The organism is Gemmatimonadaceae bacterium (assembly GCA_036496605.1).
Taxonomy (GTDB): Bacteria; Gemmatimonadota; Gemmatimonadetes; order Gemmatimonadales; family Gemmatimonadaceae; genus AG2.
The window spans coordinates 115,344-173,014 of the sequence record DASXKV010000003.1; the positions used below are offsets into that span (position 1 = coordinate 115,344).

A 57,671-nucleotide genomic window follows, 5' to 3' on the forward strand; every position below is an offset into this window, starting at 1 on the left:
AACATGCCGTCGAGACGAATTGGCGGCACGCCGCCGATCGTTTGAGCCGCGTCATCGAGCTGGCGGGAGAGCGCGGGGCCTGGTGAGCGATGGAGCCGCCGCGGCGCATTCTCCTCGCCGACGCCGACGCATTTTTCGTCGCGGTCGCTCGGCTTGTCGATCCTGACGGTGCGGGTCGTGAGCCTTTGCTCATCGTCGGCGGAACGCGGGAAAGCCGCGGCGTCGTTTGCTCCGCCTCGTACGAAACGCGCAAATACGGCGTCCGCTCGGCGATGCCGATCTCACGCGCCCTCCGGCTCTGCCCCAATGCGGTGTGCGTGCCCGTGCCGCGAAAGGCCTGCTCGGAGAAGCACAAGGAGATTCGCGGTGTCCTCGAGCGCCACGCGCCGGCCGTCGAGGGCGCGAGCATCGACGAGTGGTATCTCGACCTCGGTGGGACGGAGGCGCTGTACCGTAACGAGGCGCTCGCCGACACGGCCGCGCGCATTCGCCGCGACGTCGTCGGCGAGACGGGAATTTCCGTTTCGTTCGGCGGCGGCACATCGAAGCTCATCGCGAAGCTTGCCGTCGAACACGCGAAGCCGCGCCCTGGAAACTCGGCGACCGGCGTCCACGTGGTGCCGGCAGGAAAAGAACACGAGTTCATGCACGTCATCGCCCTCGCCGAGATTCCACTGATCGGTCCGCGATTCCAGGATCGCCTCGCGCGGCTGGGAATGCGCACCGTACCGGACGTGCTGCAATACGACGAGGCGACGCTCGCGCAGTGGTTAGGCAAGCGCGAAGCGGCGTGGCTCTGCGCCCGCGTACGAGGCATCGACGGTACACACGTCGAAACGGATCTCGACGCGAAGAGCATCAGCCGCGACGAGACCTTCTCGGCCGACATCGACGACGACGCGGAGCTCCAGCACGAGCTACTCGCGTTGCTCACGCGCGCCGCGGCTGATCTCCGTGCCGACGGGATGGCCGCGCGAACGATTCGCGTGAAGATCCGCGACTGGGATTTCCGGACTCGTCAGGCAAGTCGGACCATCGATCGGCCCGTGATTGCCGACCGCGTCATGTTGAACGTCGCAACGAGTTTGTTGCGCAAGCTGCGCGCGGCGCGCCGCGTGCCCGCTCGTCTCCTCGGTGTGGCGCTGTCGTCGCTCGCGGTCGACGCGAGCGCCGATCAGCTCAACCTGTTCGACGCGATTGACAGCCGGATCGTCGAGACGGAGCGCGATCGGAAGGTCGCGCGCGTCGTCGATCGAGTTCGATCACGGTTTGGGGATAAGGGGATTTTGCCGGGTGGGCTCGTCTGATGGTTGGTGGTCGCTGGTCGTTGGGAGCTGGTGAATCATCAACTCCCAACCTCCAACCGCCAGCCACCAATCACGGTTGTTCGGAGCCCGTCCCGGCGGGATGGTGTGCCGCGGGACTGCCTGCCTGAATCACCGGCGCGGGATCGGCCGACTTCTGCATCGGCGTTAGGCGCGCCTGGATGAGGTACTTCAGTGGATCGACTGGCTCGCCACGTACCCGTACCTCGAAGTGCACGTGCGCGGCCGTCGAGAGACCGGACGACCCCACCAAAGCGATGACGTCGCCGAAGGAGACGAAGTCGCCGACTTTGACCTTCACGGCGCTGCAGTGTGCATAACGACTCGTCACACCGGCGCCGTGGTCCAGCTCCACCATCAAGCCGTCGCCGAGCTTTCGGCCGACGAAGATGACGCGTCCCGCAGCCGGCGCGGTGATGTTCGAGCCATACGGCGCGGCCACGTCGACGCCCTTATGCGGCCGGAAGATCCGGAGAATCGGATGCCAGCGCGAGCGCGAGAAGCGGCTCGTGATCGGACCCACCGCGGGCAGCGCGATCCCGCGCGCGGGACGCGCCAGCCCGACCTCGGTGACTCGTGCGCCGCTCCGACCGACGCTCTTCGCGTTATGCGCCCCCGACTCGTCTTCCGCATCGGGCACGTCGAGATCGGCGATGCTCTGGAGCGAGTCGGTGAGCGTGAGAATCATCTGATGCGCGTCCGCGAGCTCGTCCGCGGTCGCCGTGACCTGCAGCGAATCGCCGAACACCACGATGCCGAGTCCGGTCATCGTCAGTGTGCAGAGGCCGGCAATCGCAAGCGCAATTCGGACATGTCGACGCCGAATATGCACCGCGCGTGTTTTGCGCAGTGGATTCGGCGGGACAATGAGAATCGTCCATCCGGTCTGTCGTTTCGGGCGCTGCTTCGTCGCCATCGCCCAGTCTTACGCTTCGGAACCGGCGAGCGCCGTTGCGGGCGTCGGCATGGGCGCGCGCGCTTTCACTTTCGCGGGCCGCTCCTTTGCTGCCGGCGTTGACGTCACGGTAAGGCGTCCCTGGACGACGCATCCTTCCTGAATCATGATCGCGCCGGCATCGATGTCACCGGTGACGACGGCGCTCGGTTGCAACTCGATGCGCGTCGTGGCGGACACGTTGCCCTGCACGGATCCGCCAACGATCACTTCGCGCGCCGAGATGTCGCCGACGATGGTCGCGCCCTCGCCGACGACAACGACGTCGGCGCGACGAATCGACCCATCGAGTCGGCCGTCCACACGCAATGTGCCTTCGGTCTCGATGTCGCCGCGGACGGTGAGCTGCGCATCGAGCACGGAATACCCCGCGCTCGTGGCGGGAAGATTGGACGGATCGGTTCGGCGTTTCTTGAAGAGGCTCATCGAAAGTCCCGCGCGGTGAGAGGTGAAGCGATGAAACTCCGCGGATGAAACGAAAGCGACGCGGGCTTCGGTGTTCGACGTCGCGAACTCGGCCGGCGCGTGCGTTCTGTGTAGTGGACGACCACGCGCACTCGATGATTACACTGAATGGACACTCAATTTCACATTGCGCATCAACGTGAATTCATTCGAATTCACTGACAATTCGTAACGCTCGTATACTCGCGTGTCGCGAAATACGACGGCGGTGATCGCTCGCACATTTTCGTCTTACTGATTTCATCGCGCGCTGCGTCAGCGCGACTCGTTCGCGCGGCCGAATTGTCCGCGCCACATTTTTTTCACACATTGGAGTGCTTCTTTTCAGTATCGGTCATCCGCACCACAACCACACGTCGATCCGCCCTCGAGTCGAAACCCATGACCTTCGATCACCTTCTCGTCGCGACATCCGCGACCGGCGTCCGTACCATCACGCTCAATCGTCCCGAACGCCTCAATGCGGTGAATCCCCGCCTCGCGGACGAATTGCCCCGTGCGATCGACGACGCCGCGCGCGATGACGCTGTTCGCGTCGTCGTCATCACCGGCGCGGGTCGCGGCTTCTGCTCTGGGCTCGATCTGTCCGAGCCGCCACGATTGCCCGATGGCGATCTTCACGAGCGACTCGACCCGCTCGCGTGGGTCGGTCGTTGGGTCGTTGCGTGCGTGCAATGCGAGAAACCTCTCATCGCGGCAATCAATGGGTCGGCTGCCGGCGCGGGGTTCGGTCTCGCGCTTGCCACCGACATACGCCTGATCGCGCGGAGTGGGCGCGTCACCGCCGGCTACGTACGACGCGGCCTGAGTCCCGATGCTGGCGTGAGCTACACGTTGCCGCGCCTGGTCGGCCTCGCGCGAGCGAGCGAGATCATTCTCACCGGTCGTGATCTCGATGCGGACGAAGCACAACGAATCGGACTCGTCGCGGCCGTGTTCGACGACGCGACCTTTGGTGCCGATGCCATGGCGTACGCCGAGCGAGTCGCTGCCGGACCGCCGATCGCGTACGCGCTCACGAAGCGCCTGTTGTCCACGACGTTCGATGTCGCGCTCGAGGATCATCTCGCACGTGAGCTCACTTCGATCAAGGTGTGCTTTGCGTCACATGATGTCGCCGAGGCGATCCGCGCCTTCCAGGAGAAGCGGGCTGCGGTGTTTCGCGGAAGATGAGTCGACGATCACTTCGATCGTCGCACTGCGCTCTTTTTCTTTGCCGCCGGCTTGCGACGCGCCGCCGGCGATGCCCGCTTCTTCCCGGCGGCGATGTCGTCCATGGTCCTGCCGCTCACGACCGACGTCATCGCGTCCTCGACGATGTCTCGCGAGCTCGATGCGTACTCGTCACGATGCTTGATGAGCAGCCACTGCGGGCGTCCCGGACGCTTCATGCGCACCAACACCCAGCCGCCGCGCAGTCGCTCGCCGTTGAGCACGAATTTGAGATCACCGCGCGCGTAGCCCTCACGCAGCGCCTCGACGCCGCCATCGTTCTCCGCGTCGTACGTCCCGCGATCCCACAGCATGACCGTTCCGCCGCCGTACTCGCCTTGTGGGATCGTTCCCTCGAACGTGTTGTACTCGATCGGATGATCCTCGACCTCCATTGCTAGTCGGCGAACCGACGGATCGTAGCTGGGACCCTTGGGAACGGCCCAGCTCTTCATGACGCCGTCGAGCTCGAGGCGAAAATCGAAGTGCAACTGACTGGCCGCGTGCTTCTGTACGACGAAGTGCAGCGTCGGCGCTCGCTTCGCGCGCCGCACGCCGTGGCCGCCTGTGCTGCTCCTGGTTCCTCCGGCAGGCTCGCGTGTCTTGGTGAAATCGCGCTTGCGGCGATACTCGGTCAGCTTCTTCGTCCCCCCGCGTCGTGTCTTCGTCGCCATTGCTGCGCTCCTCGGGATCAGCGTGGTGCCGTGTACGCAGCGGGCAAGGGGCATGCCTTCCGAGCATGTTTCGCTAGTCTTCATTTCAACGTCGCGGTTCGCGCGACGATTGAACTGTCTTCCGGAGAATTCGTCGTGCGCCGCTTGCTTTTGTGTTGCGCAGTCGCCGTCGTCGCGGGCTGTCACGCGTCGTCGACTTCCTCGGCCGTCGCGCCCGCGTCCACGCCGCGCCCCGTCTCGTCCGCGCGATTCGACATCGCGTATCGTATCGCGATGCCGGATCCAACCGCGCATTTCTTCAACGTGACGATCGACGTCGCCAACATCACCGACGACGTCGTACGACTGCAGATGCCGGTGTGGTCGCCCGGCCGGTACGCACGATTCGATTTTGCACGCACCCTGCAGGACCTAACGATCACCGGACCCAATGGTGCTGCGCTGCAACCGGACCGTGAGAACGGATCGCTCTGGCGCGTGACGCTCGGCGGCGCTCGCTCGATGACGGTGCGTTATCGAGTGTTCGCGAACACTCTCTCGGGCACCTTCAGCGTGCTCGATACCGCGCACGCCAATTGGAACGGCGCCTCGGCGTTCCTGTACGTCGTGGATCACAAGCAGGATCCGGTAACGCTGCACGTTGATCTACCGGGCGGATGGCACATCGTAAACGGTGACGCGCGTGTGAACGACCAGACGGACTACCATTTCGAGAACTATGATCGCCTGATCGACACGCCGACCGAGGTCGCTCCGGCGCTCATGGTGGACACTTTCACGGTCGATGGCCGCATCTATCGAACGATGGTGCATCACAACGGTCCGTCGACGGCGCCGCAACGACGTCGCTTTGTCGGCGACGTCGAGAAGATCGTGCGCTACGAGAACTCGGTGTTCGGTCCACCGCCTCTCGAGATGTATACCTTCATCTTCAACATCGGCTACACGGGCGGTGATGGGATGGAGCACCTCTACTCCACTCAGATCATCAACAGAAATCCGTGGCGAGACCAGGACACTCCGCTTGCCGGGATCAGCACGGCGGCGCACGAATACTTCCACGTCTGGAACGTCAAGCGCGTTCGTCCCATCGCCCTCGGCCCATTCGACTACACACGCGAGCAATACCAGCCCAGTCTGTGGGTCGCGGAAGGATGGACGCAGTACTACGGCCAAGTGGCGCTGTACCGGGCAGGCGTGCTGCCGCCAGCGGGCTTCTATGCGATGGTCGCGAACTCGATCATACGATGGAATCTCGTCGACCCTGGACGCAAGGAAGTCTCGGCGCGCATGTCGTCATTCGAGGCACCGTTCTGGGACGGCGCACAACCTGGATACGCGGTGAATCCCGGGAGCTTCTTCAGCTACTACACAAAGGGCGCTGGGCTCGCGCTGTACTTCGACCTTCTCATTCGCTCACGAAGTCAGAACGCGCGCTCGCTCGACGACGCCTTTCGCAACCTCCGACATCTGAGCTGGGAACAGCCTAACGCCTCCTATTACTTGCAGGGACGCGGCTATACCGAGGACGACGTCGAGCACGCGGTGAGTGAGGCCGCGGGCACCGATCTACACGATTGGTTCACGCGGCACGTCGGAGGCGTCGAAGATCCCGACTTCGAGGAAGCACTGGGATGGGCCGGGCTGCGGCTCGTCCGTAGCGCGAATGATTGGACGATCGAGGAAATGCCGAACGCGACGCCGGCTCAACTGCGTGTCCGCGCTGGTTGGCTGGCCGGCAAATCCGGATCAGCTTGAACGGGCGGCTTCGCCACTACGCAACTCGCTCGCCATCCATCGACGCCGGCAGAGTCGTTAGGCGTCGGCCTGTCGGCGCCTGCTCTGCTTTCGCGGCGTTGGCGAGCGTGATGAGCGCCACCGCGCCGAGAATGATCGCCGCCGCGACGAGCATGCGTGGAGTGAGCGGTTCGCCCGCCACCGCCCATCCAAGGATGACCGCGATCACCGGATTCACATACGCATATGTCGACGCCTTGGCGGGCGTCGTCGCACTCAACAGATAGATGTACGCCGTGAAGCCGAGCAGAGACCCGAAGGTCAGAAGATAGAGATAGCCGAGCCACGATGCCGTCGTCACGGCGGCAAGCGTGAAATGCTGCGGTTCGCCCGCCAGCGTGCTGACGAGGAGAAAAGCGGCACCGCCCGCGAGCATCTGCATTCCCGTGGCGAGCTGCGCCGACGTCGACCGCGGTGCATAACGACTGAATATCGAGCCCAGCGCCCAGAGGAGCGAGCCGACCACGGGCACGAGCGCGGCACGCACATCGATCCGCGACGCTCCACGCGGAGCAATCGCGTCGGGTCCGATCAGGAGCACCAGACCGATCAGACCGAGCCCGAGACCGACGAACACGGCGCGCCCCGGCCGCGTGCCCCCTGGACGCAACCAGTCGAGTGCGACCATCCACAGCGGAACGATGGCGACAATCAGCGCGACCAGTCCCGAAGCGACGTGCTGCTCGGACCAGATGACGGCGCCGTTGCCGCCGACGAGCAGCAGTACGCCGGTGACCGTGGCGGCGCGCCATTGCGCACGCGTCGGAGCAACGGCGCCACGCTGGCGTGACAAGGCGTAGAGAATCAGCCCGGCGATGACGAATCGGGTGCCTCCCATGAGGAAGGGAGGAATAGTCTGGACGGCGTAGTGGATCGCGAGATACGTCGATCCCCAGATGGTGTACAGGGCGGCGAACGCCGCGATGACGTGGCGCCGCGATACCGCCGGTGCCTTGGCGTGCGAGACGCTCACCGCGCCGTCTCGGCGTCGGGCTCGACGCCGACGGGCAGCCGATACGTCTCCCGCAGCGTGCCGAGCACGATCGTCGTCCGCGTCGATCGCACCGACTTGATCGCACCGATGCGTTCGCGCAATAACGTACCTAACGAGTCAGTATCGGCGACGCGTACTTTCACGAGGTAACAATCTTCGCCGGCGACGTGATGGACCTCTTGGGCCTCGGGGATCCTCGAGAGCAGCATCCCCGTCTTCGTGTCGCCCACGCCGTCCTCTCCGCGGACGAAGATGAATGCCGTGAGCCCGAGGCCTACGGCCTTCGCGTTCACGCGCGCCTCATAGCCGTCGATGATGTGGCGCTCCTCGAGCTTGCGAATGCGATCGTAGATCGCCGATGGCGCCATGCGCAATCGCCGGGCGATCTCGGCATTGGCCATCCTTGCGTCGCGCTGCAGAAAGGCGACGATCTGTCGGTCTGTCTCGTCGAGGGTGCGGGCGACCGTGGTGAGGGGCACCTCGAGCGTATCGAGAGAGTGATTCATGGCCGAACGTATATCGGCCAAACCATCCTTTATCAAGAATGTTGTTCAGTCGTAACAATTCTATGACGAATATTCATCGTTTCTGACAATCGCGTTCAAGCACCAGGCCTCGCCGCGGCATCCCATTTCACAGCCGCGCAAAAGCCACCTGAAGCGCGTTCAGGAACGAATACGTATGCTTACGGACCTCGCTGAGTCGACCATCGCCGCGATGCCTCAACCCATGGAGCGCGACGCCGAGCGGGACCTCGTCGCCAAGGCACAGCGCGGCGACGTCGCGGCGTTCGAGGCGCTCTATCGAGCGAATGCGCCGCGCGTCTACGCACTGGCGCTCCGTCTGACCAGCGACGCCAACAACGCGCGCGAGCTCACTCAGGACGTCTTTGTCCAGGCATGGCAGCGCCTAACGGCCTTCCGCGGCGACGCCGCCTTCTCGTCGTGGCTGCACCGCATCACCGTCAACACGACGTTCATGCGCAGCCGCGGCGAGCGGCGCCGCGCCGCGCACATTCGCCTCGAGAGCGACACTGACGAGACCGAACTCGGCGCCACGAGCGAAGCGGGGAGGGGAAGCGTTCCCGCGATCGACATCGCGCAGGCGGTTGACCTCGAGCGGGCCATTGCCGCGCTGCCGGCGGGCGCGCGGCGCGTCTTCGTGCTTCACGACGTCATTGGCTACCGCCACGAAGAGATTGCGCGACTTACCGGACTGGCCGAGGGCACGTTGCGCGCACAGCTGCACCGCGCGCGTCGGCTCCTCATGGAGGCACTCGAGCGATGACATCATTTGAACAGCATCTGGATATCGATCAGCTCGGAGACTTTCTCGACGGACTTCTGCTACCCGAGCAGCGCCAGGTCGCCGAAGATCATCTTGCGATCTGCACGACGTGCACGGAACGGCGCGACCGTCTCGAGTCGCTCATCAGTGCCTCACGAGCCCTGCCTGACGAGATCGATCCACCGATTGACCTCTGGACCGACGTTCACGAACGCATTCAGCCAATGTCCGCTCGTTGGCGACAGCGCTGGATTCTGGCTGCCGCGGCGATCGTCCTCGTCGCCGCGTCTTCTGCCGTGACCGCGATTCTCGTGCGCCGGCCGATTATCGTTAGGCCCGTCGCTGTGTCCACGACGATCGCCTCGAACCAACTTCCCGCTTCCGCGCGCTCGGTCGATGCCGACTACGCGGCCGCGATCCATGATCTGAACGAAACCCTCGACGAGAACCGAGCGAAGCTCGACCCCTCGACGGTGGCAAAGGTAGAGGCAAGCCTCCACGTCATCGACGGCGCGATCGACGAGGCACGACGAGCGCTCGCCGCGGATCCAGCCAATCTCACGCTCCTCGACCTGCTCGCCGCAAACTACGAGCGCAAGCTCGAACTGTTGCGGCGCGCGAATGCGTTGCTGCCAAGCATCTGACCAGACGACCTAACGAGTCACGCTCATGACCGCATATCAATTGACGCGCTGCCTGCTCGGCACCGCATTCGCGCTCGGCGTAGCCGGCAAGACGCTTGAAGCGCAACGCACGATCGAGATTCGGCGTGCCGTCACATCGACCCCGTCGATTCGCATCTCCGGCGCCTTTGCCGAATTGAACATCCACGGATGGAAGAAGGACAGCGCCGCGATCACCGGCACGATTCCGAGCGACGCCCGCTTCGACGGCGGTTTCGTCACGTCGAGCACACCGTCGACCGGAGCCAAATACTACATGGAGACGGCGTCGGGTGTGCCGAGCGGGAAGCTTGACCTCTACGTGCCGACGGGCGCGCGCGTCTGGGCGAAGAGCGGAAGCGCAAAGATCGAGGTGGAGGGTATGACGGGCGGTCTCGACCTCAACATCATCGGCGGATCGGTGCACGTCCGCGGGAACCCGCACGAGCTCACGGTCGAATCAATGGATGGTTCGGTCACGGTCGATGGCTCGCCGCCCTGGACGCGACTCAAGACGGCGACGGGAGACATCGCGCTCGCCGGCAACAGTGACGACGCGGGCCTAACGACGGTGAGCGGAACCATTCGTGTCGTCTCCGGCCGCTTCGAGCGCGCGAGACTGGAATCGGTGACCGGTGCGGTTGATTTCGCTGGCGACGTCGAGCACGGCGGCTCGCTCGATGTCGATACGCACAGCGGGTCGATCGACCTCCGGCTGTCGCCAAAAATGGGCGCCGATTTCGACGTCGCCTCGGTGGCAGGCACAATCGAGAATACGCTCACGAATCGACCAGCCGTACCGGGACGGGAAGGTCGCGGCCAGGAGACCGGGTTTACGACGGGTGGGGGTGGTGCCCGCGTCTACATCCGGAGCTTCAAGGGGAATATCCGACTGCAGCCATGGAGTAAAATCTCGACACAAGTGTTCTAACCCAACTCGCCAGGAGGCACTCATGCGCTCGCTCCTCGGATCCTTGCTACTTCCCGCCGTCGTTGGCTCGGCTTCACTCGCGATTGTCGCCGCGACGCCATCGAGCTCCGCGCGTCTGGCCGGACCGCCCTGGATCTCGATCGAATATCCCGCGAACCCGCTCGACCCCTCGACGCGCGGCGCGTATCTCCTCGTCCACGCATTCCATCATCAGATCCCGATATCATCGCCGGTGCGTGGCACCGCCGAGGGCGTCGTCAATGGCGAGCGCAAGTCCATCACGCTCCACTTCGACACGACGTCGCGGCCTAGCGTTTACGCCCTGCGGAAGCAGTGGAGCGACAATGGCGTCTGGTCGCCCGTGATTTCCGTCGCACCGCACGAAGACAACATCGCGCAAGCACTCATCGAGCTCAGCCCTGACGGCGGCATCTCCTCCGTGCGCGTGCCCACGCGTCGCGAGCGCGAGTGGACGATTCCACGTCTGATCACCGCGCAAGAAATTGAGCAGTCACTACAGTCGCGCACGCCACGCACTGCGCAAGCGCGCCGCTAAGATTTGCTTATGCATGCAACGCATGGGCTGCATGACTTGTATAGAAAGTGCGGGTTAAATTCCGCGTAGGACTGTCAGGCGGTAGTGAGTACGGCGCGTCCCCCGAGCAATTCTCCCGCGTCGGCTTGCACCGCCTGTGCAGTTCTATCCGCCAGGGCCATCACCGTCACGTACGGATTGATCTCGAGCGCATCGGGAAAGAGGCTCGAGTCGGCGACGCGAAGCCAAGGCACCCCGTGCACGCGGCCCCAGCTGTCGGTCACCGAGTCACGCGCGTTGCGTCCCATGCCGCAACCCCCCATGAGATGCGCGGCGGAGATCGAGATACGACCGGTCTGAAAGTGGTGCGCACCGATCAGCGCGTCGATCTCGTCTCTTTGTGAGCGTTCCACCAACGGCGGATCGGCCGATGGCGCGTGCACACGGAATGCGCCCGCGGCAAAGAAGATCCGCGCCGAAGCACGTGTCGCGCGTACCAACGAGCTGACCACCTCGTCGGTGAATTGATAGTGCACAACAGGTCGCCCGCCTCCGTCGACCGCGACGCGGTTCTCTTTCACCGCGCGATCACACGCCAGCACGAGAATCATCTGCAGCCTGGGGAAGGCACGCATGAACGCGCTGTGCGCTGCTCCGAATCCCGTTAGGTTCTTCGCCGTCACGAACGGGAAGTACATGCACGTCTCGAGGACAAACCTTTCCTCGACGGCGCGGTCGAGAAAGAAGCTCTTCGGATGCCCGACGTCATTCGTGATCGGTTCGGCGTGCTCGCCGACGAGAATGTGTGCTGGATGACAGGTGAAGCCATCGCCGAGTCGCGGCACGACGCGCGCAAGTCCGGAGCGCAGCAGCAGCGCTGACGTGCCGACGGCGCCGCCGGCGCAAACGACCATCCCGGCTCGAATACGATACGTGCCCGGCGCCCATTCCGAGGATGAACCCTTATCGCCTGTCGCACGCGGCCGAACGCGGGAGACGACGACACGATCCTCCACGCGCAGCGCCTCCGCTCGCGTGACCACCTCGACGCCGAGCCGCTCGGCTGCCGGCAGCTGAACGCGATTCGTGCCCATTTTGGCGCCGTTCGGGCAGCCGAGGTTGCACAGGCTCGACCCGCGACAGCCGCGTAGGTTGAGCGGAAACTGTTCGGCATGGTACCCCGCGCGCTCGCAGCCTAACGCGAAGAGTCGATTATTGTCGTTCAGCTCCTCGTCAGGCAGGTAGTGCACGTTGTTCTCGACCATGTAGCGCCGCGATCGGTATTCGATGTCGGCGTGTGCGAGTCCAGGCACGTTCCATCGTTCGATGACGCGTCGCGGTGCAATGAGCGACGTCCCCGTATAGACGACCGTCGACCCGCCATACACGCGTCCGAACGCCAGGGTCATCGTGCCGTCGGCGGTGAGAAAACCACCGGCGTCCTCGTAGAGCGCGTCCGACATGTCGAGCTCGCGACCGGTGAACTCGTGTTCCGCGAGACGCGCACCCTGTTCGAGGAGCAAGACGCGCCGGCCGTCGGCGACGAGCTTGCCAAGCTCCTGCGCAACGGTGCCCCCGCCCGCGCCCGAGCCGATGATCACGATGTCGTACTCGCGCTCCGTCATGTGTCGCGCCCACTTCGCGCCGCCCACCCAGCAGCTGACGCGCGATAGCCGATCGCACGCGCTGCCTCGGCGCGCGCATAGTAGCCCATCAAGGCGAGCGTGCGAACGCCCCACACACCACGCCGCAGCAGCAACAGACGGGATCGCGAGAGCGCCTCGAGCAACTGCGTTGCATCGCTGACCGAAAGCGCCGCCAGTGGCCGTCCGTACCTAACGAGTGACGCGACGTCGAGCGAACGCATGAAAAGCCAGATCTGCCACCTCACCGCCGCCGGACGGCCGGCGAGCGCTCGTCCGATGATCGACTGAGCCTCTCGCCACTCCTCGTCGCGGAGCGCCGCGGCCTCGGGGACGACGGCGTTCAGGACCGCACGGAAGCGCCCATTGGCCCGACCGCCGCCGGGAAGCGCCGCTGCACTGTCGAGAGGCATGAAATTGTGGTTTGCTAATCCTCGAGCAGAATCCGTAGCTCCTCGAGGTCGTATGGGCGCATCACGAGCGCGGTTGCCGGAGGCAGCGGGAGACGCAGCTTGGCGGTGCTTTCCGGGTCTCCGGCGGTGATGATGAAGCGCGCCGCGGCGCACCCCGCGCTGCTGCGGAATGCCTCCAACGCTGAACCACCGCTGGTCGCGCTCGCGTCGCAGACCACCGCATCGAAACTGAGATGATTGGCGAGTCGCGTCGCGTACTCGAGATCCGGCGCGGCCAGGGCCGCGTGTCCCCGAGAACCGAGAAATGCGGTGAGAAACCCCGAGCTTTGTGCGTCCGGATCGACCACGAGCACATCGAGCGCGCGAACAGCGGCCTCGGTGAACTCGTCCGCGGGCGAAGCCTGTCCGCACACCCCGGGCAGACGTACGACGAAGCGTGCGCCGGTTTGGCCGTCCGGACCCACGACAGTCTCGACACGGATGTCGCCGCCGTGACCGGCCACGATATCTCGAACGACCGTGAGTCCGAGCCCCGTTCCCGACGCGAATCCCTTGGTCGTCCAGAACGGATCCCAGATTCGTTCGCGGGCATCGTCCGGAATACCGGGCCCGTCGTCCTCGATCTCGAGTACCGCGTTCGCTCCGTCGGCCAGAGTGCGAATTTGCACGTGACCGCCTACCTCCCGCGTCGAGCGAACGGCTTGCTCGGCGTTGTTCAGCAAGTTCAAAACGACCTGCTCGAGCTGGGTTCGATCACCGACGACGACCGGCAGCTGCGGATCGGCGCACGAGATACAGGCGATACCATGTGTCTCGAGCGCGTAGCGCCGCGTCCCAACGATGTATCCGACGATCTCATTCAGGCTGATGCGCACGCGGCGCTCGGTATCTCGCTTTCGTACGAGCGTCAGCAGATCGCGCACGATGCGGCCGGCGCGCGACGCCTCGTGATCGATCGTTTCGAGCGCCAGCCGGGCTTCGGCGTCGACGTCCTTCTTCATGAGCAGTTGTGCGAAGCCCAGGATCGCCGCGAGCGGGTTGTTGAGCTCGTGCGCGACACCGGCCAACGTTGCGCCGAGGCACGCCATGCGCTCGGTGCGCCGAAGGAGCTCCTGCTGCCGAAGTCGATCCGTGACGTCATCGACGATTCCATCGTAGAACGACACCTTCGAGTCCTCGTCGCGGATCTCGCGCACGGAGATACGGACGGTGACAGACGTGCCGTCCCGCCGCTTCCATCGTGTCGAGACCCGGTTTATCGGAGCGCGGGTCAGCTTCTGGCAGAATCGCTCACCCTCGGCGGCGTCGGCGAAAAGGTCGCGCTGAAGCTGCAGTCCGAGTAAGTCGCTCTCGCAAGCATAGCCGAGCATCCGCACGAGTGCCGGATTCGCCTCGAGCAATTGCCCGTCTGCGGATGCGCGAAAAACGCCGACGTGCACACGGTGCACGAGCCGCTGAAAGCGCTCTTCACTCTGTGCCAGCGCGTGCGTCAACGCGTCGCGATCTGAGCCGATCGGGATCTCGCGGTCGTACGGCCGAGATTCGGTCTCGGAGGAGGCGGCGGGCGATGTAGACATACCTTTCAATGGTGACACCTGAACATCTGTAGCGCGAGGGGTAGCCGCGATTCCCTCACTGCCGCGCTCCCTTGCCAATGAAGTCTTGCCCGCTCTCAAAGACGAACGTTCCACCTCTCAAGGCGAACGTTCCAAATCCCAAGGCGAAGGTTGCACTTCCCAAGGCGAACGCGGCGACTCCCGAGGCGAACGCGGCGACTCCCGAGGCGAACGCGGCAACTCCCAAGGCGAACGCGCCAATTCCAAAGGCGAACGTTGCAAATCCCAAGGCGAACGAGGTAATCCTGGCAGTGACGCAGTCGGCAGGCGAAGGCCGCATTTCCCAACACGAACGGGGCTTCTCCCGACACGAACGGGGCTTCACGCAACACGAACGCGGCTTCACCCGACACGACCGGGACTTAACTCGACATGACCATGGCTTAGGACCAAACGCCTCGCAGCTAGCACCTCACTGCGACGTCCAGATCCTCCGTCGCTGCGGCGGGTGGCGTTCGCCGTTCAACACCAGCGTCGTTTCCGCCACGATATCCGGTGCGAGCGACGCCGCGACCGAGCAATACTTCTCGAATGCCAACTCGATCGCGCGCTCGGCGTGATCGGCCGTGATGCCCGCGCCGTCGATGCAAAGCTCGACCTCGAGACGCTGGACGCGACGCGGCGCTTCCGTGCGCCGCGTCGCCGTCACGTTCACGACAAATCGCTCGGCCGGCGTACGACGCTTCGCGAGAATATCGATCACGTCCACGCCGCCACAGGTCGCGATCGCGTTGAGCAAAGTCTCAACCGGACCGGGCGCGGACTTCGAGTCGGCGTCCACGGTCACGGTGCGGCCTTCGGGTCCAGCGTCGAACCGGTGGTCGCCGATCCAGACGGCTCGGCTTCTCGTGATGACAGGCTTCGTCGCCGTCGGCACCGTCATCGCTCGATTGGCGCCCGAACTGCGTTCCCCCATTCGGTCCACGACCCGTCGTAGTTGCGCACGTGATCGTAACCCAAGAGATAGGTCAACACGAACCAGGTGTGCGACGACCGCTCCCCGATGCGGCAGTATGCGATGACATCGTCGCTCTGCTGCAGTCCCTGCTCCTTCTCATAGATGTCGCGCAACTCTTGAGCGGATTTGAACGAGCCGTCGCTGTTCGCCGCCCGCGCCCACGGAACGCTCTTCGCGCCGGGGATGTGGCCGCCGCGGAGTGCTCCTTCCTGGGGATAGTCGGGCATGTGCAGCTTCTTGCCCGTGTACTCGTCAGGCGACCGCACGTCCACGAGCATGCCGCGCCGATCGGCGTGGCGACGCACATCCGACATGAAAGCGCGAATCGGCTCGTCGCGCCGCTCGCGCGCCTCGTAGTTCGTGCGATTGAGGTGCGGAACCTCGGTCGTCATCGGCCGACCTTCGCTCTCCCACTTCGAGCGGCCGCCATCGAGGACGCGCGCATTCGTGAAGCCAAAAAGCTGGAAGACCCAGAAGGCGTACGTTGCCCACCAGTTGTTCTTGTCGCCGTAAAAGATCACGGTCGTCGACTCATCGATGCCCTTTGCGCGCAGAAGCTCCTGAAATTGCTCCTTGCTCACGTAGTCGCGAATGAGGGCGTCGTTCAGGTCGACATGCCAATCGACCTTTTGCGCACCTGGAATATGACCGGTATCGAAGAGCAGGACATCCTCATCGCTCTCGATGATCCGAACGTTGGAATCGTGCAGGTGGTCGGCGAGCCAGTTCGTGGTCACCAGCACTTCGGGATGAGCGTATCCCTTGCGCTGAATCTCGGCATCGACCGCGGCCTGATCGGTCGTCATCGTTGGCATTGTCATCTCCGCGTCACTTGGTAGTGCGACAGTTCGAAGCTAGCCCTCGGCGCTAGCGCGAGTAAGCGTGCGATCCGTTCTATGCAGGAGTCTCACGCTCGAGCCACGACGCGATGAACGAAGCGGCCTCGTTCCAGCCCGGTTCCCGCAGCATGAGATGTCCATGTCCACGCGCCATGTACACGGGCGCACGATACCGCTGCGCGACGCGCTGCGCGATCCGTGGCGGAATGAAGCGGTCGTCATCGCTCGTGACCACGAGAACGGGACAGCCGTTCTCGCGAAGGCGATCGGCGTCGACTCTCACGGCGCCGAAACTCATCTCGCGTCCGACACGGCCGCTGTCCGAGACGAATCGCTCGAACGTCGACCGCTGCTCCCCCTCGGGTATGCGGTTTAGCACGAGCTCACGCATGTCCTTCCAGCGCGGAGCGATGCGCTTTGAGCGGAACAAGGCGGGCAGGTGCCGAAGTTGTCGCAGGAAAAGCTTTCCGGTCATTACGCTGATGCCGCGCGGAGGCGCGGGTGATAGCAACACGAGCGCCCGGGCCAATCCTTCCTCGCCGAGCTTCTGCGCGATCAATCCGCCCATCGAGTGACCGACGACAATCGGCCGGCCCAGTCGCTCGATGAGCCATCGCGCCACCTGACGCGCGTCATCGATGAAATCGTCGATCGATACGCGTCCAAGCATCACTCCGGATGGAAGTGCGCTCCCTTCTCGCCCGCGCAGATTCAGCGCGAATCCCGCGTACCCACGCTCGGCGAAGAAAGGAAGATAGGATTCATAGACCCACGCCGACGCGAAGTAGCCGGGAATAAACAGCATCGGTGGCTTGTTTCCCGTTCCTGGGCGCGGTTGGGCCGAGGTCAGCCTCAGGCTTCCGATCGTGATGGTATCGAGCATCCGAACAAATTGACATGGTTCCCGAGTAACGCGCTATCCAACCGATGAATTTCTCCGAGCCGTTTCTCGAGCCCTACTCCCGTCATATCCTCGTGTGCGTCGGTGGATTTTGCTCACCCGATCGGCGCGGCCGAGAGCTCTATTCACTGCTACCCGCGCTCCTCGAGCGCGAAGGTCTTCTCTTCGGTCCGGAGCGAGTCAAGCGAGGCGAGACCCCTTGTCTGGGTGTCTGCTCGGGCGGCCCGATTGTCGTCGTGTATCCCGACGGCGTGTGGTACGGACGCGTCACTCCACAGCTGCTGGAGAGAATCGTCGTGGAGCATCTCCGCGACGGGCGAGTAGTCGAAGACGCAGTTTTCTATCGCCTGAAGTGAATGCTTGCTCCCGGCGCGAGGAGCGGGAGCGAGCGCCTAGCGCGATCTGCCTTGCGAATGCACCTTTTCGCTCGATGGACGGAATTCTTTACGAGCGCACGCTACCGCATGGACCCGCGGTTCGAATTCGCCGGCTCACTGTCGCCGGCGAGCAGCCTGTCACGGTCGTACTCGAAGTCGATCGCCGCGCGGGGACACCGCGCGCGAGTGCTGGTAGCCCGCCACCGCTGATGGAGTTCGAGGGCGCGAGCGAACAAGACGCAATGGACGCGCTCGAGCCGCACGCGCGCGACGATCGCCGCGTAGTGCAGCTCATGCGCGAAAAGGGACTCCGCTAGAGATCACTCCATTTCGTCTCGGAGCGAACGGAGAATTCGCGGCCACACATGCACTGCGTAGCGAAAAAAGTTTGTGCGTGCGACCTCCTCGGCGACCAAAAAGTCACTAAGCCGACGATGACCTTTGAGCGTGTTGCACGCTCTACAAGCCGTCACTAAGTTGCCGTCCGACCGGTCGCCGCCACGCACCCGAGCCTCCACATGATCGACCGTGAGCTCCTCGATCGGAAACTGCTCCCCGCAATACACGCATCGGTAAGCGTCGCGCTCGAAGATTCGTAGTCGCTTCATGGACAATCCCCTGCCTTCACGCCGCAAGATGATGGATGCGGCCCGGCGCTATCTGCTCGAGGGACTCGACCGTGACGATCGCGAACCGGACTCCGATGCGCCGCCGCGTTTGACCCTCAAAGCCCTCGAGAAGATCAGCATGTCCCGCTCCCGCGAGCGTATCCTCGGCAATCTGGACGAGATGTACCGCGAAGCATTTGAACGTGCTAAAACCACGGGCGACCAATCCCAGATGGCCGCGCTCGACTTTGCCTATCGACGCGAGCAACTCTACTTCGAGATCCTGCTCGACATTCGCGAAGCCATGGAGCGACGCTGAGACCCGGTTCGTCTACCGAGGATTTCGCGCGCCGCCGCCGTTGGAGCGGCGGAATCGCGAGCCGAACATCGAACCGGTCTTCTGCCCTGCCTCGCGCGCGAATCGCGGCCCTTTGTCGCGTTGCGGCCAGATGAGGCTTGCCGCAATCGATACCGAAAGCACGCCGAGAATGATCGCGAGCGAGGGCAGCACGTCGACGTGGAACCATTGCTCGCCGAGCATCTTCACACCGACAAAGGTGAGTATTGTCGCAATCCCGTACTTGAGCAGATAAAAGCGATCGACGACGGCTGCGAGCAAGAAGTACAACGAGCGCAATCCGAGAATCGCGAAAATATTCGACGTGAACACGATGAACGGATCTCGTGTCACACCGAAAATCGCGGGGATCGAGTCGATCGCGAAGACGAGGTCCGTCACCTCGACAAGGATGAGCACGAGAAAGAGTGGCGTTGCCAGCCGCCGTCCGTTCTCGACGACGAAGAAGTGCTTGCCGTGAAACCTCTGGGCGAGCGGAATCACTTTCCGCGCGCCGCGCACCACGGGATTTCGATCCCCCTCGAACTCCTCGTCCTGCTTCAGCGCCATGCGCACGCCCGTGACGATCAACATCGCGCCGAAGACGTAAATCACCCAGTGAAAACGAGCGAGCAGCACCGTGCCGAGGCCGATGAACAGGCCGCGCATAACGAGCGCGCCGAGGATGCCATAGAACAACACGCGATGCTGACACGCCGCCGGTACCTTGAAGTACTCGAAGATGAGCACCATCACGAAGATGTTGTCGATGCTCAGTGACTCTTCGATGACGTAGCCGGTGAGAAACCTCAGCGCGACGTGATGGCCGTAGATCGCGAAGAGTCCACCGGCGAAGGCGAGAGCGAGGCCGACCCACACGGTCACCCAAGCCGACGCCTCCTTCGGGTGAACGACATGCTCCGTTCGATGGAACACGCCGAGGTCGAGCGCCAACATCGCCAGCACGAAGGCGATGAAGATCACCCAGAACCACATGTTGGTCGCGATCCCTACCATCTTGCCATCATCCGTCAGCCCGATAGCAAATAAGAAAAGCGAGACCACTACGACATCCACGATGCCGTAGTGGTCTCGCCATTAGCGCGCCCGCTTCACGCGCCATTCGGCCGACCGGGACCCCATTGGGCTCCGTCTTGACGATCGACCAATCCGGCGCCGAGGCACCGGCCGGCTACTCCCCACTTGCTACGAATGGTGCACGATCCAACGCGGCCGGTCAAGCGCTGCTGCCTCTTCCGTTGCCGCGGCGACATCGTCACCCTTGAGCCGCTCCCCTGTTCTCGATATGCACCCAGTTCGACATCAGCGACTCACCAGCGACCAATCGCCATGTCTCTTTCGTTCGTTCACGTTGCCGCGCTGGCCGCTCTTTCACTCGTTCCCGTGAGCGATATGCACGCTCAACGCACGAATCGCTCCTCGGAAATCGCTTCGCCCTCGGCGCGCCCAACGCTCGCGGTCGTCAACGCTCGCGTCTGGACCGGCGATCCGCGTCGCCCGTGGGCAGACGCGCTCGCTGTGGACGGAGAGCGCATCGCGCTGGTCGGTACGAGCGCGGAAGTCAAGAAACTCGTATCGTCCTCGACGCGAGTCGTCGATGCGGGTGGAATGATGGTCGTTCCCGGCTTCATCGACTCGCACGTGCACTTCATCAGTGGCGGCTTCGGCCTTTCGTCGGTACAGTTGCGCGACGCGAAGACGCGGGCTGAGTTCATCCGACGAATCAAGGAATACGCAGCGACACTCCCGCCGGGCACCTGGATCACCGAAGGGAACTGGGATCACGAACAGTGGGGCGGGGAGCTGCCGCGTCGTGACTGGATCGACTCGGTGACGCCTAACAATCCCGTCTGGATCAATCGACTCGACGGACATATGAGTCTGGCGAACAGCGCTGCCTTGCGGGCCGCTGGCGTGGATGCGAACACGGCCGACGTCGCCGGAGGGACGATCGTGCGCGGCGCCGATCGCGCGCCGACCGGCATTTTCAAGGACAACGCTACATCGTTGGTCGATCGCGCCGTACCTGACCCTCCTGAGGAAGTAATAGATCGGGCAGTGGACGCCGCGATGAGCTATGTCGCGGGCAACGGCGTGACGTCAGTCCACAACATGGGCACCTTCGCCGATCTCGCCGCGTTCGAGCGCGCGCAGACCTCCGGGCGCATGAAGACGCGGATATATGCCGTGGTGCCGCTGGCCACGTGGGCGCAGCTCCGCGATACGGTGAAGGCGCGGGGCCGCGGCGACGCCTGGCTGCACATTGGCGGATTGAAGGGATTCGTCGACGGTTCGTTAGGCTCGCACACCGCCGCGATGCTGCAGCCTTTCACGGATGCGCCGAACGACACCGGATTGTTCGTCAATACCCCGGAGCACCTCTACGAGTGGACGTCGGGCGCCGACAAGGCCGGTCTGCAGGTCATCGTGCACGCGATCGGCGACAAGGCGATTCGCACTCAGCTCGACATCTACCAGCGTGTCGAACGCGAGGACGGCCCGCGCGATCGGCGGTTCCGCATCGAGCACCTCCAGCACATCTCTCCTGCCGACATTCCGCGCGTCGCCCCCCTCGGCATCATCGCGAGCATGCAGCCGTATCACGCGATCGACGACGGCCGCTGGGCGGAAAAGGTGATCGGACACGAGCGCGCCAAGACGGCGTACGCCTTTCGCTCGCTGCGCGACGCCAACGTACGGCTTGCCTTCGGGAGCGACTGGTTCGTCGCGCCGGCCACGCCGATCGAAGGTATCTATGCTGCCGTGACGCGACGGACACTCGACGACAAGAATCCCGGCGGCTGGATTCCAGAGCAGAAGATCACCGTCGAGGACGCGCTTCGCGCATACACGAGCAATGCGGCCTATGCGGAGTTCATGGAGAAAGAGAAGGGAACGCTCGCGAAGGGAATGCTTGCGGATTTCGTCATTCTCGACCGTGACCTAACGAAGATCGCGCCGGAAACCATCCGCGATACGAAGATCGTAATGACGGTAGTGGGCGGAAAGCCGGTGTACGAGCGATCCGCGATGCCTTAGGCCAAGCGCGCTCACGCGGTCACCGTCACGACCGCGTCGACGAGCTGCACGACGCGCCGCCCTCATTGATAGCTGAGAATCACACCGGCTCCGTTCGACGTCCCCGTCGCGAACACGTTCAGCGATCCTGACCCCCACACCTGGATCAGGGTTGTCGAGCCGGAAGTGGGTAGCGGCGTCGACGTCCACGTCGTTCCATCAAAGTGATACGCGCTGCCTTCACCGACAGCCCAGATATCCGAGCTCGACGTGCCCCAGAGGCCATTCACACCCTGGCCGGTCGAGCCCGCGATGTTCCATAGAGTGTGCTTGGTCCACGAGGCGCCGTCGAAATGCCATACGTCGCCTGCGGATAACCCGCCCCCGATCCAGACGTCGTTTGGAGAACTGCCCCACACCGCGCCGAGCGCCTCGATTGCCTCATTAGGCTCGGTGGTGAGGTTCGGGAGCGTGATCGGCGTGACATGCTGTCCATCGAAGTGCAGCACCACCCCGTTGAAGCCAACGATGTAGATGTCGCTCGCCGAGCTTCCCCACATCGCCAACAGCGGCGCGCTCGTGCCGGTCGGGATGGGCGGTGTCCAGCCGCCCCTGCCGTCGTAATGCAGGAAGGTTCCTCGATCGCCGCAGACGTAGACGTCGTTCGCCGACGAACCCCAGACGGCGAAGAGGCTGGCCGTCGTTGACGCACTCACCGAGGTCCACGTCGCGCCATCGTAATGCAGCAGCGGGCTCTCTGAACCGAATGCCAGCGTTGCGTAGATGTCAGATGGCGACGAGCCCCACATGCCCCACAGCGTCCCCGAACTCGCATCGCTCGAGAGCGAGCTCCAAGTCTGACCATCGGATTTGAGAATGACACCAGACGATGCCGCGGCGAATATCTGTGAGGCGGAGCTTCCCCAGATCCCGTGCACCGATGCCGTCGTCGGGGTCTGCATCACCGTCCACGTCCCGAGGGAGAACGTTGCGCGCACGGTTTGGTCCTGCGTCATCGAGAAGGCGCACATCGTTGAACCGGAGCACGCGCCAGCCCATGCGCCGAGCTTGAATCCAGCGGCCGGTGCGGCACTCAGCGTCACCGGCGTTCCGTCCAGGAATATCGCCGTGCACCCGGTCGCACTCGCCGCCCCGTTGGCGATCGTGCAGTTGATTCCCGCTGGCGAGCTGCTGACGACACCATTGCCCGACGCGCCAGAAATCGTGAGTGTTCGCTGAACTCGCGAGAAGGTCGCCGCGATTGTTTGTGACTGACTCATCGTCACACTGCAGGGATTCTTCCCGGCGCAGACTCCGCCGAAACCGTCGAATGTGCTGTTGGACGTCGGCGTCGCCGTCAGAACGACGACTTGACCGAGCGGCGAAACGTACGAGCAATTCCCGCTCGTTGTGCCGGATGTCAGCGCGCACGCAACGCTTGCCGGCTGCGAAGCGACGCTCCCGGAGCCGGCGCCCGTCAGCGTGACGGCGAGCGTCGGGAGAGCCGTGGCGCTGAAGCTCACGCCGAGCGTTCCCACCTTTGCATCGAGGCTTTGAACGCCAGCGGCGGTGCCCAACGTCCAGCTGCCGCCACTCGCCATGCCACTGGCGTCCGTCGTCGCCGAGGCGCTCGACAGCGAGCCAGCGCCACTCGCGGGAGTGAACGTCACTGTGATACCAGATAGCGGATTCCCGAAGCTGTCGGTCACGCGCACGCTCGGCGCGATTGGCAGCGCTGCACCAGCGGCGGCGCTCTGGTTGTTGCCCGTGACGATCGCGATCTGACTGGCTGCGCCGGCGACGGCCGTCGCCGCGAAGGTGATGGTCGTTAGGCCCGCGGCCGACGCAGCGACCGTTTGAACACCGGCCGACGTGCCGAGCTGCCAAGCAACCTGCGCCGTCCCGGTTGCATCTGTCGTCGCGGTCGCCGTCGGATTGAAGCTCTGCCCACCACCAACGCCGCCGGAAGCTGCCGTGAACGTCACCGCGAAGCCGGGCACCGGATTGCCGTGCGCATCCACGACGGCGACGCTGAGCTGATTCGTGAGCGTTGTCCCGACAACACCGCGCTGTCCATTTCCGCCGGTGGCGGATAGCTGTGCAGGGGCGCCGGGATCGACGACGACGGTGAACAGCTTCGACGATTCGCCCACTGACGCATTGATCATCGTCGTTCCGGCGTGTCCGTCGGTCGTGAACGTGACGGTCGCCTCACCCAGACTATTGGTGACGGAGTGGTCGCCGCTCAAGGAGCCGTACCCGCTCACGATTCGCCAGCCCACCGTCACGCCAGGAACGGGGTTGCCATGCGTGTCGGTGACGAGCGCGACGAGCGGCGCCGCCGGCGACGCCCCGATCATGAGATGTTGGGAATCACCCGTCGGCGCTCCCACCGCGCTCGGCGCGCCGGCAGCACTCGTCAAGCTGAACGTCGCCGCGACGCCGGTGAGCCCGGCGACGTCGGCGCGAATCGACTCGCTGCCGGCGACGGCGCCTAACGTGTACGCGGTGCTCGCGAGGCCATCGGCTCCAGTCGTCACCGTGGCCGCAGCGATCGCGCCCGTACCGCTGACGCGGGTAAACGTTACGCTCGCGCCGCTCACGGGATTGCCATATGTGTCCGCTACGCGAACGACGAGTGGCGTTGGCAGTACCTGGCCGCTCGTGCCGCTCTGAGCGTCGCCAGACACCTTGCTGAGGGTGGTTGCCGCGCCTGCGTGTGCGGTCGCGCTGATCGAAACCGGCTGCGGCGCACCCGTGCCCGCGCCGGTTATCAACGCGCGAAATTCGTACGTACCCGCGGCCGTTCCGACGGTTGCGATAGTAGAGGCCAGCCCCTGAACGTCGGTCGTCGCCGTCCCCGCGCCGACGCTGCCACCGGAAGTGATCGCCTGGAAGGTGATCGGCACGCCGGGCACGCCTTCGCCTGCGGCGCTCAATACCTGGATCTGGAACGGCTGCGTGAGCGTCGAGCCGACCGTTGTCGTCTGCGCGCCTCCGCTGAGAATCGCGAAGCGCGTCGGAAGCCCGACGACGTGCAATGATGCTGCGGCTACCAGGAGATTCAGCGCATGCGCCGTGATCGTGACAGTTCCGGTCTTCACGCCTTGCACGAGACCGGTGGCCGAGACCGTGGCGACTGTCAGGTCGCTCGACGTCCAGGCGGTGATCGGCAAGTCGATGACTGGAGATTGATTCGCCGCAAGCGCATTGGCGGCGAACTGTTGAGAACCGGTCTGACCGATCGTCGCCTGCGCGGGTTGCACCTTGAGCAGCGTCGCGGCCGCGCCGGGCCCCACGTATGTGAGCAGCGCCTTCGAGATCGTTGTCTGCGATTGCCACATGGTGACCGGCGTCGTCGCGGCGAAGATCGGTGTCGATCCGCTGCGCAGCTGGATCGTCGCCGTCAACTGCTCACGCGCGGCCGTTAGGCGCACGGCGACGGTGATCGTCGCCTGGCTCTGATCGGCGGGGAAGTCGACGAGCTGGCTGGCGCGGACGTCACCGGCGCCGCCGCGAACCTCGACGAAGATCTTGTCGATCGCGAGACCGGCAGCGCTCAGACTCTGCGCGATCTCCTGTGCCTCACGAGAGTACGTGGGCTCGATTGAGAGGTGGCCTTGGCCGTGGCGTAGTCCAGTCGGCGCGTCGGTGCACGTACAGAGCACGAGCGCGAACAAAACAGCCGCGGATCGGGGATGCGGGCGCCGCATGCTCGATGATCCGGTAAAGAGTGACGCTCCGCATGCGGAGACGACTATGAGACTCGGGCCACCAAGCTGTGGTGACGAGCGTCGCCCGTCAACGTGTTGCGCGGACGCATCAGGTCGGGAGATGAGCATACAGTAAACTCATTCCGGACCGTCATTGCAAAATGCAAGAGCGTTTGGTCGAGCCTGACGGCGCGACCGTCTCGCATCCCGACCGCCGGCGAATCAGGGCGGTGTCGACGGAACCTTCGTCGGGGCGGCCAGCCCGATGAGGCTAATGAACGCGGTGAGTTTCAGCGGAGAGTTCTCGATGTTGCTTGGCGTCGGCGTCGCCACGATGCCGAAGCTCTGGCCCTTGGCAAACAACACGATCCATTGCCCGCCTGCCGCGATACCGTTCGCGTCAGTCGTTGTTTTCGTATTTGCGCTGTCGAGTATCGACAACGGGTCCGCGCTCCAGGAAACGGGGATGCCCGCAATGCCATTGCCCACCTTGTCGATTACGCGGACCGAGGGGAACAAGGTATCGACGGTCGTGAAGAGTGTCGTCGTATCCGCCACGCCCCACGCCACGATTGACTCGATCGGTCCGGGCGACACCGCGATGGTCTGGGACGTCGCCGGCGCCAGCGCTTGCTTTGCGTCAAAGAACTCCAACTGCCACGCGCCGACGGAAAGATTCATTGAGAGGTTTGTAAATGTGGCGACACCGCTTGGGTCGGTCGTCACCTGCGTCGTGCCGCCAATTCCCTGCGGGAGCGTATCGCTGACCGACCGTGTCGCCGCGATCGCTGTCGGAGCGCTGAGCCGACTCGTGCTCACCGCGCCGGTTGGATTGAATCGCCGCGTTGTCGGTGCACTGACTTTTCGATTCAGCGACGACCCCGTGGCTCCAGGCGCTACAGCGACCCCGCAAGCCCTCGAGGAGCAGTCGACGACCGGGCTCACCAGAATCGTCAGCCCACCCAACCCGACGGCGTTGCCGTATAGATCGGTGACCTGCACCTTCGGCTGCGCGCCTAACGGGAGCGTCGCCTGAGCCGCCGTCGACGGCTGCTGAAGGATGGCGAGGAGCTTCGGCGCGCCCGCCTGCAGCGTCTCGGCGAACGCCACGGGCGTGAGCGAGGTTTGCGGTGAGGACGCGGTCACCCCGACGGTCCCCGCGAGACGGCCGGCGACGAGCGTCGCCTGCGCGACGCCGGTGTTGTCCGTCGAGGTGTGCACGAGCGTCTGCGGCGCGGTACCAGGAACGGCGACGAGCCCTGCCTGTCCCGAGGTGACCTGAAAATCGATCGCCTGCTGCTGCACCGGATTGCCGAAGGCGTCGGTGACTTTGACGCTCAGTGCTTTGCCGAGCGTCGCGAGCACCGTGTCGATCTGGTTGGCGCCTCCGGCCAAGCCTAACACGGCCGCCGCCGCTGCCGTGGCGCTCGAGGCGACCCGCGTCGTCACGTTAGGCGATCCTGCCACCGTCGCCGTGAACGCGTACGTGCCGATTCCTGTGCCCAGGGTGAGTGTAGTCGACGCGACGCCCGTCACGTCGGTCGTCGCGCTCGCCGGCAATACGCTCCCTCCGCCCACCGCCGTGAAGCTTACCGTCGCTCCGATCACCGCATTCCCATTCGCGTCGAATGCTTGCACTTGCAGCTTGGTTGGAAGCGCCAGGCCGGCGAGACCGCTCTGGTTGTCACCGGCAATCACCGTGAGCCTGACCGCCGGTTGCACGTTGATAACGGCCTGTCCCGTAACGCCATTCAGGCCCATCGCAATCAGCGATGTCGATCCCGATTTCCCCGTCGTCGTCACGAGCCCCGCTTGCGAGACCGTGGCAATGCTCGAATCGGCCGTGCTCCACGTCAGCGGCAGGCCCGTGATGGTTTGCTCGGACGCATCGAACGCGTGCGCGACGAATAGCAGCGACGTCAGCGGTGCGAGCGTCGCTGGCTGCGGCGAGAGACTGATGAATGCCGCTGTCGCGCCAGGCCCCACGTAGTTCAGGCCCACTGGCTCGGGCGCTGTCGCCGTCGCTCCCTGCTTCGCGAGAAAATCCTGCGTGCCTGAGAAGTATGCTGTCGTGCCTTCCCGTAGTTCCACCGTGGCGGCGACGTTTTGCTGCGTGCCGTGAATCTCCAGATCGAGATCGATCGTTACCTGGTCCGCCGTGGCTGGGAACGCGATCGTCGTGTCCTTCAAAACAGGCCCGGCTTCGTCTCCGGCCGCCACGTGTACGACGACGTGAACATTGTCCAGCGCGACCGCAAAGGCGCTGAGATTCTGGTAGATCTGCTGCGCCTGTGCGGAAAACCGAGGCAGCAGTGCGATGCGAAGTGGCGTGCGATGGAGACTCGTCGCCGAATCCGAGCAGCTGACGGCAACGACGGCAAGCAGCGATGAAACGACGCGCGAGGCCAAACGGCGCATGAGGCGAGACGGCTGGAAATGAAGACGCCTCCTGTCGGAGGCGCTACGATCACGTCGACCTCAACATACTGCCGCGCACGGCGGCTCGCGGCAAGCCCGCGAGCCGTTACGCGCCGCGCCTAGAACTTCACGAGCTCTTCCACTGCGCGCTTGATCCCGTCCACCTGCGGCAGAATCGCATCCTCGAGTTGTGGTGCATAGCCGACGTACGTGTCCGCCGACGCGACACGCTTGACCGGCGCATCGAGCCACGCGAAGCAGTCGTCCGCGATGCGCGCGGCGATCTCCGCGCCGTAGCCCCACGAAAGCGAATCCTCGTACAGCACCATCGCGCGATTGGTGCGCCGCACCGACTCGAACACGCGCTCCTGATCCCACGGAGACAGCGACCGCAAGTCGATCACTTCCGCACTGATGCCTTGGTCCGCCAGCTGGTTGGCCGCCGCAAAAGCGCGCTGCACGGTCGCGCCGTAAGTGATGATCGTTGCGTCGGTCCCCTCGCGTACGACCTTCGCCTTACCGAAGGGGATCATGAAGTTCGGACCTGGATACGCCGCCTTGTTGTACGTCTGGCGGTAGAGATGCTTGTGCTCGAGGAACATCACTGGATCTTCGCAGCGTATCGCCGTGCGCAGGAGGCCGTTCGCATCGAGTGCCGTCGCCGGACATACGACGCGCAATCCAGGACAGTGCGTGAACAGCGATGCACCCGTCTGCGAGTGATAGATCGCGCCGCGGATGTAGCCTCCGTACGTCACGCGCACGACGAGGGGAGCGCTGAATACCCCGTTCGATCGCCAGCGCATCGTCGACAGTTCGTCACGCAGCTGCATGTACGCCGGCCAGATGTAATCGAAGAATTGGATCTCGACGACCGGCTTGAATCCGCGCAGCGCGAGCCCGATCGCGCGGCCGATGATGTTCGCTTCTGCTAATGGTGTGTTGTAGACGCGCGCGCCGCCGAATTCCTTTTGCAGTCCCCACGTGACTTTGAATACGCCCCCTTTGCCCTTCACCTTGCCGGCATATTCTTCGCGCGAGATGTCGGCGACGTCCTCACCGAAAACCAGAATTCTCTGATCGCGGCGCATCTCGTCTTTCATGCAGGCATTCAGGAGATCGACCATCGTCGTCTCGTTGCCGGAGAACTGCGGGTCGTCCTCCGTGTCGAAGCGCTCGCTCGTTGGATCGACGTCCGGCGAATACACGTTGACGTAGACGGTCTCCGGACCAGGTTGCGGCGCCTCGAGCGCGGCATCGGTCGCCGCCTGGACTTCGGCGTCAGCCTCTTCCCGAATGCGCCGAAGGTCGCTCTCGCTCGCGTGCCCGTCGGCAATCAACCAGCGCGGGAACGCTGCCACGGGATCGATGGCCGCATCGGCTTGGCGCTCTTCGGGAGTTCGGTAAAGTTTCTCGTCGTCGGACAGCGAGTGTGAGTACGGTCGAATCACTTTCGCGTGCACGAGGGCAACGCCCTTCCGCTTGCGCGCATACTCGACCGCTTTGCGCATGACCTCGTAACTCGCCACCAGATCGCAGCCGTCGACCTCTTGTACGAAGAGATTCGGGAACGAGCTCACGAGCTTCGATATCGATCCGCCAGCCGTGTTCACCTCGACCGGAACCGAGATCGCGTAGCCATTGTCTTCGACCAGATAGACGACGGGAAGCTTGAGATTGCACGCGGTGTTGAGACTTTCCCAGAACTCGCCTTCGCTCGTTTGCCCCTCACCGGTCGTGCAGAGCACGACTTCGTCTTTCTGAAAGCCTTCAGTGATGCCGAGAAGTTTCGCGCGAAGTGTCGCTTCAGCGGCACCGACGCTCTGGAGGAACTGTGTTCCCGTCGGTGACGACACCGAAACGATGTTCAGTTCTTTCTTTCCCCAGTGACTCGGCATCTGTCGTCCGCCAGAGTTCGGATCGCTCGCGGCGCCGACGGCGGAGAGCAGCATCTCCGTTGGCGTTTCGCCGAGCTGAAGACAGAGCGCACGATCTCGGTAGTAGAGAAAGAACCAGTCGTTGGCCGGCCGAAGCGCGAGGCCGGCGGCGACGCAAATGGCTTCATGGCCAGCGCCGGAGATCTGGAAGAAGATCTTGTTCTGGCCTTTGAGCTGGATTTCCTTGTCGTCCAGGCGCCGCGAAAGCAGCATCGTGCGGTAGGCGCCAACCAGCTGATCTGTCGTGAGGCCGCCGGCGCTCTTGCGCTCGGCTCGCGTCTGTGTGGCCATAGCCCAGCGAAGTCTCCGTGTCTGAGGGCGACGCGATTAAGGTAGCACGCTGCGAGCCCAAGCGGTTGATGGGTGATAGTGGCTCGTGGTTGGTGAGCAAGGAAGGCCGGCGAACTCAGCTCGCCGCTCATCCGAATCCACGATCCACCAACGACAGGCTACCACCCGGCCCTTTCGTCCGACCTCAAGCACTGGCATTCGACCTGCGTTTGGAGGCCACTAACCACTCCGACCGTGAGGACCTCGATGCGTAAGGCAGATGTGCATTGCACCTTTTGCGATCTGATTCACGGTGCGGGGGAGGCTTCCATCTGCTACGAGGACTCCGATGCACTGGCGTTCATGGACATTCAACCGGTGAACCCGGGCCACGTGCTTGTAGTACCCAGGCAACACCACGAGTCCCTCGTCGACACGCCGCCAGAGCTGGCGATGCATCTCTTTCAAGTCTCCATGAAGCTCGCCGGCGTGATTCGAAAGGTCACCAAAGTGGACGACATGAACATCGTCGTGAGTAGCGGGAAGACGGCCGGTCAGGACGTCTTCCACTATCACGTGCACCTCATTCCGCGTCGCGAAGAGGACGGCTTCGACATCCCGCTTCCCTTTGGCGGCTCGGAGATGCCGGATCGTACCCTGCTCGACGCGATGGCCGTGCGTATCATCGCCGCGCTGCGTGATCCGGTGCGCGGTCGTTGGAATGGTCATGACGGATTCGACGATCGCGAACAGGACGTTCCGAAGACGGCCGACGCGAGAGTGGCTTGAGTAACGAGCTTGTCAAACGCGCGTGACCCGAGAGACTTCTCGTACGTCTCCCTCTTGCGAGGCTGACGTACGCGTTGCATTTGTACGTCAGCGCGTGGCGCCCGGGAACCGGCCGCCGCGACGCGACACGGAGGCGAATGAGCGTCAGGAGTCGACTTCATAAGCGACATCCCGATACCGACGAGCGGCCACGCGAGCGGCCTGTGCGCTCGACCCTTCGACATCGCGTCTTTACGCTCTACGCGACGCCCCGCAGCGGGAACGACTCCCGCTGCGGGGCGTCGCTTTTTCAGCGAGGTGAAATTGTCTCCACGTCGACACTATCACCACGTCCGCCTTCCTCGTCTTCCTCGAACCTCGCGTCGCGACAAGCGCACGGAGCGCGCTTTTCGTGTAGCCTGCGGCCACCAGAAGCGTGCGATCAAGCACGCAATGATGCGTGACTGCTGCCGTCGGTGCGTGTACTGCGCCGCCCCGCTCGACTTCGACATCGCGACCATCGATCACGTCCTGCCGCTTGCCAAGGGTGGCATTCATGCGCCCGGCAATCTCGTCGCCGCTTGCGGTCGCTGTAATCGTCTCAAAGGCGATCTCCTTCCAACCGAATTCTTCGCCCGATATCCCTGGGCGGGATTGAACTTCATCCACTACGCACGCGCCGTGCACCGCGCCCTGAAGCGTTGCGCGCGCCGCGCCGTGAGCCTCGCCTACGCACGAGCTGCCTAACGAGTCATCGCGACCCCTCAACTCTCTGCCCCGCGCTCCTACGTCCCGTCAGAACTTCGCGTCCGGCACTCCCTGGGAGCCGATTGTCGGCTATTCTCGCGCTGTGCGCGTCGGCCAGTGGGTGCACGTCTCCGGCACCACCGCTACAGGAATCGACGGCAAGCTCGTCGGCATCGGTGACGCCGCCGGCCAAACCCGGCAGGCACTCGCGAACATAACGAGCGCTCTTACCCGGGCCGGCGCGCGCCTCGAGGACGTCGTTCGCACCCGCATCTACGTCGTGAACATCGCCCGCGACTGGGACGCCATCGGCCGCGCCCACGGCGACGTGTTCCGAGACATCCGCCCGGCGACGTCCATGGTCGAGGTGCGATCGCTCATCGATCCGAATATGCTCGTCGAAATCGAAGCGGAGGCGTGGTTAGGCGACTGAGCAACGGCACCAACCACCAATCACCGGCAACCGAGCTTCAGTAATCGACTGGCCGCAGATAGCTCTCATTGATCGCTGTCGGTGAGACCATCGCCACCGTAGGCAGTTTCCGCTTCCAATGCGTATTCTCTACTCGCTTCGTCACGAGGGCCACTTCATCCGCGTCGAACCCGTGCGCGATCAAATCCGCGCCACTATATCCGCTCAGCATCCAGTTGAGTAATTCGTCGGCTCTCGCGTAGCTGATGCCGAAGTCCCCCTCGTCCGTCTGGCCGACAACGAGGTCCGCCGTTGGCGGCTTCGCCACGATCACCTCCGGCACGCCGAGATGCCGCGCGAGCGCCCACACCTGCGTCTTGAACAGATCGCCTAACGGGTTGATCGGCGGTGAGTCGTCGGCATGCCACGTGAAGTAGCCGAACATTCGCTCGGTCTTGTTGCCGGTGCCCAACGGAATTGCCCGGTATTTCGCCGAGAGATCGAACAACGTGATCATCCGCATCCGCGCCATCACATTCCCGCGCCGGCCCCCATCGGCCTCGGGAACGTTCGCGAGGTAGCCATCGACTGCCGGGGAGATGTCCATCGTCTCGGCGCAGATCCCGAGCGCATCGATCACGAGCTGCGCATGCTCGAGACTCGCCGGGCTCGACGTCCGATATGGCATTCGCACGCCGACGACGTTCTTCGGACCGAGCGCGCGCGCCGCGAGATACGCCGTCACGGCGGAATCCACGCCGCCCGACACGCCGATCACCGCGGCGTGAAATCCGCGCTGCCGCATCTCTTCGCGAATGAACTCCGTGAGCCAGTCGCTCGTGAGCTTCGCGTCGATCTCGAGCGGCGACGGACCCTCCCTACGACTCGGCAGCGCCACGACGCGAAATGAGTGTTCGCTCACGTCTGCCTTCTTGCCCGGCGTGCGCCTCGACGTGGCACGTGGCGCTTCTATCGTTGGCTCGCAGGATGGCCCATCATAGCGGAGATTCGCCGGTGCGTGATTGCGCACCGCCTCGAGACTTGCGGCGAGATGCGGCGCCATCACCTCGAGATCGGCCACGAGCGGCATGTCGGCGCGTGCGCGTGTGACATCGGCGAGATCGATCGTCGCCGTCACGACCGCTTCCTCCCACAACGGACCTCGCCCACGGACTTCTCCCTTCGGTCCGGCCACGAGCGCCGAACCTGGAAAAACCTTGCCCCCCTCGCTGCCGACGAGATTCGCGAGCATCACGTACACGCCGTGCTCGTCCGCGATGTCGCGAATGAGCCGTTCCCATCGGCTCACGCTCGCCGGACCAGGCACATCGTCATCCTTCGGCCATGGGCCGCGGGCCGGCGGCGCCGAGCAGACGAAAATGACCTGTGCCCCGTCGAGGGCGGCGATCGTCGCTGTCATGCTGTGCCACGCATCCTCGCAGACGAGCAACGCGGCACGTCCCCACGAAGTATCGAACGCGCGCACTTCGGTGCCGCGCTCGACGAACCGCTCTTCGTCGAACAACCCGTATGTCGGCAGGAACATCTTTCGATGCACATGACGGATCTGCGGCTCGCCGTTTCCGAGCGTCACGTACATCGCGCTGTTGTACAGCTTGTTGTTCCAGATTTCGTAAAAACCGAGAGTGACGTCGAGTGGACGCGGAGTCCTCACGGCGGAGTGGTACTTTGAATCGAGCTCGCGCGCGAGCTCGCCTGCGGTCATCGCCTCCTCTCTCACGCCACCCTCGAGGAAGTAGCCCGTGAGCGCCGTCTCCGGTAGCGCGAGCACCGTCGGATACGGATCGAGCTCACCGAGTTGCGTTAATAGGCCGCCGAGGCGCTCCAGGTTCGCGCGAAAGTCTGCCTTTCGAGGTTTGAACTGGGCGATGGCAATATGTACGAGTGGTGCCATGCCTTAATTGTATCTTTGCTGTGCGCTCAGGGTAGAACTCCTCTGCATGTCTTCACATCGCAACAGACTCGTCATCCTCGTCGCTGCCGCGCAGTTAGCTGTTGGCGGCGGCCATCTCGCTTCGGCACAGAACTCCACGCATTCGACGGCCTCGTCACCTCCGGCAGCCGAGGTCGAGGCGTGGCAGATCGTTCCCCAGCCCCAGTCGTCGCTCGTATTCGCGCGCGACGGTTCACTCCTCGGCGAGGTCGGGCGGGAGTTTCGCACGAGCGTCGCGCTCCGGACGCTGCCAGCCTACCTGCCGCATGCGTTCATCGCCGTCGAAGACCAGCGCTTTTATCAGCACGACGGCGTCGATCTCATTGGCGTCGCCTCCGCGATCAAGGGGAAAATCTTTGGCGGTCGTCGCGGCGGGGCGAGCACGATCACGCAGCAGCTCGTCGGCAACATGCATCCCGACATCATCGATCGGCATGACCTCAGTTTATCGCGCAAGCTTCGCGAGCAGTCCGCTGCGCGAGAGATGGAGAAACACTATACGAAAGACCAGATCCTCGAGGCCTACCTCAACCAGGTGGATCTCGGCCACAACTGGTTCGGCGTCGAGGCGGCTGCGCGGCACTACTTCGGAAAGTCGGCATCTCGTCTCTCACTCGCCGAGGCAGCCACGCTCGCTGCGCTTCCGAAATCTCCAACTCTGTACGATCCGACGCGTTTTCCGACCCGCTCCAAGCAACGGCGCGACCTGATCCTCGGCCTCATGGCCGAGCAGGGCTATATCACCCACGAGGTCGCGGAAAGGGCGAAGATCGAGCCGATCGTGACCGCGCCCGAAGGCGGCACCTCGGCGCCCGCGCTGTATTTCGTCGACGCCGTTCGTCAGGCAGCGCAGCGCGCGGGAATCCCCGTCGCGAACGGCGGCTACCACATCTACACGACGCTCGACCCTGCGCTGCAGCGTGCCGCGGTCACGGCTCTCGTCGAGGGCGCAGCGCGCGTGGAGGCGCGGCCGGGTTATCGTCACCCCTCGTATGCGGTCGCGATGAAGACACACGCACCGTATCTCCAGGGCGCCGTCGTCGCGCTCGATCCGGCGACCGGAGACGTTCGCGCGCTCGTCGGCGGACGCAATTACGCGACGTCGCCTTTCGATCGCGTCTTCGCGCTTCGACAGCCCGGCTCCGCTATCAAGCCGCTCGTGTACGCGGCGGCTCTGGCAGATAGCATACCTGCGAATGCCATTATTCCAGACACGGCGCTGTCGATACCCATGCCGAGCGGGCCGAACTACCAACCCGGCAACGCGGACGGCCAATTCCTCGGGCCGATGACGCTGCACGAGGCGCTCGTTAAGTCACGCAATCCGGTCGCCGTCCAACTCGGGATGCGCGTCGGCATCGACACGATTGCCTCGCTGGCCCAGCGGTTAGGCATCAATTCGCCGATCGCGCCCGTTCCGTCGAGCGCGATCGGCGCTTCGGCCGTTCGTCCGCTGGAGCTCGTCACCGCGTACACCGCCTTCGCGAATCTCGGCTCGGTGGCGCAGGCTCGCTTGATCACTCGCATCGATGATCCCTCGGGTAAGCCGGCCTATGCCGCGCCCGTGGCGCCGCTGACGCCGGTGCTCGATTCGCGAGTCGCGTTCATGATTCGTCGCATGATGCAGGATGTGGCCGATCACGGCACAGGCGCGGCCGCGCGCCAGGCCGTTCCGTCGTCGATACCGGTGGCTGGCAAGACCGGAACGACGAACGACAACGCCGACGTCTGGTTTGTCGGGCTCACCCCCGATCTGGTTGGTGGCGTCTGGCTCGGCTTCGATCAACCGACGACGATCGCGGCCGGTGCAGCTGGGGGCTCGCTCGCCGCACCGATCTGGGGGCAGATGGTCGCACGATACTATGCGTCGTTAGGTTCCGCGGCGCCGGCGAACTCCGCGGCGTGGGACGTGCCGCCGCCCGGACTTGTTTACGCCGAGCTCGATCGCGATACGGGTGCGCTCGCGGATACGACGACGCCTCCGGCGCGCCGATATACCGAATTCTTCCTGCCTGGCACAGAGCCGGCAGCGCTCAAAAATGATCCGTGGCGCATGCCGCAGTTCGGTGCGCTCGTGTTCCAGTGAGCGATTTCTTCCAAGATCCGCCGCGCCTAACGAATCAGTACGCCGACGACCCGCTCCTCGCGTCGTACCTGCGCTGGCGCTTGCCGCAGGAGATGTTCGTTGAGATCGAGCCGTCGTTGCGACGCCTCGGTGAGCGAGCGGCAACGGATCTGCTCGCGCTCGATGGCGCTGCCGAAGCGTCCCCGCCGCGCCACGTGCCGTACGACGCGTGGGGGCGACGAATCGACGTCATCGAGACCTCCGAAGCCTGGCGCGCGCTCGACCGGATTGCCGCCGAGGAAGGGCTCGTCGCAATGGGCTATGAGCGTCGTCATGGAGCGCATTCGCGCGTCGATCAATTCGCTCGCCTCTACCTGTACGCGCCGTCCTCCGCCACCTATAGCTGTCCCTTGGCGATGACCGATGGCGCTGCGCGGCTTCTCGAGCTCTATCCCGATGAGATCACCACTTCCGTCTTCAAGCATCTGATTTCGCGCGATCCGCGCGCCTTCTGGACCTCCGGACAATGGATGACCGAACGCACCGGAGGCTCGGATGTGTCGGGGACTTCGACGATCGCACGGCTCGGCTCGGATGCGACGCCAGCGGAATATCGACATCGTCTCTACGGCACCAAGTGGTTCACCTCCGCGACGACGTCGCAGATTGCGATCACGCTGGCGTATATCGAGGGAGATGAGAATCTCAGCGTCTTCCTCGTTAGGCTACGGAACGATGATGGCACGCTTCGCAACATCCGTGTCAACCGGCTCAAGGACAAGTTGGGTACGCGTGCGCTTCCAACGGCCGAGCTGACGCTGGACGGCACGCCTGCACATCTCATCCGCGGGGAGGGGGAGGGCGTCCGCAAGATTGCCGCGATGTTCAACGTCACGCGCGTCTACAATGCGGTTGCGGCGGTCGCCGGAATGCGTCGTGCCATCGCGCTGGCACGTGACTATGCAGCGCGCCGAACGGCATTCGGCAAGCCACTACTGAATCATCCGCTCCATGCCGAAACGCTCGCCCTCATGGAGCTCGAGTGGCGAGCCGCGTTCCTGCTCGCATTCCACGTCGTCGAATTGTTAGGCAGACAGGAAGCAGGCACGGCGACGAGCGAAGAGCTCTCCCGGTTACGGCTGCTCATTCCTGTCGCGAAGCTCTACACGGCCAAGCAGGCGGTGGCGATTGCCAGCGAGGCCGTCGAGTCGTTTGGCGGCGCTGGGTATATCGAGGACACCGGAATTCCTCGCCTGCTCCGCGACGCTCAGGTGCTGTCCATTTGGGAAGGAACGACGAACGTCCTGAGCCTCGACGTCTTACGCGCGCTCGAGAAGACGAATGCGCTTGACGCCTTCATTCACGATGCCCAGCACCGCCTCGCCGCGATTCATGCGGAATCGCTCACGACCGCCGCCGTCCACGTCCGCGCAGCGCTGCGCGCGATCGAATTATTTGGCGAGAGTGCCGAAGAGCAAGGGCGCGTTTACGCCGAGGTGCGCGCTCGTGCGTTCTCCTATGCCATCGCGCGAACGACGGCAGCGCTGCTGCTACTCGACTATGCACATCGGTCGAGCACGTTAGGCGGTGATCAATCGGCCGTCATTGCCGCCAGCCGATGGTGCTCCCGCGACTTGGCGCCAATCGAAAACGACGAAGGGCCGGTGCCGTCGCCGCTGCTGATCGGCTGACGGACCGGCCCTTCGACGAACAATCCGCGCGCTAGCGAGCGGCCGCTGCTTCCTCTTCCTCTTCCATCAGCGTTTTTTCCGCCGGACCGTGGGCCGTTGGCATCGGCAGCAGCGCGATGTCGAAGACTTCGTCCAGGGTGGACACACAATGGAAGCTGAGCTGAGTGCGGACATCCTCCGGGATATCCTCCATGTCGGCGTCGTTGTCCTTTGGCAGGATGATGTTCGTGATGCCCGCTCGGTGAGCCCCAAGGACCTTTTCCTTCACACCACCGATCGGAAGTACGCGCCCGCGCAACGTGATTTCACCCGTCATCGCGACGTCCTTTCGCACTGGGCGGCCGGACATCGCACTCACGAGCGCCGTCGCCATCGTGACGCCGGCCGAGGGACCGTCTTTGGGGATTGCGCCCGCCGGAACGTGCACGTGAACTTCGATTGATCCAAGCCGATCCTCTGGGATCTGGAGCGTTGACGCATGCGTGGCCGCAAAGGTGAGCGCAGCGCGTGCGGACTCCTTCATGACGTCGCCGAGCTGGCCAGTGAGTATCAGTGAAACATTGCCCCACCCGCTCACCTGGCTCTTCTCGCTGTCTGAGCTACGCTGGCCGAAACCGTAGAGCCTCCGGATCGCCGCTTCGACGAACATGATGTCGCCACCAGCCGGTGTGTAGTACATACCGGTCGCGACGCCGATCTCGTTTTCCGTCGCTGCACGCTCCGGATGCACGCGAGGCCGACCGAGCAGCGTACGCACTTCCTGTGCGTCGATCTTGCCGTCCTCGATCATCTGCTGATCGCCAGAGGCCAGCCGTCGCGCGACTTTCCGCGCAACGGCACCGATCTGCCGCTCGAGCTGACGTACGCCGCTCTCGCGCGTGTAATTGCTGATCACCATTGCGACTGCGTCGTCCGTCATCGCGACGTTCTTGTCGCCGAGGCCGGACTCCTCGAACTGGCGCGGAATGAGGTAGCGTTTCGCGATCTCGGCCTTCTCTGCCTCGGTGTAGCCCGCGAAATCGACCATCTCCATTCGATCGAGCAGCGGTCCCGGAATGTTCTGAACGAAGTTGGCGGTGCAGATGAACAACACTTCGCTCAGATCGAACGGTACACCGAGATAGTGATCGGTGAAGTTGTCGTTCTGCGCCGGATCGAGCACCTCGAGGAGTGCGCTCGCCGGGTCGCCCTGGAACGAGATACCCAACTTGTCGACTTCGTCAAGCAGGAAGACGGGGTTCTTGGTCCCTCCCTGCTTCATCCCCTGAATGATTCGGCCCGGCATTGCGCCGACGTACGTCCGACGATGCCCGCGGATATCCGCTTCGTCACGCGCGCCGCCTAACGCCACGCGCACGTACTCGCGACCTAACGATCGCGCGATGGATTTCGCGATCGACGTCTTGCCGACACCCGGCGGTCCGACGAAGAGCAGGATCGGTCCCTTCGCCATGGCACGTGACTTCGCTTCTTTGGGATCCGTGATGGTTCGTTCGTCGTCTGACGTGACGAGCTGCGGCGTCGCATCCTCTTTCGACGCCTTCATCTTTGCGACGGGCAGCTCACCTGTCTTCGTCATCTCCTCGGCCAACTGCTGCGCGCGGAGCTGTCGGACCGCGAGGAACTCGAGCACGCGATCCTTCACGTCCTTGAGACCGTAATGGTCCTCGTCGAGCACCACCTCCGCATGCTGAAGGTCGAGGTTGTCGTCGGACCGGTTGTTCCAGGGGAGCTCGGCGATCCACTCGAGATACGTGCGGATCACCTGCGCTTCCATGGACTCCCGTCCAGCGCGCTCGAGGCGACCGATCTCCCGCTCCACTTCCTGCCGCGCCTCTTTCGGAAGCTGCAGCTTGTTCAGCTTGTCACGGAGCTCGGCGATTTCCTTGGATTGATCGTCGTCGCCCAGCTCCTTCTGAATCGCCTTCATTTGCTCGCGCAGATACATCTCGCGCTGGCGCTCTCCCAGCTCCTCCTGCACCTGCGACTTGATCTCCTCCTGCATCTCGAGCAAGCCAATCTGCCGCTGGACATGCACAAGGACCCGACGCAGGCGCTCCTCGACGCTGAGCGTCTCGAGCAACCCCTGCTTTTCCGGCGGAGGAAGTTCGATGTAGCCGGCGACGAGATCCGCGAACCTTCCCGGATCGGTCACGGCATCAAGCACTTGGTGAACGACCTCCTCGGGAAGGCCACGGCGTTCGCCGAGCTCTGCGGCGCGCTCGCGCAACTCCTTATGGAGGGCGATGAACGCCGGATCGTCCTCGTTCGCCGGCTTCATCTCGTCCACCGGCATCGCGACCGCGCTGAGATATCCCTCGGTAACCGAGTATTGCAGCGATGTCGCGCGCTGCTCACCCTGAAGCAGCAACTGTACTCCGCCGAGTCCCCGCTGGATCTGTCCGATCCGAGCGATCACTCCCATCGAGTAGAGAATGTCAGGAGTGGGCTCGTCTGTGTTGTCACGCTGTGCTACCGCAAACACGAGTCGTTCGCTTTTCAGCGCGGCTTCGATGGCGCGGAGCGTACCGGGTCGGCCAGCCGCGATCGGGGCAGTCAAGCCCGGAAAAATCACCGTTCCCCGCAACGGGAGAACAGGTAGAGTCTGGCGTTGAGCCATGGTACCGACCTTTATTAATTGTCGAAAGTGCGAAACGCGTCAGGCAGCAGTACGTACGAACGCCTACTGTCATGAATGCGCGTTGATGATGGCGAATTCGCACACTCCATTCCAGCACCGGTCACGCGTCCCTAACTCGAAGCGGCGTATTGCCTAATGCTGCCTCGAGATCGCACCTGGCGCGACTCGGCGTTGGAAGGTGGCTCGGAGCGCGTCAGCGTGGCAGGAATTGCAACTTCCAAACGACGTGAGGACGTAGTCCACCTGCCGCGAAGGCGCGCGTATCTCCTTTCCAGAACTATGGCTGCGTGCTAGAATGCCTCATTCTCGCTTGGCCAGCGGAGTTGTCCGTGTTGCTACCCGAGCCCCTCGAGTGTCCGACCCAGTAGTTTCGTCCGCAGACTCCGAGCTGCGCGCGCATGTCGAGCGCGTGCTGACCGATCACTATGAGCTGGACTCGGAGATTGGACGCGGTGGGATGGGCATCGTCTACCGTGCCAAAGATCGGCGGCTAAAGCGTACCGTTGCCATCAAGCTTTTGCCGCCCGAATTGGCATTTCGGAGTGACATCAAGACTCGCTTCCTTCGTGAAGCCGAGACGGCCGCCCAGCTCAGCCATCCGAACATCGTACCGATTTATACAGTCGACGAGACCGAAGGGCTCGTCTATTTCGTGATGGCCTACGTCGACGGGGAGAATCTCGCCAAGCGTATCTTCGAGCGCGGGGTCCTACCAACGGAAGAGGTCCGTCGAATTCTTCGCGATGTAGCCGACGCACTCGCTTACGCACACGAGCGCGGCGTCGTTCACCGCGACATCAAGCCCGATAACATCATCATCGCTGCCCAAACTGGCCGGCCGATGGTCACGGATTTTGGTATCGCGCGCGCCGTCAGCGACGGCGATTCGCGCCTTACCGCGACCGGGATGGCCATCGGGACTCCTGCGTATATGTCACCAGAGCAGGCAGCCGGCGAACGGACGATCGACGGCCGAAGCGATCTCTATTCGTTAGGGATCGTCGCCTATCAGATGTTGGCTGGTGAGCCGCCGTTCGTGGCCGGCAGCACTCCGGCGATGCTCGTCAAACACATATCCGAACGGCCGCTTCCCATTCAGCAGCGGCGTGCCGACATGCCTGAGGATCTGGCTCGCGCAGTGATGCTGCTGCTCGAGAAGGATCCGGCGAACCGGTTCCCATCCGCATCGGCGCTCGTTGCCGCGCTCGATACCGGCAACATTCCCTCGATTGCGCCTCGGACTTCGGGCGCTGCGGCGCCGAGCGATTTCGCCGCCTCCGACGGATACGGTGCGACGTCGTCGCGGGCACAATCGAACCGCACGAGCGGCGACGCCGGTTACGCTCCCGCGCACTTCGCCGACGCCGAGATTTTCTCTCCCACCGTGGAGGACATGGCGCGCTGGGAAGCCGAGCCGGTGCAAAAATTCCGGCGGAAGCTCGCGCCGTATCTCTTCGTCAATGGCGTCATAGTCATCGCGTCACTGGTCGGTGAGCGTGATTACTTCTTCTTCACGGTCATCTGGAGCATTTACATGGCGTTCAAGTACGCCAAGCTCTGGGCGGATGGCTACGATTGGCGCGACGTATTCCGTCAGCCGCGGGAGCGCGAGTTGCTCGAGGTCGTTGACGACGGCTTAGGGCGTGTGCGCGCTCTCTTCGACAGCAAACAGCGCAACCGTCTCCGCGAGGAAAAGCGGGCACGGCGGCTCGCTCGGCGGGCAGGGCGCATATCAGTCGAGCGCTCGCCTTCCGCTTTCGCTTCCACCAACTCGCGTATGAGTGGTGGTATGGCACTCGGAAGCGGTCGTAGCGCCGATGTCGTCGCGCAGGCGGCGCGAGACCGCGACGAGATCCGACGTATCCTCGACACGCTGCCGCCAACCGAACGGGCCCGACTGTCCGATGTGCTACGGTCGTCGCTCGCGTTGTACGACAAGATCGAGGCGCTCGCTCTCTCCCTCTCGTCGATTGAGCGGAGTCTTGCACCTGGTGCAAAGGAATCAGTAGACGCGGAGATTTCGCGTCTCGAGGGCGCGGCCAATCCGCTCGAAGGCGCGGCGAGCGACGAGCGCGTTCGACGACTGGCGCATTTGCGCCGGCAGCGTCGCGCGATGGCTGATCTCGTCAGGCGCCGCGACGAGGCGGCCGAAAAGCTCGAGACGTGTGCGATCGCGCTCAACAACATGCGTCTGGACATGGTCCGCCTGCGGGCGGGAACGCAGACGCATGAGAACGTCACGACGTTGGCCGTGAATGCGATGTCGCTCGCGGAGAGCGTCGATAGCGCACTCTACGTGGCGGATGAGATGGGACGGCTTGGGCAGCGCCGTTCGGCGCGCTCGACGGCGGGTCCGTAGCGCCACGCCTCGCGGCGGGCCTACCGGGTATCACGCATCGTGACCGATTACTTGCACGACCGCGTCGTCGCCGCGGTGGGCGATCAGTACCTGATCGAGGCAGAGATCGGCCGCGGCGGCATGGCCGCCGTCTTTCGTGCGCTCGATCTGAGGCTGCATCGACGCGTCGCGATCAAGGCGCTGCCGCCGGAACTGGCGTTCAACGCTGACGTTCGCACGCGGTTTCTGCGTGAGGCTCAGACGGCGGCGCAGCTCAGCCATCCGAACATCGTTCCGATCTACACCGTCGACGAGCGAGGCGGCGTCGTCTTCTTCGTCATGGCGCTGGTCGACGGCGAAAGTCTCGCCGGGCGGCTCTCGAGGCAACCGCGACTTTCTATCGATGCCGTTCGACGCATCCTCAGCGAAGTCGCCGACGCGCTCGATTACGCGCACGCGTGCGGGGTCGTCCATCGCGACATCAAGCCGGACAACATCCTGCTCGATCGGACGACCGGCCGCGCGCTCGTTACCGATTTCGGCATCGCGCGAGCGGCGGCCGGCGACGCTCGCCTGACGCAGACTGGCGTTGCGGTGGGCACGCCGGCGTACATGTCGCCCGAGCAGGCAATGGGCGAGCGCGAGCTCGACGGCCGAAGCGATCAGTACTCGTTAGGTATCGTCGGATATCAGATGCTGGTGGGGCAAACGCCGTTCAAGGCGGCGAACACGCCGGCGATGCTGGTGAAGCATCTGTCCGAGATTCCGCGCCCGGTGTACGAAAGCCGTCCGGATGTTCCGGTGCAGCTCGCGTCCGCGATCGATCGGGCGTTGTCGAAAAAGCCCGAAGATCGCTGGCCGAGCGCCGGCGCGTTTCGGGATGCCGCGGTGGCAACGAGCAGCGCGCCAGCGCCCGCGCCGAGTGCTCCGCCGCCTGCGCTCGCGGCACCGATGCCTAACGGCTCCGGCCGAGCTGATCTGCTCCGACCGGGTGAAACGATGCGCCGCGTCATGATGCTTGGCGACGACGTACTGCCTGCGCTTCCGGCGTCGCCGATCGGCATGAGCCGGCGAGAGTGGAAGGACTGGGCTCGTCAGCAACGGCGAATGGCTCGCGATCTGGCGCGGGGCGCCATTTCCTCGGCGGCGGAAGCGGTCGACGAAAGTGGGGTGCGTTGGTACGCCATCGAGCGCCGCGTGCTACGCTTCCGACGGCGTTTGGTACAGACCCTTGTACTCGTTCCTGCGCTGTTTGCCATCAACTTCGCGATGCAAGGGTTTCCCTGGTTCATCTTTCCGTCGATTTTCCTTCTGCTCTCCTTGCTGACGAACGCGGGAAATCTCTGGGCGGACGGCATCAGTCCCGTGGACGCCTTACGAGGTGGTTGGCGCGACCGAATCCGCGCTTCACTCGGTGTTTCGCCCCTCCCTGCCCGGGCCCCCGTCCCTGCTCTGCCGCTGCGGTCAGCGGCGGATGCGGCTGCCGCGATAGTCCCGCCGGACGTGCTGGCCGGCGCGCACGGCAGTGTGGTTCGACGAGCCGTCGCCGACAGCGCCCAGATACGTGATATCATTAGCAAGTTGTCACAGCTCGAGCGTGAGATGCTGCCCGACGTCGCGCCTACTATCGACGGACTCGTCGAGCGCGTCGCGTCGTTGGCCGTAACGCTGCATCGGCTCGATGCCGACGTCAGCGGAACCTCGCTCGGCGCGCTCGACGAGCGTATCGCTCATGCCGAGCGCGACACTCGTGACGCGGACAACGATCGGCGCCTTGCCTTGCTTCGCCGGCAGCGCACGACGCTGCACGATCTCCTCGAGCGACGCCGGACGCTGCTCGATCAGATGGAGAGTGCGAGTCTCACACTTCAGAATCTCAAGCTCGATCTGCTGAAGCTTCGCTCCGCCGGCGTTGGTTCGGCGCTCGAGGACGTGACCAGCGCGACGAGAGAAGCACGCGCGCTTTCTCGCGACATTGGGCATCTACTCGATGCAGCGGACGACGTTCGCAAACTGTGAAACGTGCGTCGCGCTCGCGAACGCAGGGGCGCGAATTGTGTAGAACGAGACGTCCTCGCACCTTTCCCAGAACTCTGTGCGCCTTCGCGTAATTCGAACTTCACTCATCGGGCTCGCCGTTGCCGGCGCTTGCACGGGGTCGGACGTGCGCGCGCATCCCGAAGGCGCTCCCTCGCCCGAAGGCGCGGGTGCATCACCGAAGGACAGCGTCGTCGCGCACCGGGACAGCGTCGTCATCCCCGACTCGATTCGTCGTCCGCCAGCACCGCTCGTTGCAACGCCGAATCCGGTCCGGGGGCTGTACGTGAATCGCTGGGCCGCGATCGGCGATCGCATGTGGCAATTGATCGACGTTGCCAAGCGCACTGAGGTCAATGCGCTCGTCATCGATGTCAAAGACGATCGCGGCCTCGCGCTCTATCACTCACAAGTTCCGCTCGCGAAGGAGATCGGCGCGGACACGACACGGCCAATGTCGTATCGCCGATTGCGCGCCGTTCTCGATACGCTGCGCGCGCACGACATCTATCCAATAGCGCGTATTGTCGTCGCCAAGGATCCATTGCTCGCGGCGGCGAAGCCCGAATGGTCCATTAAACGAAAGCGCGACAGTCTGCCCTGGCTCGACAAGAACAATCGTCCATGGCTCGACCCGACTCATCCCGGGGTGTGGAAGTACGCCGGCGATCTCGCGGCCGAAGCGGTGAATCTTGGATTCAGTGAAGTGCAATTCGACTACGTCCGCTTTCCGGACGAGGACCGATTGATTCGTGAGGCGTATTTCCCGCTCATGAATGGCCGTGTCCGCGCGCGGGTCATTCACGATCAGCTCAGTTATTTGCACACGCTCATCAAGCCGCTCAAGGTTCCGATGACGATCGACGTGTTTGGTTTGAGCGCGACCGACACGACCGACATGGGAATTGGCCAGAAATGGGAGATGTTCGTCGATCAGGTCGACGTCGTGCTTCCGATGGACTACCCCTCCCACTTCGCGCCCGGCACCTTCGGGCTCGGCAACCCGAATGCTCACCCGTACGCGACGCTCGGGCATGCGCTCCGAGATGCGAAGAATCGCAGCGCCGGCATCCCTAACGCCGCGCGCATCGTGCCCTGGTATCAGGCCTTCACGTTAGGCGCACCGCGCTATGGCGTAGCAGAAATACTGGCTCAAATCCGCGCCGGCCACGACAACGGCATCGACAGCTGGATGCTCTGGAATCCAGGGAGCAAATACGCCGTGGATGCATTGAAGCTTCAGGCGGACAGCGCAACTGCGGTGAGCGCACCCGACCGCCGGCGGAACTGAGCAACAGCGCGACTGCGGTGCCTCCACCAGTTGCGCGGTTCAGCTTTTTCTAATCAATAGCTCCGCGATCGCGTCTCCGACTTTTGCCGGCGCATCCTCGGGCGAGAAGTGACTCGCCGTCGGAATGACCTCGAGAGTTGCTCCTGGAATCGCGTCCTGCAAACGGTGCCCGATGTCGGGAGGGAGAAAGGGATCGTGCCGGCCCCAGACGATGGAAGTTGGAGCAATGATCTCCTTCAGCCGCGGCGCGACGGCGACGGTGTCCGTGGCATCGAGCGCGATAAGGTGCTCCATAAAGGCATTTCGGCCGTCGGCGCTGGCGAACGGACGCACGTAGAGCTCTATCGATCTGACTCCCCGATCGTGATCCTGATAGCCGCGCAGCAGATCGCTGCGCAGGACTGAAAGCAGCCAAGTGGCAGGAAGATGTCGAGTCAATGGCAGCATGGCGCGCGCAAGCTTCACGTCGCGCGTGGGCCATTCCTTGAACGCGACCGAATCAACCAGGCATAGCCGGGACACCCGCTGCGGATAACGCACCGCGAGCCACTGCGCGATTCCGCCACCAATGTCATGTCCCACAACGCAGGCGTAGTTGATCCCGAGCAGATCCAGCAACTCGATTACTCGGTCCGCGTGCGCCCGAATGCCTACGGGCCGGCCGAGGGGACGATCGCTGCGCCCGTATCCGAGCAAGTCGACGACGACGACGCGGTGGCCTGTTGGAACGAGCGGAACGACGTCGCTCCAGAGATGACCCGACGTCGGGAATCCGTGGAGAAAGACAACGGGCTCGCCCGCTCCCCGCGTGCCAGCCGCGTAGTAGTAAATGCGAACGCCGTTCAGGTCGACGAACTCACCGCGCATGCAATAAAAAAGCGACGGGCTGCCGACACCGGCAGCCCGTCGTCACCATTTCGCCGTGCTAAAGGGAGCGCGCGCAAGCGCGCGCGACCCAAATAAGCCTTACTGGCCCTGGGGCCGGCGATTCTGCATCGCCTGACGCATATCCTCGTAGTTCTTGTCGAAGACCTTTTTTTGGTCGTCCGTCAGGATCGCCTTGAGCTCGTCGCGCTGCTTCTCATTAAGCTCGCGGCTCTTGGCGCGCATCTCCTGCTGATCGCCACCGCCGGAACGGAGCGCCTGCATCTGCTCACGATACTTCGCCTGGATCGAATCGGACTTCGCCTGCTGGGCAGGCGTGAGCGTGATGTCCTTGTACAGCGCGGCAGCCATGTTTCGGCGCCCGCCCTGCTGCTGGCCATCCTGCGCTTGCGCGACGGTCGTCACGCCGAGGAACATCGCAACGGCCATAATCGCCAACCGGACTGTCTTCATGGGGTCTCCTAAAGTGGGGTAGTTAAAACGCCACGCGTTCGACCGGCGGCCGCCGGCCTGATGGGTGCGCCAATGCCACCGCGTAGGTAAACCGGATGGACCATTTCTGTGCATGTGGCCCCTAGCGCATGGTTCGAAAACTGCTATGCTTAGCCGCCCTCAGCAGGGCGGTTTCCTCGTTCTGCGACGCCGTAGTACCGGACACTCGAGCATGTCGCGAGCGCCCCAGTGACTTTGCCGCCGCCGAGCACTACCGCCACACCTTCGATTTCGCCGCTCCCGGCACCGGCCGTTCTTACGCCGGTCCGCTTTCCGCTGAGTTGGCTACTGGAACATGCGTCCGCGCCCGTTCGCTATCGGGCGATGACGGAAGTAGCTCGCCTACCATCGCAGTCTGCCGACCGACTTTCGTTCCTTCCCTTTACGCACCGGCCCGCGCTGATGTTGGCGATGCTGCAGGCGTCCGACGGCACATGGAACCACAGCATGTTGACCGTTCCAGCGCTGCGCGCGGAGCAATTCGAGGAGGTCGGGACGATCAGCGCGGTGCGCCGCCTGCTCGAGTACGGCTGGGACAAGGATACTCCGCCATTGTTGTTGGCGCGCCGCGTTCTCTTTCGATTGCTCGCCGAGGACGAGGATCCGGAGTGGTTGTTCGAGTTTGGCGTGAAGGGAGGGGCAGGCACCGTGGACGAGGACCTCGCGCGACGCGGCCGCGCGATCTTGCGCGAAGCCGCAGCCGCGGCACTGGCGCAGGCTGGTTACGAGGGTGACCCGCGATTGCGCGGCGCGGCGAAGCGAATCATCGAGCGGATCGCGGGCTATCTGCGTTCGCCGCTGGCGCAAAAGCCATTCGTACGCGTCGCGAATCAGCACGTCTTGGCGCCGGAGGCCGCGCCGCCATCGATCTTCGCGTTGCTCATGCTCGCGTACATGCCGCTGTTCCGCACGGAGCATCATGACGCGATGGATCGCCTGTACCAGCACCTCGGACAGGTCTTGCCGCGTCAGGAGCCTTTCCAGCTCTGTGGCAAGAAGGTCATGGAACAGCCTCATCTCGTGCTTGGTGATTTGCTCCCGAATCGCAACATCGCCGACGCTGACGTTCCCTTCGCGATGATGTGGCTCGAGCTTGTTGCGCGTCTCGGCTTCCTCCGTCGCAACGAGAACTGGTCGAAACTGTTTGACCGTTTTCTCGATGACCGCGATCAGGAAGGGATCTGGCACCCGCACAAGGGAACGAGCATTGCGCGGTCGGCGAATCCGGTGGTGTGGCCCGTCTATCCGCTGGAGGAGAGTCAGTCCGGCGACGAGCGCTGGACGGATATCACGTTCCGGCTCGGTCTCATCGCGCGCGTGACCGGTCGAACGATCGAGATCGCCTAACGACGGTCGGGTTGGCGTTGCGCGTGCGAGGACGACTAGGTCCGTCGGCCATGTATCCTGCCGGCGTGAGCGCGATTGAGCAGAGAATGATCGCGCTTCCGAGCGGCTTGCGCCTCCGCGTTCTCGAGTCGGGCGCATCGACGGCGGAGCCCGTGCTCCTGATTCACGGCTGGGGTGCCTGCGTCTACACGTTTCGATTCACGCTCGAGGCGCTGGCGCGCGCCGGTCGGCGAGCGTTGGCCTTCGATCTTCGCGGCCACGGCCTGTCCGACAAGCCGGTTGGCCGCAACGAATACGCGACCGACGAGCTACTCGGCGATGTGCGCGAGCTGATGGAGACTCTCGGCGTCGCGCGGACGGACGTCCTCGGTCATTCTCTCGGCGGCAGCCTTGCCCTTCGCTTCGCGCTCGCGCATCCCTCTCGCGTTAGGCGACTCGCGCTGGCGGCGCCGGTCGGTATCGCCAGCGTGCCCCTTCGCTCGATGGCACGTGTTCTCGCGCCGAGTTTCACGGATCGCTTCGCGCGTTATTTGCCGCCACGGTGGCTTACCGGCATCCTGCTCCGGGGTGCCTACGGTGATCCCAGCCGGCTGACCGAGAGAACGGTCGACGAGTATTGGGCGCCGTCGCAGTTCGGCGAGTACTACCGCGCGGTTCGAGCGCTGCTCGATCGCTACACATGGGCGCCCCTCCTCCCGCGGGATCTTTCAAAGGTTACTCAACCAACGTTGGTGATCACCGGCTCGGCCGATCGTCTCATACATGGTGCGGAGCGAGGCGCGGCAGTGATTCCCAACGCGAAGGTGGTGTCAATCGCGGGTGCGGGTCACCTCGGGATCGAAGAATGCGCGGAGGAGTTCAATGAGGTACTCGTGCGCTTTTTTGGCGGTGAAAGATTTTTGTAGCGCTAAGTAGCACAACGGGTTAGATTGATCTGTCCATGTTTCCGGGGCGCCGCTGCGCCCCGTGGGTGAGAAAGCGTCGGTCCCGGGACACAGCGTGATCCTGGGTGTGCGGCCCCGACGCGATGCGAGTTGGAGTCAATGGCAACAGCGACAATCGAAGCAGAAACGATCGAGTCCGCAGCGGCGTTTGGGGCCCTCGGACTCGGCGGCGAAGTCCTCGGGGCGGTTCGCGATGCGGGCTACATCGAGCCGACGCCCATTCAAAGTCAGGCAATTCCGCTCATACTGAAGGGCCGCGACGTCATGGGCCTGGCTCAGACGGGCACCGGCAAGACCGCCGCATTCACTCTCCCGATCATCGAGCGGCTTGCGGGCGGACCGAGGCGGACGCGTGTCCTCATCTTGACGCCGACCCGCGAACTGTGCGTTCAGGTCGAGGCGAGCTTCAGGAAATACGCTCGTTATGCGCCGGTCGCAGTGGCATCGGTATACGGCGGCGTGCCGCTGGACCCGCAGGAAAAGCAACTGCGCGCTGGCGTCGACGTCGTCGTCGCGACGCCCGGCCGACTGATCGATCATCTGGAACGGCAGAACGTTTCGTTCGACGATCTCGAGGTCCTGGTGCTCGACGAGGCGGATCGCATGCTCGACATGGGATTCGCGCCGCAGATCAGCCGCGTCGTGAGCAACGTTCCGCCGTATCGGCAAACGCTCTTGTTCAGCGCAACGATGCCGCCCGAAGTGGAGGCGCTCGCGCGGAAGTACCTGCGAAAGCCGGTCGTAGTCCAGGTCGGACGCCGCTCCGCAGCAGCAAATACGGTGAAGCACTACGTCTATCCGGTGCCGCGCGAGCGCAAAAGCGCGTTACTCGCGGACCTGCTGAAGCGCGAGGCGATGGAATCGGTGCTCGTCTTCACGCGCACGAAGCACGGAGCGGACCGGGTCGTTAGGCATCTCGAGCGGGATGGGATTCAGGCGATGGCGATGCACGCCGACAAGACGCAATCGCAGCGGACGCGCGCGCTCGAGGATTTCAAGTCCGGACGTGTGCGCGTGCTCGTCGCGACCGATATCGCGCAGCGCGGCCTCGACATCTCGGGGATCACGCATGTCATCAACTACGATGTGCCGCAGCAAGCCGAGGACTATGTCCATCGCATCGGGCGCACTGGTCGCGCGGCGAGCGAGGGCGACGCGTTCACCTTCATGTCGCCCGACGAAATCGCGATGGTGCGTACCATCGAGCGTGTGATCGGACAGGAGATTCCGCGGATTTCTGTTCCCGGCTTCGATTTCGGTACCGTCGCCGCCGACTGATCGTGCCGTGAAGAATCAGTGCCTGCGCGTCACCGCGCCGGCATTGACCAGTTCCGGGCCTGGCTCGTCCTCAGAGAGCCATGCTCGGACTCTCGCCCTGGATCGCGCTCGCTGCGTTCGCACTCGCCGTGCTCGCCGTGCGGCTTCTTCCGTCGGTCAACGCGACCGGCATTGAGCGAGCACTAAACAGCCGCTGGGCGCCGCTCGTCGCCGGCCTTGCTTCTGGCGTCGTGTCGTGGTGGCTGTGGGGCTCGCTTTCGCGAACGCCAGTGATTCACGACGAGTCCGCGTATCTCTTGCAGGCGCAGCTGTTCGCGCATCTTCGGTGGACGGGCGCGGCGCCGCCGATTCCGGAGTTCTTCGAGCAGCTGCATGTGCTCGTCGACGGCGCGCTCGCCTCGAAGTATCCGCCCGGCAACTCGCTCGTGCTCACGCTTGGTGTGCTCTTGGGCGTTCCCGGTCTGCCGGTTGTTCTTCTGAATGCGTCTGCCGGCGCCCTGATGTATGTGCTGGCGCGTCGCATCTCTGGAGGCGTGGTTGCTCTCTTCACGTGGGTGGTGTGGCAATCGTCGTTTCCCGACATCTATTACCACGCCAACTACATGTCGGAGAGCGTGACCGGACTAACGTGGCTTATGACGTGGTGGGGGATTCTTCGATGGCGCGATGGCGACGGGCGTAGATGGCTCGTCGTTGCCGCTGCCGCCGTCGCGTGGTGCATGATAACACGCCCGGTGACCGGCCTCGCACTCGGCATGGTCGCGATGAGTGTCGTCTCATGGCGCTGCCGAAGGACTCGCGCGTGGCCGGACCTCGTGCCGGCGGTGAGCGCCGCCGCATTCATTCTCGCGATCATCCCGCTCTGGAGCTGGCGCACGACTGGCGACCCACGAGTCATGCCACTGACGTACTACACAAAAACCTACGTGCCATTCGACAAACCCGGCTTCGCCTCGGGCGCTGACGATCGGCCGAGTGCACGATTGCCGCGCGATCTCCTCCGCATCCAGTACGCGTTCTATCAAGAGCATCTGCGCCACACGATTGCGAACCTGCCGAAAATCGCGTGGGCGCGAATCACGATGCTCGATCGCGACGCCTTCTACGAATGGCGCGGCGGATTGCGTCTCTTCGCGCTCCTTGGTCTGCTCGCGCTGAGCGTCGAGGGATGGATCGCGCTCGTCGCCTTCATCGCGCAATTCGTTCTCTATCTCTCCTACGCGCACCCCGCGTGGTGGACGATGTACTACGTGGAGTGCACCCCGGTTCTTGCCTTCATTACCGCGTTGGGCATGACGCGAGTACTCGCTTCCGTGTACCGAGCGAAGCCCGTCGGAAGCGTCGCGCTTCCAAGGAGCCTAACGCGGACAGTCGCCGCGATGCGAATGGCGCTGGCTTCGCCGGCGGCCACCGACGGTCGGCGGTTGGCGACCGCGGCCCTCGTCATCGCCGCCGTGGGTCTCGTTGCGACCGGCGCGGTCACGCGACAGGTCAAGGTGACGCTGGGGCAGGACCACTCCTTCTACGACGCATTCGCGCAACTCGTCAGGCAGATTCCCGAGAAGCAGGCGATCGTGTTCGTTCGCTACACCGACAAGCATCCGGACGGGTTGAGTCTGGTGCGGAACGTTCCGGACCTCGACCAGGCGCCGGTGTGGACGGTGTACGACCGGGGTGAAGACAACGCGCGATTGATGGCGCTGGCTCCAGATCGCGCACCTTACCTCTTCGACGAGAAGAGCTGGAGCCTCAAGCCACTGAATGAGCCACGCCGACAGGAGCTGTCTCGCTCCAGGGCGCCGACCGCCGACTCGCTCAGGGTACTACAAGCAGGCCAACGTCGCCGTTGAAGCTGTCGCGACGCGTCGGCAATCCCGGCGGCGCGAGCCACGCACCACCGTCGAGACGCACGTTGATCTCGTGCACGCCGGCAGATACCGGAAGCGTGATATCCCAGATATCGCGGCCGCGGCGCATCAGCACGAGCGGCGTCCAGTCACTAAAGTCTCCCATCACTTCGACGGTCTCCACGCCGCCCACGCGAACCGTAAGCTTCTGCGTGCCTGTCGCGAGCGAACGAACCTCGAACTCGCGAACGGCGGCCAGCGTCCTCGGCGCAACCGGAACGGTGTTCCGTGGAATCGAGCTGGTCGAAAGCATCATCCCGAAGTTGGCGTAGTTGCGGGCGGGTAGGCCGCGCGACGGATTTGCTGGAACGCGCCCGCCTCCCATGACCGCCGCGATTCGGTTCGTGAGCCACACGACTGCCGTTCCCGCTGCCCAACGACGCGAATCCGGTGTTACGTCGTACGAGTCGCCGAATCGATAGCCGGCCTGGCCGGTGAGCTCGAGCCAGCCGAACGCCCAGTTCACCGACCCTTCGACGTCGCTGAAGCGCGATTGCCGACGACAATCGTTGACCGAATTCGTCGCGGAAGAGGCGCTCAGCGACGATCCACTGGCGCTCGTGATGGCAAGCGGATCGCTGTGCGTTCCGCACGTCTCGGTCGCGCCTGACGAGTCACGCGTCGCGGCGACTTTCGTAAAGAAGAAATTCGTGAAGGTCCCGCTCAGCATCGCATCGCCGAGCTTCGTCCATGCGCCTGCGCCAGTGACGTCCACGGCGGAGACAACCGCGATACGCCAAGGACGCGCAACACCGCCCCCGAACCAGATGCCGCTATTCTGGGAGAACAGCATGTGCAGCCGAGCCTGCGCATCCACCTGGTCATTCTCGAGTGATTGATCGAAGAATGCTCGGCTGGCATTGCCAATCACTTCTGCACGGAAGTGGTTGTTATAGACGGGCGAGAGCAAGGTGCCGGAGATCGTGCCGTCGGCAATTTGCCACTGCTGGCCGGTGAGCCACGCAGATCCGTGCGCCGCGAGCGCGAGGTAAGGGAGATCGACGCGAATGCCGGGAGCGACGCTGAACACACTCGACGGCACCTCGCCATCCTGTTGCGTCATGATCGAGCCGGCTTCGACCTTCGACGCGATCTGTGCCAACGCTCCTTGTGGAGCGAGCAGCACAAACGTGAGTGCGGCGATCGCGGCCTTCGGCTCGGTCATGAACCTACGAGCTCGGGTTATCCGGCTCCTGTGACGCTGGCGGTAGTTTGTTTCCGGGCGCCACATGGCTGGGAATCTCGCGCATGCGTTGCGCTAGCGCGGTCCCCGGATTCTGCCCAGAATGTATGTCTTCGTCGACGCTTTTCCACAACCCGTAGATGTCAGATTCTCCTGCGCCGCGAGACCAAAGTTGCAGTATGGCCGAGGACGCCTCCGGAATCGCGACACCGCGCTGAATGAGATCGGTGAGTGTGACGAGGGCGCGGAGCAACGGCCGACCGTTTCGATCACCACGGAATTTCGCGAGTCCCTCGAGGGGAACGCCGGCCTGCAACGCCGACGCTGCCGCAGTCCACTCCGACTCGTTCAACGTCGATCCGAGCGCGACTCGCACGTCCAACTCCGTGCGGAATTGCGCACGAACCGCCGCGATGATGTGGCGATTGTCCACGTGCTTCGCTTGTCCCTCGAGCGCCTTGAGCATCAAGGGCCGATAGGGAACACCGGACACACGGGCGGAGTCGATGATGACCTCGACGGTGAAGCGCGTCTGCGGATCGAGGCGCGAGAGCGGGTCGGGGTCCTGAGCGAGGAGCGCAAGCGGTTGTAACGCTCCCAGCACCATCGTGGCAGCGCAGACGACTACGCGAGAAGCTTTCGAGCGCACCAGCGTCACGATGCGGATCCTCCGACGAGGACGACCGAATTTGGCGCACCGAGACCGTCCTCGGGAGCCAGTGGTGCCGTCGGATCGGCGACCCACTGGGTGGTACCATTCGCGCCGTTGACCACAAAGGCGTAGATGTGCCGCCCCGGCTGGAGTGGAATAGCAACGCTCCACGTCCCACCGGTCGGTGTACGAGTCATCGGAGTTGCCTGCGCGTCCCAATTGTTGAAGTCCCCGACCACGGAGACGGTGGATGCATGGGGCGCGACGAGCACGAACTTGATGACTGTATCATGAAGTGCGAGCGGGGGCCGACGATCGACAACGACTCCAGGCCGTCCGGTCTCAATCAGACCGCCCCGATCGATAGCGAAATGTCCAACGAAAGCGCCGACGCCGATGAGTCCTGCGGCGAGCGCGGCACCGACGATTGGTGAGAGCGGAAGCGAGCGCGGCTCGATCAGCCAACGCCAGCGCGCGAAGCGAACGGTTGGCCGAGTTTCGAGACGGACGCGCGCCATCACGCGCTCGACCGCCGTCGGATCGACGACGACCGCGCGTCGTGCTTCGCGCGCTATCCAATCCACATAAGGGTCGACTTGATCAGTCATCTCGGATTCGCTCCCATCGCTCGCGCAGCCTATCGCACGCGCGCTTGACCCGCATTTTGAGGGCCGATACACCGGCGCCGGTGAGCGCCGCCATCTCTTCGTAGCTCAACTCCTCGACGTACTTCAACAAGAACGCTTCACGCAACAGCGGATCCAGTTCGTTTAAAACACGCTGAACAAACTCCTCGTCTTCACCAGACCACGCCGGCCTCTTGTCTGGCGCGTTCAGCAACAATGCTTCCTCACGTACGAACACGCGCTCGCGGTGCGCCCGGCGAGCTGCGATACTGCGGCACTGATTAACGAGGATCCGGTATAACCACGCGCTGAACCGGTCTCGTTCCTGATACCGACCCAGCGCTCGATACGCGCGAAGGAAAGTCGACTGTAAAGCATCCTCCGCGTCGTCGCGGTTGCCCAGCATGCGGATCGCAAAGCGCGCGCATCGATCATAGTACCGATCGACGAGCTTCGCGTATGCATCAACGTCGCCAGACAGCACGCGCTGCACGTCGGCGGCATCGTCGCTCATGTCCTTTGCTATAACCCACCCCCTCCGCGCGTAAGTCACATCACGCGTTTGCTCTAATGAACAACATCCCGCCGCGAGCTCGCTCGCTGGCCCTCGTGAGCAGCTCATACGGAGTCGATCGCCCTGGTTGCGCGCGATCCGGTGACGGACGTCACGTTTCGCACTCGACTAATCCGCAAATTGTGGCGCGTTCCCGTTTGAGGGTAGCCGTTACCGCGCGCGGGTGCCCACTCAGTAGCGGAGCCGCCCAAGCCTCGATACGAAGAGGGTCTCGGCGAAGCGGCCACGGAGTGCGACGAGGCTCAGGTTCGCCGCGCCAACCCCCAATCCGCGTGCATCGAATGCCATCGAGTCTCGAGTTGCCGTGAGGCGGACGCGATATCCCTGACCAAGCTCGCGGCGAACGAGCAGCTCGCTGTCCGCGAGCGCCTCGATCGTCGCCCGCGACGTGTCGATGAGGACCGCGATCGGTGCCCTGCGATAGATCGCGGCTTGACGCGCCGAGAGAAAGAGCGCCGCCGCGTCGGCTGTCGCGGCGTGCACGGCTGCACGGTCGGCGGCGGCGGAGATTCGCAACACCGCGAGGCCAAGGAGCACACCCAGGACTGCGAGGACGACGAGGAGCTCGGCCAGCGTGAACGCCATGCGCCGCGTAGGATGAAGGTCGGCCGCGTTCGGTGCAGAGCGTTGACTCCAATTTTCTGGAGGCATGCGCCCACACTACATCTCGCTCGATTGGCGCCGACATCTGGACGACGCGATCGGAAGCAATTCGCCGCGGTCAGAACACGCGTAACCACCGCCACCATGCGACGACTCTGCCTGCTCCTTTCGACCATTCTCCTCGCCTCCTGCCGCGATCCGCGGGCGGAGGCGAACATCGCCGAGGCAATGATCCAGGTCGGTACGGAGGTCAGTGCGCTGCGGCAAGACTATGCGACGTTGCAGGACCAGGTCGATTCGCTACGTGGTGTCGTCGCTCGACAGGACACGCTCATCACCCGACTCGCATCGCTCGCGAATATGCCGATACCGCCGCGATAATCTGCTTCTCGCTGGCGCTCGGAGCCGATCTCGGTATGACAGCAGAACCGCTTGCTACTTACACACGTTGCTTCTAGTGTCGTCTTCCTCATCTTCCTTCCCACAAACAGGACTCAGCATGGTCATCCTCCGGCGATGGCGCGTTGCATCGCTCGTGGCGCTCGCCGCGGCGATGGCGCCAGGCTTCGCGCCGCTCTCCGCCCAACAAGCGAATGACGCCGAATACACGGCGAAAATTCGCGAGCTCACGCCCACCGATCCGAAGTGGAAATTCACGACCGAGCTCGTCGACCATCTGCCGGCATCGCCGACTGTTCCAACGCCTCTGAAAGTGCTCGGCTACGTGCCGGGTACGATCGGCAGGCTGTCGCGGACGGAAGACATCAACAAATACTTCCGCGCCGTCGCCGCGGCATCGCCGCGCGTGAGGCTCTTCTCACTCGGGATGAGCGAGGAAGGCCGCGAGATGATCGTTGCCGCGGTTGCCGATGAGAACACTATCAAGCGGCTCGACGAATACCGTGGGATGGCCGCGCGTCTCGCCGATCCGCGCGGCGAGTCGGACGCCGAGCGCGCTCGGCTGATTCGCGAAGCGAAACCGATCTATTGGCTCACGGGGACGATTCACGCGCCAGAGACGGGAAGCCCCGAGATGCTCATGGAGCTGCTGTACCGCCTCGCCGTCGAGGAGACGCCCTTCGTTCAGAAAATTCGAAACAATGTCATCACGCTGATTACGCCGGCGACGGAAGTCGACGGCCGCAACCGGATCGTCGACATCATCGAGGAGGAAAAACAGCTCAAGCTCGGCCGCGGCGGCATTCCCACCGTGTACTGGGGGAAGTACATCGCGCACGACAATAATCGCGATGGGCTGATGATGAGCATCAAACTCACGCAGAACATGAACACTGGGTTCCTGTTCTGGCGGCCGACGATCATACACGAT

General features: G+C 63.8%; 50 protein-coding genes (2 of these 50 cut by a window edge). 26 read left to right on the forward strand and 24 right to left on the reverse strand.

All coding sequences use genetic code 11. The annotated features are described in order from the left end of the window. A protein-coding gene (locus VGH98_01440; GenBank protein ID HEY2374613.1) for a GntR family transcriptional regulator crosses the window boundary here: on the forward strand, window positions 1–86 show its 3' end. It extends 676 nt beyond the left edge of the window; only the last 86 of its 762 coding nucleotides appear in the window; the start codon falls outside the window, past its left edge; it ends in the stop codon at window positions 84–86. A gap of 3 nt (window positions 87–89) precedes the next feature. Beyond that, window positions 90–1,307 carry a DNA polymerase IV gene (locus VGH98_01445; GenBank protein HEY2374614.1) on the forward strand — a complete coding sequence of 406 codons (1,218 nt, stop codon included), beginning with the start codon at window positions 90–92 and terminating at the stop codon, window positions 1,305–1,307. A 70-nt stretch (window positions 1,308–1,377) separates the two neighbouring features. Here VGH98_01445 and VGH98_01450 read toward each other — a convergent pair whose 3' ends face one another. Together VGH98_01450 and VGH98_01455 are read right to left on the reverse strand one after the other, a co-directional pair. Beyond that, window positions 1,378–2,241 (reverse strand): M23 family metallopeptidase, encoded by an 864-nt coding sequence (locus VGH98_01450; GenBank protein HEY2374615.1) that lies wholly within the window; start codon window positions 2,239–2,241, stop codon window positions 1,378–1,380. A 9-nt stretch (window positions 2,242–2,250) separates the two neighbouring features. Beyond that, a complete protein-coding gene (locus tag VGH98_01455; GenBank protein HEY2374616.1) occupies window positions 2,251–2,706 on the reverse strand; it encodes a polymer-forming cytoskeletal protein in 456 nt (151 codons plus the stop codon). Between the two features lie 420 nt (window positions 2,707–3,126). On the opposite strand from VGH98_01455, the gene VGH98_01460 reads away from it, so the two are divergent. After that, window positions 3,127–3,918 carry an enoyl-CoA hydratase-related protein gene (locus VGH98_01460; GenBank protein HEY2374617.1) on the forward strand — a complete coding sequence of 264 codons (792 nt, stop codon included), beginning with the start codon at window positions 3,127–3,129 and terminating at the stop codon, window positions 3,916–3,918. An 8-nt stretch (window positions 3,919–3,926) separates the two neighbouring features. Here the strand turns inward: VGH98_01460 and VGH98_01465 are convergent, their stop codons facing one another. After that, a complete protein-coding gene (locus VGH98_01465; protein ID HEY2374618.1) occupies window positions 3,927–4,631 on the reverse strand; it encodes a DNA polymerase ligase N-terminal domain-containing protein in 705 nt (234 codons plus the stop codon). Window positions 4,632–4,766: 135 nt separating this feature from the next. Here VGH98_01465 and VGH98_01470 point away from each other — a divergent pair, with 135 nt between their 5' ends. Continuing rightward, complete coding sequence (locus VGH98_01470; GenBank protein ID HEY2374619.1) at window positions 4,767–6,389, forward strand: hypothetical protein; 1,623 nt, start codon at window positions 4,767–4,769, stop codon at window positions 6,387–6,389. 16 nt (window positions 6,390–6,405) lie between these two features. Here VGH98_01470 and VGH98_01475 read toward each other — a convergent pair whose 3' ends face one another. Beyond that, on the reverse strand, window positions 6,406–7,401 hold the full coding sequence (locus VGH98_01475) for an EamA family transporter (GenBank protein HEY2374620.1): 996 nt from the start codon (window positions 7,399–7,401) through the stop codon (window positions 6,406–6,408). Further along, the gene (locus tag VGH98_01480; protein HEY2374621.1) at window positions 7,398–7,928 is read right to left on the reverse strand and encodes an Lrp/AsnC family transcriptional regulator; all 531 of its coding nucleotides are present in this window, start codon (window positions 7,926–7,928) and stop codon (window positions 7,398–7,400) included. The genes VGH98_01475 and VGH98_01480 overlap by 4 nt, the downstream gene beginning before the upstream one ends. 175 nt (window positions 7,929–8,103) lie before the next feature. On the opposite strand from VGH98_01480, the gene VGH98_01485 reads away from it, so the two are divergent. The 4 genes from VGH98_01485 to VGH98_01500 are packed head-to-tail and all read left to right on the forward strand — an operon-like array spanning window position 8,104 to window position 10,858. Then, entirely contained in the window at window positions 8,104–8,709 is a 606-nt protein-coding gene (locus tag VGH98_01485; GenBank protein HEY2374622.1) for a sigma-70 family RNA polymerase sigma factor, read from the forward strand. Beyond that, the gene (locus tag VGH98_01490; protein HEY2374623.1) at window positions 8,706–9,353 is read left to right on the forward strand and encodes a zf-HC2 domain-containing protein; all 648 of its coding nucleotides are present in this window, start codon (window positions 8,706–8,708) and stop codon (window positions 9,351–9,353) included. The genes VGH98_01485 and VGH98_01490 overlap by 4 nt, the downstream gene beginning before the upstream one ends. A 25-nt stretch (window positions 9,354–9,378) precedes the next feature. Continuing rightward, the gene (locus VGH98_01495) at window positions 9,379–10,302 is read left to right on the forward strand and encodes a DUF4097 family beta strand repeat-containing protein (protein HEY2374624.1); all 924 of its coding nucleotides are present in this window, start codon (window positions 9,379–9,381) and stop codon (window positions 10,300–10,302) included. Window positions 10,303–10,324: 22 nt separating this feature from the next. Then, a complete protein-coding gene (locus VGH98_01500) occupies window positions 10,325–10,858 on the forward strand; it encodes a hypothetical protein (protein HEY2374625.1) in 534 nt (177 codons plus the stop codon). Between the two features lie 74 nt (window positions 10,859–10,932). On the opposite strand, the gene VGH98_01505 is transcribed toward VGH98_01500, so the two are convergent. The 6 genes from VGH98_01505 to VGH98_01530 form a co-directional block, all read right to left on the reverse strand. Next, window positions 10,933–12,462, reverse strand: coding sequence for a GMC family oxidoreductase (locus VGH98_01505; GenBank protein HEY2374626.1), 1,530 nt, complete (start codon window positions 12,460–12,462; stop codon window positions 10,933–10,935). Then, window positions 12,459–12,893 (reverse strand): hypothetical protein, encoded by a 435-nt coding sequence (locus VGH98_01510; protein ID HEY2374627.1) that lies wholly within the window; start codon window positions 12,891–12,893, stop codon window positions 12,459–12,461. The genes VGH98_01505 and VGH98_01510 overlap by 4 nt, the downstream gene beginning before the upstream one ends. Window positions 12,894–12,907: 14 nt before the next feature. Beyond that, complete coding sequence (locus VGH98_01515; GenBank protein HEY2374628.1) at window positions 12,908–14,470, reverse strand: ATP-binding protein; 1,563 nt, start codon at window positions 14,468–14,470, stop codon at window positions 12,908–12,910. A gap of 451 nt (window positions 14,471–14,921) precedes the next feature. Further along, window positions 14,922–15,392, reverse strand: coding sequence for an OsmC family protein (locus VGH98_01520; GenBank protein HEY2374629.1), 471 nt, complete (start codon window positions 15,390–15,392; stop codon window positions 14,922–14,924). After that, window positions 15,389–16,282, reverse strand: coding sequence for a sulfurtransferase (locus tag VGH98_01525; GenBank protein ID HEY2374630.1), 894 nt, complete (start codon window positions 16,280–16,282; stop codon window positions 15,389–15,391). The genes VGH98_01520 and VGH98_01525 overlap by 4 nt, the downstream gene beginning before the upstream one ends. A gap of 79 nt (window positions 16,283–16,361) precedes the next feature. After that, complete coding sequence (locus VGH98_01530) at window positions 16,362–17,189, reverse strand: alpha/beta fold hydrolase (protein ID HEY2374631.1); 828 nt, start codon at window positions 17,187–17,189, stop codon at window positions 16,362–16,364. Window positions 17,190–17,233: 44 nt separating this feature from the next. On the opposite strand from VGH98_01530, the gene VGH98_01535 reads away from it, so the two are divergent. From VGH98_01535 to VGH98_01545, 3 genes are all read left to right on the forward strand, one after another. Further along, window positions 17,234–17,563: a (2Fe-2S) ferredoxin domain-containing protein gene (locus tag VGH98_01535; protein HEY2374632.1), complete on the forward strand. Its 330-nt coding sequence runs from the start codon at window positions 17,234–17,236 to the stop codon at window positions 17,561–17,563. Window positions 17,564–17,637: 74 nt separating this feature from the next. Further along, on the forward strand, window positions 17,638–17,901 hold the full coding sequence (locus VGH98_01540; GenBank protein HEY2374633.1) for a hypothetical protein: 264 nt from the start codon (window positions 17,638–17,640) through the stop codon (window positions 17,899–17,901). A 289-nt stretch (window positions 17,902–18,190) separates the two neighbouring features. Then, the gene (locus VGH98_01545) at window positions 18,191–18,511 is read left to right on the forward strand and encodes a hypothetical protein (GenBank protein ID HEY2374634.1); all 321 of its coding nucleotides are present in this window, start codon (window positions 18,191–18,193) and stop codon (window positions 18,509–18,511) included. A 12-nt stretch (window positions 18,512–18,523) separates the two neighbouring features. Here the strand turns inward: VGH98_01545 and VGH98_01550 are convergent, their stop codons facing one another. Beyond that, the gene (locus VGH98_01550; protein ID HEY2374635.1) at window positions 18,524–19,594 is read right to left on the reverse strand and encodes a TerC family protein; all 1,071 of its coding nucleotides are present in this window, start codon (window positions 19,592–19,594) and stop codon (window positions 18,524–18,526) included. A gap of 285 nt (window positions 19,595–19,879) precedes the next feature. Between VGH98_01550 and VGH98_01555 the strand changes: the two genes are divergently transcribed. Then, entirely contained in the window at window positions 19,880–21,589 is a 1,710-nt protein-coding gene (locus tag VGH98_01555) for an amidohydrolase family protein (protein HEY2374636.1), read from the forward strand. A gap of 62 nt (window positions 21,590–21,651) precedes the next feature. Here the strand turns inward: VGH98_01555 and VGH98_01560 are convergent, their stop codons facing one another. The 3 genes from VGH98_01560 to VGH98_01570 form a co-directional block, all read right to left on the reverse strand. After that, on the reverse strand, window positions 21,652–25,281 hold the full coding sequence (locus VGH98_01560; protein ID HEY2374637.1) for an Ig-like domain-containing protein: 3,630 nt from the start codon (window positions 25,279–25,281) through the stop codon (window positions 21,652–21,654). Window positions 25,282–25,503: 222 nt separating this feature from the next. Beyond that, window positions 25,504–27,699: a hypothetical protein gene (locus VGH98_01565; protein HEY2374638.1), complete on the reverse strand. Its 2,196-nt coding sequence runs from the start codon at window positions 27,697–27,699 to the stop codon at window positions 25,504–25,506. Window positions 27,700–27,818: 119 nt separating this feature from the next. Beyond that, window positions 27,819–29,927 (reverse strand): dehydrogenase E1 component subunit alpha/beta, encoded by a 2,109-nt coding sequence (locus VGH98_01570; protein HEY2374639.1) that lies wholly within the window; start codon window positions 29,925–29,927, stop codon window positions 27,819–27,821. Between the two features lie 246 nt (window positions 29,928–30,173). Here VGH98_01570 and VGH98_01575 point away from each other — a divergent pair, with 246 nt between their 5' ends. The 3 genes from VGH98_01575 (at window position 30,174) to VGH98_01585 (ending at window position 31,854) form a co-directional block, all read left to right on the forward strand. Further along, window positions 30,174–30,695: an HIT family protein gene (locus VGH98_01575; GenBank protein HEY2374640.1), complete on the forward strand. Its 522-nt coding sequence runs from the start codon at window positions 30,174–30,176 to the stop codon at window positions 30,693–30,695. A gap of 432 nt (window positions 30,696–31,127) precedes the next feature. Further along, window positions 31,128–31,421 carry an HNH endonuclease gene (locus VGH98_01580; protein HEY2374641.1) on the forward strand — a complete coding sequence of 98 codons (294 nt, stop codon included), beginning with the start codon at window positions 31,128–31,130 and terminating at the stop codon, window positions 31,419–31,421. 82 nt (window positions 31,422–31,503) lie between these two features. After that, window positions 31,504–31,854 carry a RidA family protein gene (locus VGH98_01585; protein HEY2374642.1) on the forward strand — a complete coding sequence of 117 codons (351 nt, stop codon included), beginning with the start codon at window positions 31,504–31,506 and terminating at the stop codon, window positions 31,852–31,854. 37 nt (window positions 31,855–31,891) lie between these two features. On the opposite strand, the gene VGH98_01590 is transcribed toward VGH98_01585, so the two are convergent. Then, window positions 31,892–33,748, reverse strand: coding sequence for an NAD+ synthase (locus VGH98_01590; protein HEY2374643.1), 1,857 nt, complete (start codon window positions 33,746–33,748; stop codon window positions 31,892–31,894). 46 nt (window positions 33,749–33,794) lie between these two features. Here VGH98_01590 and VGH98_01595 point away from each other — a divergent pair, with 46 nt between their 5' ends. Next, the gene (locus VGH98_01595) at window positions 33,795–35,873 is read left to right on the forward strand and encodes a PBP1A family penicillin-binding protein (protein HEY2374644.1); all 2,079 of its coding nucleotides are present in this window, start codon (window positions 33,795–33,797) and stop codon (window positions 35,871–35,873) included. Further along, the gene (locus tag VGH98_01600; GenBank protein HEY2374645.1) at window positions 35,870–37,543 is read left to right on the forward strand and encodes an acyl-CoA dehydrogenase family protein; all 1,674 of its coding nucleotides are present in this window, start codon (window positions 35,870–35,872) and stop codon (window positions 37,541–37,543) included. Before VGH98_01595 ends, VGH98_01600 begins: the two co-directional genes overlap by 4 nt. A gap of 31 nt (window positions 37,544–37,574) precedes the next feature. Here VGH98_01600 and lon read toward each other — a convergent pair whose 3' ends face one another. After that, window positions 37,575–40,163: an endopeptidase La gene (lon, locus tag VGH98_01605; protein HEY2374646.1), complete on the reverse strand. Its 2,589-nt coding sequence runs from the start codon at window positions 40,161–40,163 to the stop codon at window positions 37,575–37,577. Between the two features lie 373 nt (window positions 40,164–40,536). On the opposite strand from lon, the gene VGH98_01610 reads away from it, so the two are divergent. From VGH98_01610 to VGH98_01620, 3 genes are all read left to right on the forward strand, one after another. After that, a complete protein-coding gene (locus VGH98_01610; GenBank protein ID HEY2374647.1) occupies window positions 40,537–42,543 on the forward strand; it encodes a serine/threonine-protein kinase in 2,007 nt (668 codons plus the stop codon). Between the two features lie 39 nt (window positions 42,544–42,582). Then, window positions 42,583–44,541 carry a serine/threonine-protein kinase gene (locus VGH98_01615; protein ID HEY2374648.1) on the forward strand — a complete coding sequence of 653 codons (1,959 nt, stop codon included), beginning with the start codon at window positions 42,583–42,585 and terminating at the stop codon, window positions 44,539–44,541. Window positions 44,542–44,617: 76 nt separating this feature from the next. Beyond that, window positions 44,618–45,850 carry a putative glycoside hydrolase gene (locus VGH98_01620; GenBank protein ID HEY2374649.1) on the forward strand — a complete coding sequence of 411 codons (1,233 nt, stop codon included), beginning with the start codon at window positions 44,618–44,620 and terminating at the stop codon, window positions 45,848–45,850. A gap of 39 nt (window positions 45,851–45,889) precedes the next feature. Here VGH98_01620 and VGH98_01625 read toward each other — a convergent pair whose 3' ends face one another. Continuing rightward, entirely contained in the window at window positions 45,890–46,717 is an 828-nt protein-coding gene (locus VGH98_01625) for an alpha/beta fold hydrolase (GenBank protein HEY2374650.1), read from the reverse strand. A 99-nt stretch (window positions 46,718–46,816) separates the two neighbouring features. Further along, window positions 46,817–47,188, reverse strand: a complete 372-nt coding sequence (locus tag VGH98_01630; GenBank protein ID HEY2374651.1) for a hypothetical protein — start codon at window positions 47,186–47,188, stop codon at window positions 46,817–46,819. A gap of 363 nt (window positions 47,189–47,551) precedes the next feature. Between VGH98_01630 and VGH98_01635 the strand changes: the two genes are divergently transcribed. From VGH98_01635 to VGH98_01650, 4 genes are all read left to right on the forward strand, one after another. Beyond that, a complete protein-coding gene (locus VGH98_01635) occupies window positions 47,552–48,574 on the forward strand; it encodes a hypothetical protein (GenBank protein ID HEY2374652.1) in 1,023 nt (340 codons plus the stop codon). 86 nt (window positions 48,575–48,660) lie between these two features. Then, window positions 48,661–49,479, forward strand: coding sequence for an alpha/beta fold hydrolase (locus VGH98_01640; GenBank protein ID HEY2374653.1), 819 nt, complete (start codon window positions 48,661–48,663; stop codon window positions 49,477–49,479). A 138-nt stretch (window positions 49,480–49,617) separates the two neighbouring features. Beyond that, entirely contained in the window at window positions 49,618–50,796 is a 1,179-nt protein-coding gene (locus VGH98_01645) for a DEAD/DEAH box helicase (protein ID HEY2374654.1), read from the forward strand. A gap of 80 nt (window positions 50,797–50,876) precedes the next feature. Continuing rightward, entirely contained in the window at window positions 50,877–52,646 is a 1,770-nt protein-coding gene (locus VGH98_01650) for a glycosyltransferase family 39 protein (protein ID HEY2374655.1), read from the forward strand. Here the strand turns inward: VGH98_01650 and VGH98_01655 are convergent. From VGH98_01655 to VGH98_01675, 5 genes are all read right to left on the reverse strand, one after another. Next, window positions 52,612–53,868, reverse strand: coding sequence for a glycogen-binding domain-containing protein (locus VGH98_01655; protein HEY2374656.1), 1,257 nt, complete (start codon window positions 53,866–53,868; stop codon window positions 52,612–52,614). The genes VGH98_01650 and VGH98_01655 overlap by 35 nt on opposite strands. Window positions 53,869–53,872: 4 nt before the next feature. Then, window positions 53,873–54,544 carry a hypothetical protein gene (locus VGH98_01660; protein ID HEY2374657.1) on the reverse strand — a complete coding sequence of 224 codons (672 nt, stop codon included), beginning with the start codon at window positions 54,542–54,544 and terminating at the stop codon, window positions 53,873–53,875. After that, window positions 54,541–55,146 carry an isoamylase early set domain-containing protein gene (locus VGH98_01665; protein ID HEY2374658.1) on the reverse strand — a complete coding sequence of 202 codons (606 nt, stop codon included), beginning with the start codon at window positions 55,144–55,146 and terminating at the stop codon, window positions 54,541–54,543. The genes VGH98_01660 and VGH98_01665 overlap by 4 nt, the downstream gene beginning before the upstream one ends. After that, on the reverse strand, window positions 55,139–55,678 hold the full coding sequence (locus VGH98_01670) for an RNA polymerase sigma factor (GenBank protein ID HEY2374659.1): 540 nt from the start codon (window positions 55,676–55,678) through the stop codon (window positions 55,139–55,141). Before VGH98_01670 ends, VGH98_01665 begins: the two co-directional genes overlap by 8 nt. Before the next feature lie 231 nt (window positions 55,679–55,909). Beyond that, complete coding sequence (locus VGH98_01675) at window positions 55,910–56,323, reverse strand: prepilin-type N-terminal cleavage/methylation domain-containing protein (GenBank protein ID HEY2374660.1); 414 nt, start codon at window positions 56,321–56,323, stop codon at window positions 55,910–55,912. Between the two features lie 162 nt (window positions 56,324–56,485). On the opposite strand from VGH98_01675, the gene VGH98_01680 reads away from it, so the two are divergent. Both VGH98_01680 and VGH98_01685 read left to right on the forward strand, forming a co-directional pair. After that, a complete protein-coding gene (locus VGH98_01680) occupies window positions 56,486–56,722 on the forward strand; it encodes a hypothetical protein (GenBank protein HEY2374661.1) in 237 nt (78 codons plus the stop codon). A gap of 118 nt (window positions 56,723–56,840) precedes the next feature. Further along, window positions 56,841–57,671: the 5' portion of a M14 family zinc carboxypeptidase gene (locus tag VGH98_01685; GenBank protein HEY2374662.1), read on the forward strand. 2,154 nt of this gene lie beyond the right edge of the window; the window shows 831 of its 2,985 coding nt (coding positions 1–831); it begins with the start codon at window positions 56,841–56,843; its stop codon lies off the right edge, out of view.

Bases quoted from the DNA above. Each gene is read 5' to 3' on its own strand.
- VGH98_01590 (HEY2374643.1), bottom strand. From the start codon at position 33,748: ATGGCACCACTCGTACATATTGCCATCGCCCAGTTCAAACCTCGAAAG.
- VGH98_01530 (HEY2374631.1), bottom strand. From the start codon at position 17,189: ATGCTCGATACCATCACGATCGGAAGCCTGAGGCTGACCTCGGCCCAA.
- VGH98_01525 (HEY2374630.1), bottom strand. From the start codon at position 16,282: ATGCCAACGATGACGACCGATCAGGCCGCGGTCGATGCCGAGATTCAG.
- VGH98_01575 (HEY2374640.1), top strand. From the start codon at position 30,174: ATGCGTAAGGCAGATGTGCATTGCACCTTTTGCGATCTGATTCACGGT.
- VGH98_01450 (HEY2374615.1), bottom strand. From the start codon at position 2,241: ATGGCGACGAAGCAGCGCCCGAAACGACAGACCGGATGGACGATTCTC.
- VGH98_01465 (HEY2374618.1), bottom strand. From the start codon at position 4,631: ATGGCGACGAAGACACGACGCGGGGGGACGAAGAAGCTGACCGAGTAT.
- VGH98_01565 (HEY2374638.1), bottom strand. From the start codon at position 27,699: ATGCGCCGTTTGGCCTCGCGCGTCGTTTCATCGCTGCTTGCCGTCGTT.
- VGH98_01670 (HEY2374659.1), bottom strand. From the start codon at position 55,678: ATGAGCGACGATGCCGCCGACGTGCAGCGCGTGCTGTCTGGCGACGTT.
- VGH98_01500 (HEY2374625.1), top strand. From the start codon at position 10,325: ATGCGCTCGCTCCTCGGATCCTTGCTACTTCCCGCCGTCGTTGGCTCG.
- VGH98_01490 (HEY2374623.1), top strand. From the start codon at position 8,706: ATGACATCATTTGAACAGCATCTGGATATCGATCAGCTCGGAGACTTT.
- VGH98_01515 (HEY2374628.1), bottom strand. From the start codon at position 14,470: ATGTCTACATCGCCCGCCGCCTCCTCCGAGACCGAATCTCGGCCGTAC.
- VGH98_01675 (HEY2374660.1), bottom strand. From the start codon at position 56,323: ATGGCGTTCACGCTGGCCGAGCTCCTCGTCGTCCTCGCAGTCCTGGGT.
- VGH98_01460 (HEY2374617.1), top strand. From the start codon at position 3,127: ATGACCTTCGATCACCTTCTCGTCGCGACATCCGCGACCGGCGTCCGT.
- VGH98_01535 (HEY2374632.1), top strand. From the start codon at position 17,234: ATGAATTTCTCCGAGCCGTTTCTCGAGCCCTACTCCCGTCATATCCTC.
- VGH98_01560 (HEY2374637.1), bottom strand. From the start codon at position 25,281: ATGCGGCGCCCGCATCCCCGATCCGCGGCTGTTTTGTTCGCGCTCGTG.
- VGH98_01540 (HEY2374633.1), top strand. From the start codon at position 17,638: ATGGACGGAATTCTTTACGAGCGCACGCTACCGCATGGACCCGCGGTT.
- VGH98_01580 (HEY2374641.1), top strand. From the start codon at position 31,128: ATGATGCGTGACTGCTGCCGTCGGTGCGTGTACTGCGCCGCCCCGCTC.
- lon (HEY2374646.1), bottom strand. From the start codon at position 40,163: ATGGCTCAACGCCAGACTCTACCTGTTCTCCCGTTGCGGGGAACGGTG.
- VGH98_01640 (HEY2374653.1), top strand. From the start codon at position 48,661: ATGATCGCGCTTCCGAGCGGCTTGCGCCTCCGCGTTCTCGAGTCGGGC.
- VGH98_01645 (HEY2374654.1), top strand. From the start codon at position 49,618: ATGGCAACAGCGACAATCGAAGCAGAAACGATCGAGTCCGCAGCGGCG.
- VGH98_01520 (HEY2374629.1), bottom strand. From the start codon at position 15,392: ATGACGGTGCCGACGGCGACGAAGCCTGTCATCACGAGAAGCCGAGCC.
- VGH98_01650 (HEY2374655.1), top strand. From the start codon at position 50,877: ATGCTCGGACTCTCGCCCTGGATCGCGCTCGCTGCGTTCGCACTCGCC.
- VGH98_01485 (HEY2374622.1), top strand. From the start codon at position 8,104: ATGCTTACGGACCTCGCTGAGTCGACCATCGCCGCGATGCCTCAACCC.
- VGH98_01510 (HEY2374627.1), bottom strand. From the start codon at position 12,893: ATGCCTCTCGACAGTGCAGCGGCGCTTCCCGGCGGCGGTCGGGCCAAT.
- VGH98_01445 (HEY2374614.1), top strand. From the start codon at position 90: ATGGAGCCGCCGCGGCGCATTCTCCTCGCCGACGCCGACGCATTTTTC.
- VGH98_01680 (HEY2374661.1), top strand. From the start codon at position 56,486: ATGCGACGACTCTGCCTGCTCCTTTCGACCATTCTCCTCGCCTCCTGC.
- VGH98_01630 (HEY2374651.1), bottom strand. From the start codon at position 47,188: ATGAAGACAGTCCGGTTGGCGATTATGGCCGTTGCGATGTTCCTCGGC.
- VGH98_01505 (HEY2374626.1), bottom strand. From the start codon at position 12,462: ATGACGGAGCGCGAGTACGACATCGTGATCATCGGCTCGGGCGCGGGC.
- VGH98_01555 (HEY2374636.1), top strand. From the start codon at position 19,880: ATGTCTCTTTCGTTCGTTCACGTTGCCGCGCTGGCCGCTCTTTCACTC.
- VGH98_01595 (HEY2374644.1), top strand. From the start codon at position 33,795: ATGTCTTCACATCGCAACAGACTCGTCATCCTCGTCGCTGCCGCGCAG.
- VGH98_01570 (HEY2374639.1), bottom strand. From the start codon at position 29,927: ATGGCCACACAGACGCGAGCCGAGCGCAAGAGCGCCGGCGGCCTCACG.
- VGH98_01455 (HEY2374616.1), bottom strand. From the start codon at position 2,706: ATGAGCCTCTTCAAGAAACGCCGAACCGATCCGTCCAATCTTCCCGCC.
- VGH98_01655 (HEY2374656.1), bottom strand. From the start codon at position 53,868: ATGACCGAGCCGAAGGCCGCGATCGCCGCACTCACGTTTGTGCTGCTC.
- VGH98_01625 (HEY2374650.1), bottom strand. From the start codon at position 46,717: ATGCGCGGTGAGTTCGTCGACCTGAACGGCGTTCGCATTTACTACTAC.
- VGH98_01545 (HEY2374634.1), top strand. From the start codon at position 18,191: ATGGACAATCCCCTGCCTTCACGCCGCAAGATGATGGATGCGGCCCGG.
- VGH98_01495 (HEY2374624.1), top strand. From the start codon at position 9,379: ATGACCGCATATCAATTGACGCGCTGCCTGCTCGGCACCGCATTCGCG.
- VGH98_01480 (HEY2374621.1), bottom strand. From the start codon at position 7,928: ATGAATCACTCTCTCGATACGCTCGAGGTGCCCCTCACCACGGTCGCC.
- VGH98_01635 (HEY2374652.1), top strand. From the start codon at position 47,552: ATGACGGAAGTAGCTCGCCTACCATCGCAGTCTGCCGACCGACTTTCG.
- VGH98_01665 (HEY2374658.1), bottom strand. From the start codon at position 55,146: ATGACTGATCAAGTCGACCCTTATGTGGATTGGATAGCGCGCGAAGCA.